Source organism: uncultured Ruminococcus sp., from assembly GCF_934476685.1.
Lineage (GTDB): Bacteria > Bacillota > Clostridia > Oscillospirales > Ruminococcaceae > Hominimerdicola.
On the sequence record NZ_CAKSNX010000011.1, the window covers coordinates 1 to 53,315 of the forward strand.

A 53,315-nucleotide genomic window follows, 5' to 3' on the forward strand; every position below is an offset into this window, starting at 1 on the left:
TGTTTAGTCACTTACATTATACCATGAGTTTCTCTTTGAGTCTTCTTTTTTGTGTCATTTTATTTTACAACTTGCCGGAAAGTTATGAAACTGGTCTGCGGTCAGGATCATTCAGTTCATTTAGTTTATAAAGAAAAACCTTCTGAGTATCTGGAATATAAGGAGCGCAAGGTAAGCCAGTATAACAGGGTTTCTGAAAACGATCCTTGAAACTGTCTTTTTGTCCAGTGCGTTTGTGCCGTCCTTGTAACGGAGTTCTTTTATCTTGGTGAAGAGAACAAGAAATCCGAAAAGTGCGATAGTTATTTCAAAAATACTGAAAATAAGGTCGGAATGAGGTATGTTCAGCACATCTGCAAACTCAGTATAGCTTGATATGATATTGTTTGCGATATGGAGAAGTATGGTCGGGAAGATAGAGCCGCAGTTTACTGCAATGATAGCGTAGACAAGACCTGTTCCGAAAGCGGAAACTGCCTGCGGTATATTTCCGTGCATAAGTCCGAAAGCAAGCGCAGATAAAAGTATAGCCGCCGAATTTCCGTACTTTGATAGCATACCGAGGATAAGTCCCCTGTAAATAAATTCTTCTATAAACGGTCCTAAAAGCACCACATAGACAAATTGGAGCGTCAGCGATGCGGCGGACGGCGAGCTTATGGTAAAGTCGCTTGTGGGGACGGCAATGCCCTGCGTGTTAAGAAACGCAGTAAGATATGATACTGCCAGCGAAAGCGCTATGTTTATTACAAAACAGCCCGGTATCCATACTGCCGCAGTCTTTGCACCCTGTTTAGACGGCTTGATAAAGCCGTTGAAGCTTACTTTCAGCAGGACTTTTCCCATAAGCAGTATGACGGTAAGGCTAAGGACAGTTACGGTTATGTTTGCGCTCATACTGTACGCTGTAGATGTAACAAGTGCTTTGTGGTTATCAACAAGGTAGTTTACAACAGTATTATAACTGAGCGTAAAGCTCTTTGCAAGAACATAGTAAGTCGCATAGTAAAAGCCGTAGGCAAAAACTGTGTTGGTCAACACATAGGTAAGCAAAAGCAGACCGAGTTTTGAACAGTCTTTTGAAAGGGAACGCTTTTCCATTATCCCCTCTTCGGTCATGTAAACACCATTGAAATTCGGGTTGTATTGGTAGTTCAAGGATATGTCACCTCGTTTGGTCTTTGTTGTGATCGTTATAAACTATTATAGCATATTCCAAGTGTAAAATGCAACTATTAATTAAATGTAAATAAAATACGGATATTTTATTATAACCCTTGCATTTTATCAAATATGAGTTATAATATATTTAGCACTCAGAAAGTGAGAGTGCTAAAATCATGACAGCAAATAAATAATATAAACAGGTATTGGAAAGGTCGGAATTAATATGCAGACAAAGGAATTTAAAGCGGAATCCAAAAGACTTCTGGATATGATGATCAACTCGATCTATACACATAAGGAGATCTTTTTAAGAGAGGTGATCTCGAATGCAAGCGACGCTATCGACAAGCTGTATTTCAAATCTCTTACAGATACATCAGTAGGTATGAACAAGGACGATTTTGCTATCACACTTTCACTTGATAAGGAAAACCGTACTATCACTATTGCAGATAACGGTATCGGTATGACCGAAGAGGATCTTGAAAACAACCTCGGTACTATCGCAAATTCAGGCTCTCTCGCATTCAAGAAGGAAAATGAGCTTGGTGATGACGTTGATATCATCGGTCAGTTCGGCGTAGGTTTTTACTCCACATTTATGGTAGCAAAGGAAGTTACCGTTCTTACAAAGGCTTACGGCTCAGACAAGGCTTACCTCTGGAAGTCTGACGGAGTTGAGGGCTATACTATCGAGGAGAGCGAAAAGCCTGACGGCGCAGGTACAACGATAACTCTTTATCTTAAAGACGATACAGATGATGAGAAATATTCTATCTACTGCGACCAGTATCAGATCCAGTCACTTGTAAAGAAGTATTCTGATTATATCCGCTTCCCGATCAAAATGGAAGTAGAGCATACTCATTATAATGAAGAGGGTAAAGAGCCTGAGGTACATAAGGAGATCGAAACCCTTAACAGCATGACCCCTATCTGGAAGAAGAACAAGAACGAACTCACAGACGAGGATTACAATAACTTCTATATCGAGAAGTTTATGGACTATGAGCCGCCTGTTGCACATATCCATTCAAAGAACGAGGGTATCGCAACCTATGACGCTTTGCTTTATATCCCTGCAAGAGCGCCTTTCGATTATTATTCAAAGGACTATGAAAAGGGACTTCAGCTTTATTCAAGCGGAGTGCTTATTATGGATAAGTGCGCCGACCTGCTCCCTGACTGGTTCAGCTTTGTAAAGGGTGTAGTTGACTCAGAGGATCTCTCACTGAACATTTCAAGAGAACTTCTCCAGCAGGACAGACAGCTTAAGATCATCGCAAAGAACCTTGAAAAGTCCATAAAGAACGAGCTTACAAAAATGCTCAACAACGACAGAGAGAAGTATGAAAAGTTCTATGAGGTATTCGGACTTCAGTTCAAGTTCGGTATCTATCAGTCATACGGCGCAGCAAACGATACGCTTAAAGACCTCATAATGTTCCCATCATCATTCGAGGGCAAGAACGTGACCCTCAAGGAATATGTTTCAAGAATGAAAGAGGGACAGGAGAACATCTATTATGCCTGCGGCGAAACAAAGGACAAGATCGAGATGCTGCCGCAGCTTGAAAAGATCAAGGATAAGGGCTATGAAGTCCTCTACTGCACTCAGAATGTTGACGAGTTCGCTCTGAAAGTTATGATAAACTATGACGGAAAGACATTCAAGTCCATAAGCGACGCAGACCTTGACCTTGATACAGAAGAAGAAAAGGAAGAGGCTAAAAAGCTTGATGAAGAGAACAAGGATATGTTCACTTTCATGCAGGAGGCTATTTCAGATAAGGTAAAGACAGTAAGACTTTCAAAGAAGTTAAAGAGCCACCCTGTATGCCTGTCCTCAGACGGCGGCGCTATCACTATCGAAATGGAAAAGGTGCTTAACTCAATGCCGCAGAATGACGGTCAGAAGGTAAAGGCTGAAAAGGCTCTTGAAATAAATCCTAACCACCCTATCTTTGCAAAGCTCCAGTCGCTCTATGCAGATGATAAGGATACATTGAAGGATTACACAAAGCTGCTGTACGATCAGGCTCTGCTTATCGAGGGCATGAGCATAGAGAACCCTGTTGAGTTCGCAAACCTTGTATGCAGCCTTATGACAAAATAAACTAAACTATACTAAACTATACCCCCATAAAACTATAAAAAATCAGCGTACGGAAAAATTCCATACGCTGATTTTTATTTGTTTAGTTATTTCACTAGTGAGTTTTCATAAAGGTTGCAGTATACGTTAACTACGAACGGCATAATGTAGATCACAAAGAGTATCAATGCGCCGGCCATTATAACAGCGTAGTATGAGATGCTGCATACTGTATCGTTGAATTTTATCTTCTTTCTGAATACTCCGTAAAGTACGCATAAACCTGCACCTGCGATAGTCAGAACTATTCCTGCGGCAAAGCCCTTCGGCGTTGATGTTATCTCGATATCATTTTTGCCGCTCTCCAGCTTGAACTGTACCATATCTCCCAGTACCTTGCTGTATTCGACCTGCTTGCCGTTGACCTTTACATTCAGCGTGTCGCTGTATGGCAGGGATACAAGACAGTTTTGCGCCTTGTCGAGTTCACAGCTGCCTGTAAGTCTGCCTTTGTCTGCGGAAAGGTTTACTGTCTGTGCATTTTCGGCGGCAGCTGAAAGCTTGTCCAGATCCATTCCGAATAATCCGTAGGACGCACATTCGCAGTCCTGAAGAACCTTTACAGTTACGGATATAGTCTGATCTTCAAATTCACCGAGATCTATAAGACCGTTTTCTCGCTGGCTTGGATATTCGCTTTCGATAACGTTGTGGTTCACCATAACAAGGAAACTCTTGTTTATCGGTTCGTTAAGCGCATTTGACGGCTGGTCAAAGCAGTCAAAATATAAGCTCTGTCTGCCCTTTACCTCAATGGTGTAATTGAAAGTCGAGCCGTTTTTAAAAGTATATTTACCTTCTTTGTTCTTTGCGATAGCCTCGGGGTGTTCGCTCTCATAGAAAGTAACGATCTTATCCTCGGAGTCTGAACTGCCGAGGGTGTTTTCGTAAACATACTGCTGTATCTCACCTCTGGTGACTTCTGGAAGTTCAGCGTCTGTTATCGCATTGTCTGTAAGAAGTCCTGACGGGATATAGTGATCTGACTTGTCGATATTGTATATCTCGCCGTCATAAACTGTGCTTTCGCTTGTCTTGCCTGTGTGGATAGTGTACTTGATGTTCATAAGTGCGTCGGTAAGCTCCGTTCCGCCGTATGAGCCGACTTCCATCCAGTAGGAAGAATAACCCAGCCTCTTCATCATATACATATAATCCTTGCTGGTAAGAGATGTGTAGTGGCTAATGGAGTTGTATCCCATTGCACCCACAAGGTTCACATCAAAAAGCTTTGATGTGGTGTTTACCCTGTAAAATCCGCTGTCATCATCTATCTTGTCGGCAAGCTCCATAACAGCCTGCTGATTTTTAGCACGGTCAGGGAAGTTTACATAAGGAGAAGTTATATAAATGCTGACGTTTGCATAAGCCTCAACTATTACCATAGAGCATATCAGCATAGCTGTAAGCTGTCTTGAAAGCATTCCCTTGCGGAAGAGTATAAAGTATATGCCGTAGATAAGAGCCGCAACTGCGGAAAGTTTCAGTATAAGATGATAGGACGTATCATCTCCCCAAAGGGTTCTGGAGTAAGCTGAAAATTCGTGGAGATTTACAGCTGTGAAATCAAGAGCAAATTTGTAGAAGAAGAATATAAGTGCCGCACATATAAGGGTAAGGAAAATGTTGTCCGCCTTTGAGCGTTCGTGAGATACCCTGTTCTCATCGTCCTTTGAGAGGAAATATCCTGCGCAGGCTATGAGCATAAACTGTGTGATAAAGCCGTATCTTGTCGGGAATGACATATAGCTTCCCGTATGCCACATGGTATTTATCGGCTCTATGAAAATAGGTATGAGCATAAGGAAGAGAAGTATAAGGCAGGTGTTCTGCTTTTTGCTCCTCGGTTTTCCGTCACACAGGCATACTGCATTTATTATAAGGATAGAGATAGTTGAAAGTATGGTCGGTATGGTGGTCTGATAGTTTGTAAGGAAACTGCATGATGCAACATTTTCAAGGAAGTTTTCTGTACGTCCGCTTGAAAGGTACTGGATAAAGCATGGTATCCATACCGCCGCAGAAAGCAGAGCCGCCAGCAGAGAGCCTATTATAAAATGTACAGGCGCTTTTTTGTAAGGCTCTTCATTTCTGTATCTGAAACATACAACGCCCATAAGCAGGAGAATGAAAACAACTATCATATAGCTTATATAATAGTTTACTATCATCATTGCCGTCAGCACAGCCACATATGGCGCAATCTTGCCTTTCTTGAAAAGGCTGTTGAAAGCTGTGAGCAGGAGAGGGAAAAGATACATCATATCCAGCCAGATGATGTTCTGGAAATAAAGCATCACATATCCGCTGAAAGCATACATAAGGCTGAAAATCATTGCCCATGCCACAGGCAGCTTTTTCTGACAGCTTTTGAAATATACCATAGATGTGACCGAGCAGGTCATCATTTTCAGTATAAGCAGAATGTTTACAAGGTGAATGACCTCAGTTTTCTGCACAAACAGGGTGAGCAGCGAAAACGGGCTTGCCACAAAGAAGAATATTACACCCCACAGGTTCATTCCGCCTGCGTTCTGGAAATTAAGGAATATTCCCGCCTTGCCTGTAAGTATATCTTTAAGATCAGTGAGAAGAGGTATGACCTGCTGAGTCATATCGCACCATGCGATCGTTCCGCCGCCGAAAGGATATAATCCGTTGGCATAGAAGTTTATAAGCATTATCACTGCCACAGCCACAGGCGGCAGCAGGAAAGGCAGTATCTTCAATGCTTTTTTCTTAGGCTCATTCACTCCGGCAGAACTGCCTGCATTATTTACATTGCTTGTATCGTTTGTTTTACTGGTGCTTTTTTTCTTTTTTGCTCCATTTGTTTCCATTGGTTTATATTGCTCCTTTATTAATGTAAGACCGATATAATATAAGTAGACATTTATATTCGATAGGTTTCATTTTTGTCGAAAAAAACAGACGTTAAAGACATTAACTAATATATTATACCCCGATACCAAACAAAAGTCAATCGTTAGGAAAAACGAATAAAGGTATTTTCATACAAAATTTGTTGTGCGTTATAGCAAGCATAGAAAAAAGCCGTCAGACTAAAAATGAAAATTCGGTGAAATGTACCTGCCGTTATTGATTTTTTTTCGGGGCAATGCTATAATGATAAAAGCGGTCTTATATGCAGACTGCCGTACAAATAAGAAACGGGGGCAAATATAAAAGATATGAAAGATTCAAAATTTAAAAAGCTGCTCAAAGGCATTGCGCTTACGGCAGCCTGCGCAGTAACACTTTCTGCGTTCAGCGCCTGCGGAAGCAAGGAGTCGGATTCGTCTTCCCAAATTGATACCTCTACACTTGATGAAAGCAAGTCTTTCACCATTACACTCTATGAGGACAAAGCGCCTATCACCTGCAAGAACTTTGAAAAGCTTGTGGACGACGGCTTTTATGACGGACTTACTTTCCACAGAGTAGTAGAAGGCTTTATGGCGCAGGGCGGCGACCCTAAGGGCGACGGCACAGGCGGAAGTGATGAAACTATCAAGGGCGAGTTCAGCGCAAACGGTGTTGAAAATGACCTTTCACACAAGCGTGGAATAGTTTCTATGGCAAGAAGTCAGGATTATGACAGCGCATCAAGCCAGTTCTTTATCTGCTATTCAGACGACTGCACTTTCCTTGACGGACAGTATGCGGCTTTCGGCGAGGTAACAGAGGGAATGGACGTTGTTGATGAATTTCTCAATGTTGAGAGAACAACAGGCTCGGACGGGGCAGAGTCCTCACCTAAAACTCCTATCACAATAAAGAAAGCTGTAATGATAGACGATGATGACAGCGGAAACCACAGAGCAAAGTTCTATATGGACTTCACATATGATGAGCCTGAACCGAGAACACCTGTTGACGCAAGCTTTGTTATAAGCCTTTATGCAGATAAAGCACCTATAACCTGCGAGAACTTTGAAAAGCTTGTTAAGGAAGGTTTCTATGACGGACTTACTTTCCACAGAGTAGTAGACGGTTTTATGGCACAGGGCGGCGATCCTAACGGTGACGGCACAGGCGGAAGTGATGAAACTATAAAGGGCGAGTTCAGCGAGAACGGCGTTGAGAACGATCTTTCTCACAAGCGTGGAATAGTTTCTATGGCGAGAAGTCAGGATTATGACAGCGCATCGAGCCAGTTCTTTATCTGCTATACAGACGACTGCACTTTCCTTGACGGAAAGTATGCGGCTTTCGGCGAGGTAACAGAGGGAATGGACGTTGTTGACGGATTCCTTGAAGTAGAGAGAACAACAGGCTCAGACGGAGCAAAGTCCTCTCCTAAAACTCCTATCACTATCACAAAGGCTGAAATGATAGAAGATGACGCAGACGGAAACCACAGAGTAAAGTTTACAGTAAACTATTAAAAATAATAAAATCAAAAGCGGTTCGGGATATCCTCCTGAACCGCTTTTTGTGTGCCTATCTGTTTTTCTCCAGCCAGTGCTGAGCGTATGAGCAGGTGGCTGTGATCTTTCCGCCACGGCTCTCAATTTCCTTTACCGCAAGCTCCATAAGCTTTCCTGCAATGCCCTGTCCTCTGAGGGAATCGTCCACAAAGGTGTGATCTATGCAGAAAACGCCTTTTTCTGTTTCGGGAAAGGTTATCTCGGCAAGGAGCTTTTCGCCGTCAATACTGTATATCCTGCTGCTTTCAGTCACAAATTCCATTTTATCACCCATTCTGAAAATATTTTTGATATGGATATTATACCACAGCGGCGGAGTATATTCAAGCCGATGAAAAAAGTTAGAAAAAGCATATATTTTCACTATTTGCATTGACAAAACCGCTTTAATAGGTTATCATAGTAATGTAGCTTTGGCTGCTTTTATTTTTTTATTTATAATGATATAAAGGAGAAAGGTATGAAGAGTACAGGAAGATCTTTTAAACGGCTCTTTACGCTGCTGACGGCGGCGGTTATTTTTATGGTATGCGCTCAGTGTATCGTGGGTGCAGCCGTAGGTGACGATAACGTCTTTACAGTAGGCTTTGACGCAGAGTTCCCGCCTTATGGCTATAAGGACGACAGCGGTGAATATGTGGGCTTTGACCTCGACCTCGCACAGGAGGTATGCAACCGAAACGGCTGGACTTTGAAAAAACAGCCTATCGAGTGGAACTCAAAGGATATGGAGCTTAACTCAGGCTCTATCGACTGTATATGGAACGGTTTCACAATGAACGGCAGAGAGGATAAATATACATGGTCAACACCGTATGTTGATAACTCTCAGGTAGTTATAGTTAAATCAGACTCAGGCATAACAAAGCTTTCCGACCTTGCAGGAAAGATCGTTGCAGTTCAGAGCGACAGCTCTGCTCTTGCCGCCCTCACAAGCGAGGACGCAGAGCCAGAAAATCTGGAGCTTGCCGCATCTTTTGCAGACCTCCAACAGGTAGGCGACTACAACAGCGCATTTATGAACCTTGAGTCTGGGGCAGTAAACGCTATCGCAATGGATATCGGCGTTGCGAATTATGAGATAGAGTCAAGAGGCAGCGAGTTCGTTATGCTTGACGAAAGACTTTCCACAGAGCAGTATGCCATAGGCTTTAAGCTTGGAAATACAGAGCTTCGTGACGAAGTGCAGGTCGCACTCCTTGAAATGCTGGCTGACGGAACTTTTGATGAGATAGCACAGAAGTGGGGTCTGGAGGACAGCGTAAGCTTGTCAGCTGATGATTCGGTTATAGACGCTGCTGACGAAAGCGCATCAGACAGCAGTGCTGCAGCAAGCACTGCATCAAAGGCAAAGCAGAGCTTTGGCGAAAAGTTTGTTGATATCTCAAAGCAGCTTTCAAAAGGACTGCTTGCGTCACTTTCTATCTTTCTGCTTACCCTGCTTTTCTCACTCCCTCTCGGCTTGCTTGTAACAGCAGGCAGAATGTGCAAGATAGCACCTATAAGATGGCTCGTTAAGCTGTATATCTCGATCGTGAGAGGTACACCGCTTATGCTCCAGCTGTTGGTAGTGTTCTACGGACCATATTATCTGTTCGGTATGGCACTTTCATCGGAATATCGTTTCTATGCGGTGATAATCGGTTTTGCGGTAAACTATGCAGCGTACTTTGCAGAGATCTACCGTTCAGGCATACAGGCTGTGCCTAAGGGACAGTATGAGGCTTGTGACGTTCTCGGTTACAGCAGACCGCAGAGATTTTTCAAGATAATCTTCCCGCAGATGGTAAAGAATATCATACCGTCAGTTACAAATGAGGTCATCACCCTGGTTAAGGATACGTCCCTTGCATTTGCGCTTTCGTATACCGAAATGTTCACTATCGCAAAGCAGGTAGCTGCGGCAAAGACAACTATTATGCCGCTGTTTATCGCAGGCGTGTTCTATTACATATTCAACTTCCTCGTAGCGTTCATTATGGAGCGTATCGAGAAGAAAATGAACTATTACAGATAGGAGGCTTGAACTGTGAATTTGCTTGAAGTAAAAAATCTGCAAAAGAGTTTTGACGGACTTGAGGTCCTGAAGGATATAAGCCTCTCTGTTGGTGCAAGCGAGGTAGTTTCCATAATCGGTCCGTCCGGTTCGGGAAAATCAACTTTTCTGAGATGTATCTCAATGCTTGAAAAGGTGGACGGCGGAAGTATTTCCTACTGCGGCGAGGAGGCTGTCAATTCTGACAGCGGTTCGCCTGTGTATGCGCCGAAGAAAAAACTGAAGGAACTTCAGGGTACATTCGGTCTTGTGTTCCAGAATTTCAATCTTTTCCCCCACTACTCACTTATGAAAAATATCACAGATGCACCTATATGCGTGCAGAAACGTGATAAAAACAAGGTAATGGACGAGGGGCAGGCTCTTCTTAATAAAATGGGACTGGGCGATAAGGGCGATTATTATCCTTATCAGCTGTCGGGCGGTCAGCAGCAGAGAGCGGCGATCGCAAGAGCGCTGGCAATGAACCCGAAAATGCTCTTCTTTGATGAGCCGACATCGGCTCTCGACCCTGAGCTTACGGCAGAGATACTTAAAGTTCTGAAAGAACTTGCAGCGGAGCAGATGACAATGGTCATCGTTACCCACGAGATAGATTTTGCAAGAAGTGTTTCGGATAAGGTCATCTTTATGGACGGCGGAGTTATCGTTGAAGAGGGTACTCCTGAGGAAGTGATCGACAATCCGAAAAACGACCGTACAAAGGCTTTCTTAAGAAAGCTGCTTGATGAATAAATTATATAAGCATATTAAAAAGGAGATCGGCTCATAAGGCTGATCTCCTTTTGCTGTTGGTTTAAGTTTTCTGTCAGGCAGTTTCTTCTGCGAAGTTGCCTGTGTAGAGCTGATAGTATTTGCCCTTCTTTTCGATAAGCTCATCATGTGTTCCACGCTCGATAATGCGTCCCTGTTCGAGGACCATTATGCAGTCTGAATTGCGGACCGTGGAAAGTCTGTGGGCGATAACGAACGTTGTTCTGCCTGTCATAAGTGCGTCCATACCTGCCTGAACGAGTCCCTCTGTTCTTGTGTCGATAGAAGACGTTGCCTCGTCAAGTATCAGTACAGGTGGGTCAGCAACAGCGGCTCTTGCAATGGCGAGGAGCTGTCTTTGTCCCTGTGAAAGGTTTGCACCGTCGCCTGTGAGCATTGTGTTGTAACCGTCCGGAAGTCTTTCGATAAAGCCGTTTGCGTTGGCAAGCTTAGCGGCTGCTATACATTCCTCATCGCTTGCGTCAAGGTTTCCGTAGCGGATGTTATCCATAACTGTGCCTGTGAAAAGGTGAGTATCCTGTAAAACTATGCCGAGAGTTTTTCTCAGAGCGGGTTTCTTTATCTTTGTGATGTTTATTCCGTCATAACGGATCTTTCCGTCCTGAATGTCATAAAATCTGTTGATAAGGTTTGTGATAGTCGTCTTTCCTGCGCCTGTCGAACCTACGAAAGCTATCTTCTGACCGGGCTTTGCAAAAAGCTTTACGTCATGAAGTACGATCTTGTCATCATTGTATCCGAAATCAACTCCGTCGAATACGACCTCGCCCTCAAGCTTTTTGTATGAAACAGTGCCGTCCTCCTTGTGAGGGTGCTTCCATGCCCATGTGCCTGTGCGCTCTTTACATTCTTCAAGCTCGCCGTTCTTGTTGTATCTTGCGTTCACGAACTCAACATAGCCCTCGTCCTGCTCGTGCTTTTCGTCCATAAGGTCGAATACACGCTCTGCACCTGCGCTCGCCATAATGATGAAGTTCATCTGCTGGCTTATCTGGGTGATAGGCTGAGTAAAGTTTCTGTTCAGCGTAAGGAATGCAACGATAGTACCAAGGGTAAGTCCGCCTATGCCGTTGATAGCAAGCACAGCGCCGAGTATAGCGCATATTACATAGCTGAGGTTTCCGATGTTTGCGTTTACAGGCATAAGTATGTTTGCATACTTGTTTGCGTTGTTTGCACTGACTCTGAGCTGATCGTTGAGCTTTACAAAGTCGTTTACAGCCTGCTCTTCGTGGCAGAATACCTTTACTACCTTCTGTCCGTCCATCATCTCTTCTATGCAGCCGTCAACTGCACCGAGGTCTTTCTGCTGTTTTGCAAAGTAAACGCCCGACTTTGCTGCAAGCTTTTTGGTGACGAAAAGCATAAGCACAGCCATAGCGATAGAAAGTATCGTCATAGGGATATCCATTGCCACCATGGAAACGAATGTTACAACCAGCGTAATAGCTGAGTTTACGACCTGTGGTATACTCTGGCAGATGAACTGACGGAGAGTATCAACGTCGTTTGTGTAAACCGACATTATATCGCCGTGAGGGTGAGTGTCAAAATATTTGATTGGCAGCGACTCCATATTGTCAAACAGCTCGTCACGGATATTTCTCAATGTACCCTGACCTACGTTTACCATTATCCTGTTGTATCCATAAGAGGCTGCAAGACCGATAAAGTATGTTACAGCAAGCTTTACAAGCGCCGCAGCAAGCGGTGCATAGTCTGTTGAACCGCTCTTCAGCATCGGTGTGATGTAATCGTCCACCAGCGACTGTATGAACAGCATTCCCACAAGTGTGGTAACAGCCTGCACAACTATGCATATAAGCACCACAATGAACGGGAACTTATAGCTTTTGAGCATGAATTTAAGCGCTCTGCCAAGAACTTCAATGTGCTTTTTTTCAAGAGCAGGCTTTTTTCCTGCAGGAGCTTTGTTTTCAGCCATCAGTCATTCTCCTTTTCATTTGTATTATCTGTATTTTCTGTGTTTTCGATATTTGCAGCAGGGTTATCAAAATCTCCGCCGCCTTTGACCTGTGAGGTGTATATCTCGTTATATATCTCGTTATTTTCGATAAGTTCGTCATGTGAACCTATTCCGTTTATCTCGCCGTTATCGAGAACAATTATCCTGTCAGCGTGTTCAACGCTGGAGATCCTCTGTGCGATAATGAGCTTTGTTGTGCCCGGTATCTTGCTTGCAAGCTCAGAGCGTATCTTTGCGTCTGTTGCCGTATCGACTGCGCTTGTGGAGTCGTCAAGAATGAGCACCTTCGGCTTTTTCAGCAGCGCTCTTGCGATACAAAGTCTTTGCTTCTGACCGCCCGAAACATTTGCGCCGCCACGCTCGATATAGGTGTTGTACTTGTCAGGAAAACGCTGGATAAATTCATCTGCGCAGGCTGACTTGCAAGCATCTATACATTCCTCGTCAGTAGCGTTCTCGTCACCCCAACGGAGGTTGTCGAGGATAGTGCCTGAGAAAAGTACGTTCTTCTGAAGTACCACAGATACCTGATCTCTCAGATATTCCATATCATATTCCCTTACGTCAAGTCCGCCGACGCATACAGAACCATCAGATACATCGTAAAGTCTGCTTATGAGGTTTACGAATGAAGTTTTTCCGCAGCCTGTCGAACCTATTATACCGATAGTTTCGCCCGACTTGATGTGAAGATCAATGTTTTTCAGTACGTCCTTGCCCTCGCCGTGGCGGTATGCAAAGCTTACGTTGTTGAAGTCGATAGAGCCGTCTGCCATTTCTGTAACAGGGTTTTCAGGATCTCTCAGATCAGGAACTTCTGTAAGAACTTCGCTTATACGCTTTATGCTGGCTGTGGACATTGAGATCATAACGAATATGAATGAGAGCATCATCAAAGACATAAATGCGTTAAAGATGTATGTGAAGAGTGAAGTAAGCTCGCCTGTGGTGAGTGAGCCGCCTACGATAAGGTGTGCGCCCATCCAGCTTATAAGAATAACTGCGCCGTAGCTTACCAGCATCATAGCAGGGTTGTTGTACGCAAGTATTCCCTCAGCCTTTGTGAAAAGCTTATAGAGGTTTCCCGATGCCTTAGAGAACTTTTCCTTTTCGTAGTCCTCTCTTACATATGCCTTAACAACTCTTACAGCTGAGATGTTTTCCTGTATGCTTGCGTTAAGGTCGTCATACTTTCTGAAAGCCTTGTCGAAAAGCTTCATTGCTCTGAGCATTATAAATCCCAGTACCGCAGCAAGGAAAACGAGTGCGATAAGGAAAGTAAGGCTCATTTCCGCATTGATAAGAAAGCTCATGACCATTGAAGTGATAAGCATGAGCGGCGCTCTTACCGCAATTCTTATGCACATCTGATAAGCGTTCTGCACGTTCGTTACGTCCGTTGTCATACGGGTAACAAGACCTGCTGTGGAATATTTGTCGATATTTGAGAATGAGAATGTCTGTATCTTGCGGTATATAGCCTCACGCAGATTGCAGGCAAGTCCCGAAGATGCGCTTGCGGCATATTTACCTGCCATAACGCCTGCGAAAAGGCTCAGCATTGCGGCGAGTATCATAAGTCCGCCGTAGAGATAAACTTTTGACATATCTCCTTTTTCTATGCCGTTGTCAATGATCTTAGCCATTATAAACGGCAGCAGCACTTCCATTACTACCTCAAGAGCGGAGTAGAACGGAGTGAGGAATGAATCCTTTTTGTACTGCTTGACCTGTTTTAGAATTTCCTTCATAGGTCTTAAAGTCCTCCTTTTGTGATTTGTTTTGTGTTTTCAGCCATTTTGGTAAGAAGCCCGTTGAGCGTATCCAGCTCCTCTTTTGTAAAGCCTTCAAAAGCTGTGCTTTCGATATTTCTCAAACACCTGTCTATCTCAGCCTTATGCTCCCTCGCCTTGTCTGTAACGCAGATGCGCTTGTGACGTTCGTCGCAGCATTCGCTGCCGTTCTCGTAGGTTATATAGCCGTTTGCACGAAGCTTTTTTATCAGCCCCGAAACGGTGGAACGTGAGATATGCAGTCGTCTGTGTATATCGGAAGAATATATGTCCCCACCGTCCATTATGCACATAAGAACGTGGCTTTGCGCAGCGGTGAGATCGGTTTTTGAAAGCTGAGCCGTGATAGCCGCCTCGACTTTGTAGTGGATATACTTGGTGGCTTTCATTATGTTCGTTTTAGTTTCCATTACTGAAAAATATTCGCCCCCTTACTGTTTCAATCCGAATTGTTAGCGTCCTAACAATTCTTTCTTTGTACATTATACTACACAAATACTTGAATGTAAAATAGAAATATGTTATAATCAATAAAGGATATTTATAGATACTTATTAAATGCATTTTTAGAAATGTAATATCATACAACAAATTAACGGAGGTTAAACTTTATGAATACAGTACAGCTTGAATGTTTTCTTGCAGTGGCGGAATATCTGAATTTTTCCAAAGCCGCCGAATCGGTCAATATAACACAGCCTGCGGTCAGTCACCAGATAAGCTCCCTAGAGGACGAGCTTGGGGTAAAGCTTTTTGTCCGCACCAGTAAAAGCGTCAGCCTTACTCCGGAGGGTTCACAGTTCATAAATGACGCAGATTCCATAATGAAAATAGCCATGAGCGCAAAGCACCGTATGCTCAGCCGAAAGGACGATAACCGTGTTCGCCTCGGTATAGGCTGTCACAGCGCATATGAACTTATGCTGGTGCAGAATATACTCTGCAGTCTGCGTGAGATATCCCCCGAAGTCTATCCCGATGTGAGAGTTATCCCATTCAAGTCTATCGACAATCTTCTTGCCGATGATACCATACAGGTAATGGTGTCTTTCCGCAGTGAAAACGAGAAAAGCGGAGCGGCTTACAGGGAACTATGCAAATTCCCTATGGTCTGTGTGTGCAGGGAGGATAACCCTTTGGCGCAGTATGAAAGCCTTACCATGTCACAGCTGAAAGGCAAGGTCATACTTAATGAAAGGGTAAAGTCCCACGAATCAGTCCACCATATCCACAGTATGCTCGCTTCTGCGAATGAAGAACAGGATCTGTATTTTGCAGACAGCGCAGAATGTTGTCTTACTCTTGTTAAAGCTGGCTTTGGGTTTACAGTCGAACCGCTTTTCCCTGTTGAGAGGATATCAGGACTAAAATATATCCCCATAACGGATACAGAGCCGCTTTCGTTCGGTATGTATCACCGCTCTCTTATGAACGCCCCTATGCTTAAAAGCTTTGTCGAGGTGGCTGTAAGTATGTACGGCAGCAAGGCTGGAAAAAGGCTTAAAAATCGGGAACATAAATAAACCGCATAAATTTGATCTTCCCACATATGAAAAAGAACAAATGTTCTTGACAAAATCATTTTATGGTAGTATACTATATTACAAAGGGATTGAACGTACGTTCGGATAGTGTGACCGAGCGAAATGAGTTATGATTTGGGAGGATCGGAATGAGAACAAAGGACATTATGACTGCCGTAAGCCTTGAGGAGTATCTGAAAGAGATAATGAAGATAAGCCTTTCGGACGGCAAAAAGGGAAAGGATCTAGCGGCTTACAACACTTCGGGCGGCGAAAGAAAGCCGTCTGCGGCAGGGAAAACGAGAGAGTTCGGCAGATACAGAAGTATAATTCTCCGTGAGAAAAAAACGAGGGTTAATATTCTGCGTCTGTCACAACAGCTGCTGAAAGAGGAAAAGAGCGGAGAATGTAAGCCGTATAAAAAGGCGGAGCTGAGGGAGCTTGCTGTCGAACTGGGCAGGCTGACCTTGCGGCGCAGGGAACTTGAAAAAAAGCGTGATGATATTGAGTGTGATTTTCTGAGAGAGGTAATAGATCACCGCTATTTCGAGGATATAGAAAGACGTATCCCCACATGGTCGCAGACCGCCTGCGAGCTTGGTATTGCCATAAGCGGCGAGGAATTAAGACGTTACGTCAGTATGAGCCTTGTTACTGCATAGCAATGATAACATTGATAGCATTGATAAAATTGACAAAGAAAAAAGAACTCACTTTTTTTGGTGAGTTCTTTTTGATATCAGAATTATTTATTATCTTCTGCCCTTGCTTGCAGTCTTTTTCTTTGAAGACTTATCTTCAAGAGCCTTTTTCTTAGCCTGATGCTTTTTCCAGTGAACCCAAAGTGTTGGTGCGATGCAGTTTGAAGAATATACACCTGCGATCATACCGATGATGAGCGGGAATGCAAAGCTGAGAATCGAAGTAACGTTGAACACAAGACAAACTATACATACGGTCGTCATAGCGGCAACTGTTGTTACTGTTGTGTTGATAGAACGTCCCATAGTCTGAGTAATGGAGAGGTTGACAAGTTCGTCAAGCTCCATGCTTTTGCCTTTGAGGTTCTGATTTTCTCTTATTCTGTCGTAAATAATGATAGTTGCGTTGATAGAATATCCGAGGATAGTGAGGAGAACAGCCATGAAGTTTGCGTTGATGTCAAAACGGCATATAACGAAACAGCCGTAAACCATGCACATATCGTGGATAAGTGCCACAACGGAGAATACACCGGCAGAGATACCGCCGATCTTCTTGAATCTGAATCCGATGTAGATGATAGTGATAACAGCTGCAAGTGCACAGGCTGCAAGACACTTCAGGAAGAAGTCCATACCGTTTGATGCGCTTACGTCGTTTGTTTCAAAAGGCTCGATCTCGTTGTCAGGGAAGTTTTCAACAAGTGCAGCTTTGAGAGCAGTCTGCTTGTCATCGCTTATTCCCTTTGTAGATGCGAACTGGATCTTTACTGTTTTCTGTGAAGTAGCTGTATTCTCGCCCTTTGTTACAGTAGCTTTAAGGTTAAGAGTATCAGAAACTATCTTTGAAACGTCTGAGTCGCTTATATCACCTGTATAGCTGTAAGTAAGTATCGTACCGCCCTTGAAAGCGATATCGACGTTAAGTCCGATAACAGCGGTGAGGATAATGAACAGTGCAATGAGTGAGCAGGATATCGTGTAGAATATCTTGCTGTGTCCGGTCACATTAAGAATTTTTCTTTCTTTGGTGTTTTTTATTTCCTTAGTCATTGATCTCAGCACCTCCGTAAAGTTTGCGGTTCTTAAAGCACTTGAATTTTGAAAGTGATGAGAGCATCAGTCTTGAACAGAAAATACCGAACACGAAGTTGAGTATGATACCAACAAGGAGCGTATAGCCCAGCGAGTAGATCGTACCTGCGGAAGATGCGCCGAAGATAGAGAACAGAGGGCTGAGGAGAAGTCCGAATGCGCTGTCTGTCGGTCCGAATGCACCCATAAGGATTATTGCAACGAATACAACGGTGATGTTTCCGTCGAATACAGCGCTCCATGCTCTCTTATAGCCAAGCTCGATAGCGCCGTTAAGAGTTTTGCCGTTGTTAAGCTCTTCCTTGATTCTTTCAGCAGTGATGATGTTTGCGTCAACGCCCATACCGATAGCAAGAATGATACCTGCGATACCCGGTATAGTCAGGGTAAAGCTCTCGAACACTCCGAAAAATCCTGAGATGCAGGCGATAGAGCCTACTGCCTGTCCGAAAAGTGCGATAGAAGCAACAACGCCTGGGAGCTTATACATTATTATCATATAGATAGCAATGATGATGAATGCGATTATACCGGCAATGACCATTGCATTCTTTGCGCCCTCACCGAGAGTAGCTGAAATGATGTTTGTGCTTGATGTTTTAAGATTGAACGGGAGTGAACCTGCGTTGATCTTATCCGCAAGGGATTTAGCAGATTCGTATGTAAAAGGATTTGACGTGCTGCCTGTGATCTGACATTTTCCGTCTGTGATAGCCTCGTTTACAGAAGGAGCGGAGATCATATCATCGTCCATCCATATGGATATCGAACCGCTGCCTGCAAGCTCGGTAGTAGCGTCGGCAAAAGCCTTCTTGCCTGACTCGTTAAGTTCAAGGCTTACAGCATATGTATAGCTGCCTGTCTGCTGATCCTGATATGTAACAGCCTCAGCCTTCTTTACGTCGCTTCCTGTCAGAACGATATTTTCGTCATCGTCGCCTGTCGGAGCGGTCGTACCCTTTATGAAAACCAACTGTGCAGTTTCGCCAAGCTCTGAAACAGCCTCTTCAGGGTCAAAGCTCTCTTCTCCTGCCTGCCATGGGAAGGATACCATTATTCTCTGTTTTTTGTAGTCTGCGTAAACTTCGCTGTCGGTAATGTTAAGGCTGACAAGTCTTTGTTCGATAACAGCCTTCGCAGCGTCCATTTCGTCCTCGGTGGCATTAACGTCGCCGTCAGGCTCAAAGGTAGCGTTTACTCCTCCCTGGATATCTATTCCCCAGCGGATCTCGTCAACGCCCTTGATATAGCTTGTTTTTATATCACCGTACTGAGTGTGTATGCCTGCATAGGTAAGATAGGCGAAGCCTAAAATGCAGATCAGCACGATAAAAAACACGGGTTTTTTAACTTTTCGCACCTTGAAACCTCCTAATTAATATAGATTTGTCAAAAACACATTCACCTGTATATTATAAATCTTTTAGTCAAAAAAGTCAATAGCAATCGCATACTTTTTGATTAATATGTCAATCTGTGCAAAGCGGAGTCAAAGGGCGGGGGAAAATCCTTGACAAGGGGGAAATTGTTTGGTATGATATTAATTAAACTATATATAAATACAAATATACTATTTAAAAAGGACGCTGATATTTAATGGACGACGCCGGGCGATTGAGTACGGGATTTATAGTTTGCATAGCCGCAGCATTGGTAATGGCATTTTTCTGTGCCTGTGAAAATGCGGCGGTGGAATTCAATGACGCAAAGCTAAAGAAAATGGCGGAGCAGGATAAGCGGGCGGCAAGGCTCATGAAAATGCTTGAACAGCCTGGACGCTTTATGGCTGCCAACCTTATTTCAAGGACGATAATGATAGTGCTGATAACTGTGTTGGGTACAGTATACTTTTTTGAACCCATAGCAGAGGCTTTCACGCAGAAGATCTTTCAGCCCTCCGAGGGGTGGAAGTATTATGCGGTTTCCTTAATAAGCTTTGCTGCGGTGATATGCATTTTTGCCCTGTTTATAAGCGTTTTCGGTATAAATATCCCTAAACGTCTGGTATCATCGGGACGTGTGGGAGATAAATTCGTGCTGACGGTGAGCGGAGTGTACAGAGTATGGCTTGCACTTTTCAAGCCGCTGGAGATAATAAACAACGGTATATCCACGGTCTTTCTCAGACTGATCGGTGTGCGCAGCGTGAAAAAGAATGACGCTGTAACTGAGGAAGAGATACTTATGATGGTGGACGCCGTAAACGAAACGGGTGCTATCGAGGAAAGTCAGGCGGAGATGATAAGCAACATCTTTGAGTTCGACGATATCGAGGTAAGCGACGTTATGACCCACCGAACAGAGGTGGAGGCTATCGAGGAGAACGCTCCGATAAAAGAGGCGGTAGAGCTTGCCATAGAGAGCGGTTTTTCCAGAATACCCGTATACAAGGAAACTATCGACGATATTCAGGGAGTTATCTTTGCCAAGGATCTGCTTACCCTTGTGTTCCATGAGAGCGCAGACAGCAGGACGGTAAAGGACTTTATGCGTGAGATACTTTTCGTTCCTGAAACCCATAAGTGCGGCGAACTTTTCAAGGAAATGACGGAGAAAAAGATACAAATGGCTGTTGCGGTGGACGAATACGGCGGAACGGCCGGCGTTGTTACTCTTGAAGATATAATCGAATCCATTGTGGGAAGTATACAGGATGAGTATGACGACGAGGCGGAAGAGATAACGGAGATATCCGACGGAGTGTTCGAGATACTGGGCAAGGCGGATTATGAGGACGTTATGGAGGCTTTAGGGAAAGAGGCTGACGAAAATTCGCCGTTTGAAACTATCGGCGCAATGGTGATAGAACTGTTGGGAAGAATACCTGAGGACGGCGAAACACCTGCCGTAAAGTGGGAAAATGTGCTTTTCAGCGTTGAAAAAACAGACGACAGAAAAATAGAGAAGCTCAGAGCGGAGCTGATCCGTGATGAGAATGACGACGAAACAGCGGACAATAAAAAAGATAAAGACAGCAAAGACAACGAAAACAGTAAATAAAGTAAAAAATCAAAAAGACAAAACGAATTTGTGACAGATAAACAATGTAAAGAGTGTAAATAGTGTAAAAATTTTTAATGCGGCGGATATGAAACGGGGATTCAGAGTGGCGCAGTTAAATTGCAATGATGACAAAAAATACAGAAAATCAAAAAAACGGAAAAACCTAAAGATCAAAGTGCTTTCGGGACTTCTGGCGGCTATGGTGTGTGCGTCGGGAGTGTGGTATGCATTTTACAGAAACGGCTGGGAATTTGAACTGCCTTGGGCGGCGGAGAGAAAGTATGCTCTGCTGGACAGCGGCATAACAAATGAGGCTACTGGAATACAGGTCAAATACAGCACAGTCGGTAAAACGGACAATAAAAATGAGGACTCAGCCCTTGAAAGCAAGGACGTTTCGGACGTTGAACTGCCCTATGCGGCGGAGTATTTCTCTTCTTTCCTTACTGAGGAGGAACAGACCGTTTGCAGACAGCTTTATAAGGGATTCAGAGAGTTCCAGACGGATATAGATATAACTGACGGAGTGATAGAGTCGGAGGATATATGCAGCTTTATAGTGCTTTGTACTTCCTGCGCCCCTGAGTTTTCCTATATCGGGCAGGAGTATTCGGTCACCCTCGACAGCAGCGGATATGTTATGTCCGTAGAGGTAAGCTATACAATGACAGCGGAAGAGGCTGCCGCTCAGCAGGCTGAGATAGACGCAAGGGCGGAAGAGCTTATTGCAGGCATGGGGTCTGACTGGGACGATTATGAAAAGTTCAGATATATCCATGATAATCTGATACTTTCGTGTCAGTATAAGGAGAATGAGGGCAGCTGCTATACTGCTTACGGCTGTCTTGTGGAAGGCGAGGCTGTGTGTGAGGGCTATGCTAAGGCTATGCTCACGCTCTGCGAAAAGGTCGGCATAGGCTGTGTTCCTGTGGTAGGTTCGGGATATGAGAATGGTGAACCGCTTCCACATATATGGAACAAGGTGCTCCTTGACGGAGAATGGTACTGCACAGACCCGACATGGGACGATCCTGTTTCGCAAATGGGTGAAGATTATATAAGGTATGACTACTTTGCCATAACAGATAAGCAGATGAATCTTGACCATACTGCGGACGAGAACAAATATCTCCATTATCCTGCGGCACAGAGCGTTGAAGATGATTTTTACCGCCGCAGCGGAGCGTTTATTGAAAGCGCTGACGATGCGGAGAATATCATATTGAATGCAGTATGCACAGCTATGGCAGGAAACGGTGATTATGCGAGAGTGAAATGTGCTGATGAGAATGTCTATGGGCAGACGCTTAAAACAGTGTTCGAGGACGAAACGGAAAGCGGTAATCCTCTGATATTCACTATCTTAAAAGAAGGCTCTGAGAACTATCCCGATTTCGGTTATTCCTATGCAGGATATTCTATTATAAAGAATGAAAAGGATCATTCTCTTACCATAAAGCTCATAAGGGCGGAAAATTAGAGGATATCAAAAATATATAAATTTACGGTTGAAATTTGCGGATAAATGTGATATAATAAAAAATAACGGCTCAGTGGGAGTATGCCCTCTGTGTAAAATCGACAGGCTGTGTCTGTGCGGCACAGGTCTTTATGAAAGGAATGTTAGTGTATGGGAGCGAAAACCAATAAGAAGTCCAATGCGGGCAAAAACGTACTGGTGTTTTTCATTGTCTTTATTATACTTGAAATGCTGATAATCTTCGGTGTGGGCAAGGTGTTCAAGAACAAGGACGTTACACCGAGCATCGCAGGATACAGCATCTATATGACCGACAGCGAGCTGAAAGCTCAGAAAGAGGACGGAACATATGAAACTTCTGTTCCAAAGGGAGTGCTTGTTATCGCATCGAACGGTCTGACAAATGCAGTTGAGAAGATCGGTTCTGCTGTCCTCTGTGAAAATGTTGAGGGACAGGGTTCGGGAATTTACTGGCTTGCAGATGTAAACACAACTGAGGGCGAGGACGGAGTTACATATACTGTTGCAAACGGCGACAGATACTATACTATAAAGTCATCTGACGTTGTTGGCGTTACATCAAGCTATTTCACAACAGCAGGAAAGGTGATTACTTTCATCACTTCTAAATTCGGTATGATCGTGTGCGCAGTAGTTCCGCTTTTCCTCCTTGTGCTTATTGAGCTTATAATCGCTATCGCAACTCATTCACCTGAAGAAGATGAAGAGGACGAGGAAGAAGAGGAAGAAACTAAGGAAGAAGTCAAGCTTGACGATTTCCTCTTTGGCGGAAAGGACGAGGGCGAGCAGATCGCAAGACACCGCCGTCAGGCTGCTGAAAAGGCAGAGTCTGCTGAGATAAAGACTGAGGAAAAGGACGATAGCCGCATCTATATCCCTGAAAAGGAAAAGAAGGACGAAGATCCGCTTGCCGGCTTCAATTTCGATTTCTCTAAGAAGGAAGAGAAGAAGGAACAGCTTACAGATGATTCACTCAGCCTTAATGATGACGTGAATATGTCCGCATACTATGAAAAGGCATCAAAGCTTCTTGACGAGGCTGCGAATGAAACAGCAAAGCCTGTTCAGAAGCCTGTACAGCACAGACCTGCACAGCGTAAGCCAAGACCGCAGGCTAAGCCAACATCAGCGGCAAATACTTCAGCTACCCTTGAGGATCTGATGAAGCTTATGGAAGAGGAACAGAACAAGCTGAAAAATCAGATGAAGTAAAATTTATTGTAAGAGATCAAAGCTCCGTACCTGTGAAAATCACGCAGATACGGAGCTTTTTTATGTGAAAGCAGTACCTGCTATGTTAAATCTGCACTCTAATTTTCAACAAATCACGATTGCGGTTATCTGCTTTTCACAAACTGAGAAAAAGTATAAAAAAACTGAAAAAAAGCCTTGACAAAACAGGATATGTGTAGTATAATAGATACTGTTGTGAGGGACATGAGTTAAACGAAAGCTTAACGAAAGTCTTTTGACAATATGGAAGCATAGCTCAGCTGGGAGAGCATCTGCCTTACAAGCAGAGGGTCATAGGTTCGAGCCCTATTGTTTCCACCATAGAGTGTGTGCAGAGAGATCTGCACACTCCCTATTTTTTTGACTTAAGTTCCGGAATGTCGGATCACTTAAGATCTGGCCGGGTAGTTCAGTTGGTTAGAACGCTAGCCTGTCACGCTAGAGGTCGTGGGTTCGAGCCCCATTCCGGTCGCCATATGCTTCTGTAGCTCAGTCGGTAGAGCAGGGGACTGAAAATCCCCGTGTCGGTGGTTCAATTCCACTCGGAAGCACCATTTGCGGATTTAGCTCATCTGGTAGAGCGCCACCTTGCCAAGGTGGAGGTAGCGAGTTCGAGCCTCGTAATCCGCTCCACTGAGTTGCTGCTTTTGCAGCAACTCTATATTTTTCTTGCGGGTTTATTTCAATTACTAGAATACCTTTCTTCCTGAGAGGAGATGAAGGTGCAATCCCTTTGACCCGCTCCAAAGTTAAGCCGTAACGGATATTTCCGCTGCGGCTTTTTTGTATCTTTTTGCAGTATGGGCTATTCATTATGAGCCGTGGCAGAAGTTACTATTTGGCTCTGAACAGGTAAATTTGAAATTTGATGTGAAATGTCTTGCAAAATCAGTATTGATGTAGTATAATGATAGTGTATAAAGTCTGTATAGTGCAGTTTTGCACCGCTGACTTTGTCAAATTGGAAATATCTGATGTAAGGATAGTGAAACAGATAACTATGGATAATTATACTATGATAATGCCAAATTACAGTATAGGAGATGACGTCTATTCAAAAATAGGCGAGTTCTGCTCCGGCTATGGAAAAAAGGCTGTAATGATCGGCGGAAAGACTGCTCTTTCAAAAGCTGAAAAAGCTATAAAGGAAAATTCAGAGGGCGTTGTGGAGTTCACCGGTACGCTCTGGTACGGCGGAGAGTCGAGCTATGAAAATGTTCAGGCTCTTATGGAGAAAGATGAGGTAAAGGCTGCGGATATGATCTTTGCTGTCGGCGGCGGAAAGGCTCTTGATACCTGCAAGTGTCTTGCGGATAAGACGGGAAAGCCTGTGTTTACTTTCCCGACCATTGCGTCAAACTGTGCCTGCTGCACATCGGTTTCGATAATGTATAAGCCTGACGGAACTTTTATCGAGCCGTATTTCTTCCTCAGCCCTGCGGTACATTCTTTTATCAATACAAAGATACTCTGCGAAGCACCTGCGGAGTTCCTGTGGGCAGGAATGGGCGACACATATGCCAAATACTATGAGGCAACTATCTCTTCAAGAGGCGAAGAGGTGGAGCATTTCAAGGCTTTCGGAGTTGCAATGAGCAGTATGTGCGTTGATCCTATTATCAGATACGGCAAAAAGGCGCTGGAAGATAATAAGGCCGGCATATGCTCATTCGAGTTCAAGGAAACTGTCCTTGCTATATGCGTGACAACAGGTTTTGTTTCCATATTCGTTACAAGGGATCATACACCTGACTATAACAGCGGACTTGCACACGCTGTGTTCTATACCCTCACTTCTATCGGCATAGAGGAAAAGCATCTTCATGGCGAAGTCGTGGGATTCGGTGTTCTTATCTGCCTGCTTGTTGACGGTCAGACTGAGGAATACAAGCGCATAAGGGAATTCAATAAGTCAGTCGGTCTGCCTGTAAAGCTTGCTGATATAGAGGTCACAAGAGATCAGTTTGACGGTCTGCTTGAAACTATCACGACTATGAGCGATATAAGACACTATCCATATAAGGTCACAGTTGAGATGCTTGAAAAAGCTATCAATGTAATAGAAAACGAAAATGTTTAAAGGAGAGTAAGAATATGAAAAAAATTATGAGATCTGTCGCTGCGGTCTGCACTGCTGCGGCTCTGACTTTGGGAATGGCTTCCTGCGGATCTTCCTCAGACAGCAGTTCTGGCAAGTCATCAAATGGTGAAAAGCGCACAGTTTATGTAATGACAATGATCGAAAACGGCGCATTCCTCGATATGAAGGACGGCTTTATTCAGGAACTTCGTGATAACGGCTATGACGAGGACAAGTGCGAGATAATCTATAAGTGCGCTCAGGGCGACGCTACCAATATGAACACTATCGTTCAGGACGCTATCGCTAAAAAGCCTGACGCTATCGTAACTGTTGCTACCCCTGCATCACAGGCTGTTGTGGGAACAGGAACAGATATCCCTGACTTCTTTATCTCAGTAGGCGACCCTGTCGGCGCAGGTCTTATCTCTGATATCAACGGTGCGCCTGATATGAACGCAACAGGAACTTCAAACGCTGTCCCTGTAAGCGAGATATTCGGTCTTGCTGAACAGCTCACACCTGACGTAAAGACATATGGCATTCTTTATAACACAGGCGAGGTAAACGCTGTTTATACTGCTGAGAACGCTAAGAAGTATCTTGACGAAAAGGGATTGAAGTATATCGAAAAGACTGTTACAGCAGCTGGCGAGGTACAGACAGCCGCAGAGGCTCTTGCTTCACAGTGCGACGCTATCTTCGTTCCAAACGATTCTATAATCCAAACTGCAATGCCTGTTGTTTCTCAGATCGCAAGAGATCATAAGATACCTGTTTACGGTTCAAGCGCAGTAATGGTAGAGAGCGGCGCATTCGCAACAAAGGCTATCTCAGATACAAAGATCGGCGCTATCACAGCTGATAAGTGCATAGAGTATCTTAACGGCAAGGCAATAAAGGATATCCCGACTGAAATAGTTGCAGCAGACGATATTGTAGTAAACACAGACGCAGCAGCGGCTATCGGTATACAGCTTCCTGACGATCTGGAGGGAATGAGAACAGTTACCGATACAGCTGACAAATAGCGGACAGCAGGTTCGGCGGAGAACAGATAATGAGTATAATTTTAGGAACTTTGCAGCAGGGCATACTTTTCGGTCTGCTTGCAATAGGAATTTATATCGCATTCAGGATACTTGATATACCAGACCTTACCGCAGAGGGTTCTTTCACCTTCGGCATTGCGGTTTCTGCTGTGGTGACCATAGCGGGACATCCTCTGCTGGCGATACTTGCGGGTACGGCGGCAGGCTTTGCGGCAGGCATACTGACGGGAATATTTCAGACAAAATGCGGTATCCACCCCGTTCTTGCAGGTATTCTTACAATGAGCGGACTTTATTCTATAAACACATGGGTGCTTGGTGAACAGCCCAGCATAAATCTTATAAGCAGTCCGCAAAATCCTGTGAATACGGTCTTTTCCATATTCGAGGAAATGCTCAGCGGCATTGATAAGGACATAGTAAGACTTGGCGTTATCTTTGTTATAACTGCCCTTGTTAGCCTTATCCTTATCCTGTTTTTCAAGACAAGAACAGGTCTTAGCATAAGAGCGGCAGGCGACAATGACACAATGGTAAGAGCGTCATCTATAAATGTTGACAGAGTAAAGATACTTGCCCTTGCGGTGGGCAACAGCTGCATAGGAATGTGCGGTGCTATCTACGCTCAGTATCAGCGCTTTGCAGATATAAACTCAGGTGCAGGAATGTTGGTAGTAGGTCTTGCGTCTGTTATCATCGGTGAGGTTTTTGTGGGCAAAAAGGGCGTTACCCTAGGCATAATCTTTGCTGTGGTAGGCTCTGTTGTGTACAGAGGCATAATCGCTGCGGCAACATATTATGATATTTTCCCTGCGTATATGCTGAAGCTTGTGGCTGCTGTTATAGTTGCGGCTGCCCTCACTATCCCTGCGGTAAAGAACCGCATAAAGCTTGCTAAGTCAAAGAAAGCGATCAAAAATGCAGGCTCAGTAAAGGCGGGTGAACAGAATGCTTGATATAGAAAACGTGTATCTGACATTTTTTAAGGGAACGCCTAATGAGCATACTGCGCTGGACGGTCTTGATCTTCACCTTGACGAGGGAGAGTTTGTGACTGTTGTCGGTTCAAACGGCGCAGGAAAATCCACTATGTTCAATGCCATATGCGGTACATTTATGCCCGACAGCGGAAGAATACTTCTCGGCGGCGAGGATATAACCTATGTAAGGGATTTCAAAAGAGCAAAGTCTATCGGACGTGTTTTTCAAGACCCTATGAAAGGTACTGCACCGGATCTGACTATTGAGGAAAATCTTGCCCTTGCATATTCAAGAAGCAGAAAAAAGGCGCTTGCCTTTGCGCTGAACAAAAAGGATCTTGATGTGTTCCGTACTGCTCTTGCGCAGATGAATATGGGATTAGAGGACAGAATGAAAACAAAGGTCGGACTGCTTTCGGGCGGTCAGCGTCAGGTCGTAACGCTGCTGATGTGTACTTTAGTTACACCAAAGCTTCTGCTCCTTGACGAGCATACCGCTGCCCTTGACCCTCAGACCAGCGACAAGATAATGAAGATAACACAGGATATCGTAAGGGAGAGAAATCTTACAACGCTTATGATAACCCATAATCTTAATTCCGCTCTCAGAACAGGTTCAAGGACGATAATGATGGATTCGGGAAAAATTATCCTTGATGTCAGCGGAGAACAGAGGGATAAAATGTCGCTTCAGGATCTGCTGGATATGTATTCTGCTAAAAGCTCCAAGGTATTCGATAATGATAGAATGCTGCTCACAAAGGACAGAGCTGATAAGCAGGATTAAAAGCTTAAAATCAAATACAATGAACATTCCCTGCTCTTTAACACTTTGCATGACTTTGCATAGAATAGAAGAGCGGGGATCATTTTTTTTGCTTGTCGCTGCTGTCCGCAGAGTGGCAGAGCGTGAAAAGCGTTTCTGTCCGCAGGGGAGCTTTGCGGATATGACATAGCAGATCTTTCGCTTTATATAAATCAAGCTGCTGATACATTTCTGTATCAGCAGCTTTTTGGTGTGGATATCATGCAATGGTGTTAAGTTCGCAGCAAAGCTTGTCGGCTATGATAAAGATAAATTCGCTGTTGGTCGGAGTCCAGTCCTTTTTAAGTGCATATGTGCCGAATATCTCTACCTTGTCGGAGGGTTCAGCCTTTTTCCAGCTGCGGTGGATAGCGGTGCGTATGCTGCGTTCTACGGCAGATGGGGTAACGCCCAGCTTTGCGGCGATATCGGGATATATTTCTTTCGATATCCCTCTTGAAGTGCCGCACTCAACAGATATTTTTATTGCCTCTCTTATGTAATTGTAACCGTTGTATCTTGGTGTGACGCACAGCGTTGTGAGTATCTCTGTTATTTTGTTGTGCAGTTTACATTCATATTTCTTGTCAGTCAAATGATGATTTTCGGTGAAATCAATGTATTCAGACTTTTTCTTATCCGCCTTTTCAATAAGCATTCTGTAAACGGAATCCCAGTCATCTGGGTCGTTGATCTCATCATCGAAGTATTCGCAGGCGCTGTTCGATATCTTGTAATCCTTGTCATCTTCGTTGTGCAGGAGCAAAAGACATGGCGGATCGTCTATGCTTTTAAGATTTTCACACAGCGCTTTAGGATATTTTGTCCTGTGAGAGATGATAACTGCATCATAATTTCTTTTCAGCGACTGAAACTGAATGGAAAGCGGATTTGCGTCAACGCAGCATACATACATTCCCTTTGCTTTCAGATAGTCAGCCAGACAGCAGGCACGAGCGGATATTCCGCCGATCAGCACCTTTACTTTGTGTTCGGGTTTAATTGAATTCATTGTTTTCATTGTATTCATCGCTCTCTCTTCCATAATATTGTCAAATTCGCTTTAATGTATTAAATTATACATAATTATGACATTTCTTACAATGCAAAATTTAATAAAATGGTCTGCATCAACCAACATTAATATCTAAAAACTATATTATTAACTTGCAGTTAATAATTGTCGAAAAGCCTGCTGCAAATAAAAGAGAAAATATATAAAAAAAGAGAAACAGAGGTAAAACAAAAAAGCAGAGCGGAGAAATGCTTTTCCGCTCTGCTGATAGTTTATATTTGGTATCAGATCTTGTTTTCCATAAATGCAAGGGTCTTTTCATCATAGATAAGATCCTGTGCGCACATATCCTCTTCAAGCTGCCACATTTTTGTTACCGCAAAAACTGAGGAAACAAAGAACGGCTGGCTGTTAAGATATCCGAGAGGAACTACCGCAGGCGTCATGCCTGTTTTCTTTGTTATCTGCTTTACCTTTGCAAGCTTTGCAAGGTTTGCTGTGGTAGCATACTGTCCCTCAGGAAGATTGTTTGCAGCGTCGCCCTTTGCAAGCTTTGCAAAAAATCCCTTAGCCTGCGGCGAAAATGCCATAACAGGGAAGTTGTTTCGTCTGTACCACGAATACTCTTTTGTATCCATACATACAAGAGTATCGTCGCCGAGAGTTTCTGCACTTGCGTGTGCAAGGCTGTAATTTATCTGGCTGACTCTGATAGGTTCCATTGAATTTTCAGCCGCAAATTTGTTTGCAGCCTCTATCCTTGCAGTAGTCCAGTTTGAAACACCGATAAAATGTATCTTTCCGCTCTGATAAAAATCATTCAGCACAGGCATTATCTCTTCCACAGGAACGGTGACGTCATCTCTGTGAAGAAAATAAATGTCTATATAGTCGGTCTGAAGACACTCCAGACTTTCGTTAAGGTCCTTTGTAAGCTCATCTCTGCTCAGGCGAGCCTGCTTGCTGCCCATTTCGGGATGACCGCCCTTTGTTGCGATAACTACCTTGTCACGGCAGTTTCTTGACTTTATCCATCTGCCGATAACGCCCTCGCTCGCATTATGACCGTCCTCAAGCCAGTCACAGTAAACTCTTGCGGTGTCTATACACCAGCCGCCAAGCTCAACATATCTGTCGAGAAATTTAAAATATTCCTCGTCATTGTCATGTCTTTGAAAATCAGCTGCGCCGAATGTAAGCGCAGGCAGTTTGATCTCGTATCTGTCATTTTTCAGTACACAGCTCAGCATACTTTTTCCCCCTAATATACTCATACTTCGTTTTTATTCACTAACTATATTCATTATACAGTAGTTTTCAGAAAAGTATATCAAATAAAAAATGAAATTTTGTTAAATTTTATTTTTTTGGATAAAAACCCTTGACAAGGTGAACAACTTGATATATAATAGAATCTGTTGTAAAGGTCTATGACTTTACAGCAATGCGAAAAATGATGATATTTGTAATAACGGATCTGAAGGTGGAGGGCAATGAGCAAAAATCTTGAAATGAATAACCTGCTGGATCTCTATGGCTGCCTTCTTACTGAAAAGCAGTCTGATATTATGAATATGTATTATAACGACGATCTGTCGCTTGGCGAGATAGCGGAGCAGTACGGCATATCAAGACAGGGTGTCCATGATACCGTAAAGCGCTGTGAAGAGGCTATCGAGGATTATGAAGAAAAGCTCGGACTGTATGCAAGTCAGAAAGCATATGTCAGCGAGCTGGAAGAGTTCAAGGCTCAGGCGCTGGATATTTTCAATGAGTGCAAGAGGATAAGTCTTTCAAGACCTATTGCGGAAAAGACTATCGTGCTGCTTGAAAATCTCGACAGCAAGCTTGAGGATTACGATACATCAGTCTATATGAACGAAGATTGAATCGGGAGGTAAAGTATGGCGTTTGAAGGATTATCAGATAAGCTTGGCGTTGTATTCAAGCGTCTTAAATCAAGGGGTAAGCTTACCGAGGCCGACGTTAAGGAGGCTATGCGTGAAGTAAAAATGGCGCTCCTTGAAGCAGATGTAAGCTATAAGGTAGTAAAAGATTTTATAAAGAACGTGACCGAGCGAAGTGTTGGAGAGGACGTGCTTAAAAGCCTTACTCCCGGTCAGCAGGTCATAAAGATAGTAAATGAAGAGCTTATAAAGCTCATGGGCGAGGCTAACTCAAAGATCAATTTCCCGAATAAGCCGCCTTGCATCATTATGATGTGCGGTCTGCAGGGTTCAGGTAAGACCACCCATGCGGCAAAGCTTGCTAAGATGTTCAAGCGTGAGGGCAAAAGACCTCTGCTTATCGCAGCTGACGTTTACAGACCTGCGGCTATCGAACAGCTGAAGGTCGTTGCTGAACGTGCCGAAGTCGCTGTCTTTGAAATGGGACAGATAGATCCGAGAAAGATCGTAAAAGAGGGTATAAAACACGCAAAGGATCATGGTAATGACCTTGTTATCATAGATACGGCTGGTCGTCTGCATATCGACGAAGAGCTTATGGATGAGCTTAAAGATATAAAGAAGATCGCTGAGCCGAACGAGATAATGCTGGTCGTAGACGCTATGATCGGTCAGGACGCAGTAAAGGTCGCTTCAAGCTTTGATGAGGCGCTGGGAATAGATTCTGTAATACTGACAAAGCTTGACTCAGATACACGAGGCGGTGCGGCGCTGTCCGTGCTTGCTGTTACCGGTAAGCCGATCAAGTTTGTCGGCATGGGCGAAAAGCTTGACGAGTTCGAGCCTTTCCACCCTGAGAGAATGGCGTCGAGAATACTGGGCATGGGCGATATGCTCACTCTTATTGAAAAGGCAACGACTACTGTGGATCAGAAGGACGCTGAGCGTCTTGCCAAGAAGGTTCAGGAAAAGGGATTTGACCTTAATGACCTGCTGGAGCAGATGAAGCAGATCCACAAGATGGGTTCTATGAGATCCATAATCAAGATGCTGCCTGGAGCAAACAAGATAAATGACGAGCAGGTCGAGCAGGGCGAAAAGGCTCTGAAAAAGACCGAGGCTATGATAAATTCGATGACAAAGGCGGAAAGAGAAAAGCCGTCGATAATCGACCCTAAGAGAAAGCGCAGGATCGCCGCAGGAAGCGGTACGCAGGTATCAGACGTTAATCAGCTGTTGAAGCAGTTTGAGCAGATGCAGAAGATGATGAAGCAGTTCGGTATCGGCGGAAGTCTGCACGGCAAGGGTTCAAGAAAGAACAGAGCCGCACTTCTCAAAGGACTGGGCGGCGGAATGGGTTCGTTCCCTAACAACTGATTTTAATGATTTATACCGTAAAACGGTTTAAATACAAATAGTAAAGTATTCGGAGGTGAATTTAAAATGGCAGTAAAGATCAGACTCAGAAGAATGGGTGCTAAGAAGGCTCCTTTCTACAGAATTGTTGTTGCTGATTCAAGATATCCAAGAGATGGACGTTTCATCGAGGAGCTGGGCTACTATGACCCAACTAAGGAACCTTCCGTACTCAAGGTTGACGATGAAAAGGCAAAGTCATGGATCGCAAAGGGCGCACAGCCAACAGATACTGTAAAGAATCTTCTCAAGAAGAACGGTACTCTTTAATTCCTGACATTTCCGATCGGTAAGGCTCTTATCCCACCCCTCGCCTTACCGGTTTATTCGGGTGGATATCCGCCCCGTTTTTGTGGGAGAATGTATGCAATGGAGGAAATCAAATGAAAGAATTGCTTGAAACTATCGTATCAGAGCTTGTTGAGGACAAGAGTGCCATTGAGGTAACTGTTGACGAGCCTAACGAGGAGGGCGTTGTAGTATATCATCTTCACGTTGCTCCAGATGACATGGGCAGAGTTATCGGCAAGCAGGGCAGGATCGCTAAAGCTATCAGAGTTGTTATGAGAGCAGGAGCATCCCGCATCGATCAGAAGATAATGGTCGAGATCGACTGATAACGAAAATAGTTTTTTGGATATATGAGAGGATCTGTTCGGAAGTATTCGGGCAGGTCTTTTTTGTTTTATTGTTGAGTATTTAGTAATTAATATTGTGTAATTAACAGATAAAATACAAATGAGCGTGCGTGATTTATTGACTTATATTCCTTAATGTGGTATAATTTAATCGAAAATTGGCGAGATATTTCGGCGTTTTGGGGACGCCGGATACTTATGCATTTGTAATGCTTAAAGATTTTATCAGAGAGGTGTCGGCTGTGGGAAAGAACAGAAAAGGCTTCACTTTGGTGGAGCTTGTGGTAGTGATCGCTATAATCGGAGTGCTGGCGGCGATCCTTGTGCCGAGCATGATGGATTATGTAAAAAAGTCGAAATTAAAGACAGCGAATGCGAACGCAAAGATAGCGTACAACGCTGTAAACGAATATGTTGCGTGGGAAATGCACAACAGCGGACGTTCTTTGCCTGCTATACTATATGATTTTACAAAGGGAAATTCGGTAGACGGAGTAAGTTGCACAACTGAGCCTGACTCTGTTGGTGACAAGCTTATATACAACGTACTTTCGGACAACGGCGCACACGCAGGAACGGTATGGGTACTTGGAGCAGGTGCAGGCAGGGTAGATGCAGACGGAAATCTTGAAGGTGATGTAATAATCAACGGAAAGGAATCATTTGCGGTACAATGGGCAGATGGTGACAAGAATGCAAAGCTTTGGGGACAATTCCCGAATCCGATATCGTGGAGTGATTATTCTAACTACATAATGAACGGTTCATTCCACCCAGGTTGGTACAAAGACGACTGGAGCACTCCCTACTAGGTCCTAAGGCCGGACGGCTCGGTTCGGGACGCTCGGCAAGCTCGCTGTCTGCTGTCCGAACTTTTCATTTGCGCTCGGAAGAAACGGAGATGTAGATTTTACTTAAGCCTACTTTGATAAGGTCTTGCATTGGCTTTAAAAGCTTGTACATAAATTATAAACACTAGACAAGAAAAAAGTAATCACAAACTTTCAAACGCACAAAGCAAGTTTTAGGCTAAAGCCCTTTTCCAAAAGGGCTTTCAGGGGATCAAAGGGGACAGAGTCCCCTTGTCGCTCCCGCAGGAGCGAAACTCCCCCACAGCGTGAGCTCCGCATAGGGTGAATTTGAAAATAGTCCAGCGGACTGTTTTCAAAGAGGGGCAAGCCCTGCGATAGAGGGCTGCCCCTTACTCGCCTATCGTACTCTTTCCCCTGCAAGGGCTTGTCCCTTGCACGTCCTCGGGCGGATCCTCGCCGGACGGGGTAATTCGGGACGCTCGGCAAGCTCGCTGTTTGCTGTCCGAACTTTTCATTTGCGCTCGGAAGAAACCTAGATATGTCTTTTACTTAAACCTATTTTGATAAGGTTTTGCATTGGCTTTTTGAGGTTCGATGTTTCGGTAGGGGCGACCTTTGCTCGCCAGTTCTAATAAGTACAAACCTAATTATTTATGATTCACAAACTCCGTACAGCGCAAACTATAAATTAGCTAAATCGTTTCGTGGCGGTAATGTATGTGCTTTCCACATCTTTTGTACAGGTTTAAATATTTTTTACAGGTTTGATATGTCGGCAGAGGCGGTCTTTGACCGCCTGTATTTTTTAGACCGCTGATAGTTTTTGTCGGCGAGATTTTATTTGCAGAGATTTTTTTGAGGTGATATTTATTATGAGTCATAGGACTACAAAAATAAAGCTGATAGTTCAGTCGATGTTTACGCTGAGAAATGACACGGCTTCTTATGAGGAAATAGAAAACACTATCGTTTCGGGTGCAAAGCTTCAGGGTACAAATGCCTGCATACTGATACTTGCGATCTTAGTAGCGTCGATAGGTCTTAATATGAATTCTACTGCTGTCATAATCGGTGCTATGCTTATTTCCCCTCTTATGGGAGGTATTACTGCGATAGCATACGGAATTGCCACAAATAATCTCGGATTGGCTAAATGGTCTGCATTCAGACTTGGTGTTCAGGTGCTTATAAGTATCGTTACATCGTGCATATATTTCTCGATATCACCTATAACCGACGCATCAAGTGAGCTGCTTGCAAGGACAAGCCCGACCTTATGGGACGTGCTTATTGCGGTTTGCGGCGGTCTAGCAGGAATAATCGGGCAGACACGAAAAGAAAAAAGCAATGTTATCCCAGGCGTGGCTATTGCGACTGCACTTATGCCGCCGCTTTGTACGGCTGGTTACGGACTGGCACATTTGCAGTTCCAATATTTCTTCGGTGCGCTGTATCTGTTCTTTATAAACGGATTTTTTATTTGCCTTACTGCAATAATCGTGCTGAAATATCTGAGAGTTCCGCAGTTTAAGGAGCTTAGCAAAAAGGCACTCTCTAAAATACACCGCTCTATCGCTGTACTTGCAATAATAACTATGCTGCCAAGTGTGTATCTTGCCTACGATATAGTTTTGAAGTCCATAGACAACAGCAGTGCGGAAAGTTACATAAAGAATGAATTTGTGCTTGACGGAACACAGGTAATACAGAAAAATATTGATACCGATAAGCATACAATAGATGTTTCGCTTTTGGGAAAAGAGGTCAGTGATGAGGTTTGCGATCAGCTGAAAGAAAAGCTCAAGGACTATAACCTTGAGGACTATACGCTGAATATCTCGCAGACAGCAATAAGAAACGGCGTAACGGAAAACGAACTTAAAGATATTTTGTCCCAGTATGAGGAATCGGAGGAACAGCCTGATGTTGACGCTATTATCCTCCAGCGTGAAAATGAGGATCTGACAGAGCAGAACAAGGAACTTCAGCAGCAGGTCGCAGAGCTTGAAAGTAAAATAAATACACAGAGTGAAAAGTTTGACGCTCAGCAGCTTACCGAAGAGCTGAATGCGATAAACGGCAAGATAATCGGCGCAGCAGCATCTTATGCGGCATATGCAGAGGACAGCACAGAGAATAAAAATGATGACAAGCTTGCGGTGACTATCGTGGCAACAGACAAGCTCAGTGCAGACGAGCAGAAAACCATAAAGAATTTTATATGCAAAAGATTTGATGTTAAGGATATACTTCTTAGCACGACAACTGCTGATTAAGATAATTTGTTAGAAAATATGTGGCTTTTATCATATAACGAGAAGTTTTAACTGCAAACAGACTAGTATTTTCAATACAATGGGGATAGGTGAACTGTTTGAAACCGTATGAATTTTGTTTGTGGCAGGGAGAAATGTGAAAATAATTGGTTATCACATATTCAGAATTTTGTAAATGGTGGTAAATGGTTATCAGGGCTGAGTGGAAACTGGCGACCATAGGTCGCCCCTACGCAAACATTGAGAAAAAATCCTCATTAGACTTTATCAAACTAAAAAAGTCAATACAAGACCTTATCAAAGTAAATTTCAGAAAAAGTCATATCTCAGTTTCTTCCGAGCGAAAAGTAAAAGACCCGACAGCAGACAGCGAGCTTGCCGAGCGTCCCGAATTACCCCGTCTGGGAAGACCCGCCCGAGGACAGCGCAAGGGGCAAGCCCTTGCGGGGGAGTTTGTGCGGTAGGCGAGTAAGGGCCAGCCCTCTATCGCAGGGCTTGCCCCTCTTTGAAAACAGTCCGCTGGACTATTTTCAAATTCACCCTATGCGGAGCTCCTCCGATGGGGATTTCGCTCCTGCGGGAGCGACAAAGGGGGCGCTGCCCCCTTTGAGCCCCTGCAAGCCCTCTAGCGGCGGGCTTGATCGACCGCTTTGTCTTGTGCGTTTGATAGTTTGTGAGGACTTTTTCTTTGTTTGGTGTTTATAGTTTGTATGGAAACTTTTAAAACCGAGATAATACCATGACAAAGTTGGATTTAGTGGGGGCTGGCGACCACAGGTCGCCCCTACGCAAACATTGAGAAAAAATCCACATTAGACTTTATCAAACTAAAAAAGTCAATACAAGACCTTATCAAAGTAAATTTCAGTAAAAGTCATATCTCAGTTTCTTCCGAGCGCAAATGAGAAAACCCGACCGCAGACAGCGAGCTTGACGAGCGTCCCGAATTACCCCGTCTGGGAAGACCCGACCGAGGACAACGTATTGACTTTTGGGGAGGAATGGGGTATAATTAATTTATAATTTATTTATGTTATGAAAGCATAAATTTAATAAATGTGTGCAGAATCAGAAATATCATGAAGGGAGAAATAGCTATGGCTGAGATCAAGGTAGTTACTATCGGAAGACATTATTGCTCAGGGGGAAGCGATATCGGCAAACTGGTGGCTGAAAAACTGGGGGTGAAATGCTACGACAGGGAAATAGTAGAAATGGCTGCCAAAAGAAGCGGGATATCTATGGAGGAAATAAAAAAATATGAGGAGTCTGTCCTTAATCCTCTTAAAACGCCTATCACACTCTTCGGCAAACCTAAGGAGGATATAACCGAAACTATCTTCGCCGCCGAAACTGAGGTCGTTATGGAGCTTGCGGCTAAGGAAAAATGTGTTATAGTAGGAAGATGTGCGGACTTTATTCTGAAAAATAAGGTCAAAACACTTAACGTCTTTGTGTATTCCTCCTTTGAAAAGCGTATGGAAACAGCTATGACTAAGCACCATATCGCTCCAGAGGAGGTTGAGAGCAGACTGAAAAAATATGATAAGAAACGTGCCGATTACTATAACGCTAATACAAATAAAAAATGGGGAGAAAAATCAAGCTATGATATCTGCCTCGACAGCGGTAAGCTTGGTCTTGAACTCTGTGCCGATATCATCGCACATACTGTGAAAACTGTGAAATAAAGGAATTGACTGAAATGGCTAAGGATAAAAAGGATAAGGACGTTAAAACAAATGCAATGAGAATACTTGACCGCAGTAAGGTGAAGTATAAGGTAAATACATACGAGTGTGAGGAGTTTATCGACGGCGTGCATATCGCAGATAAGCTTGGACAGGCTTATGAAAGCTCTTTCAAGACACTTGTGGCGGTGGGCAAAAGCGGAGGATATTTTGTGTTCGCCCTGCCTGTGAACGAAGAGCTGGATATGAAAAAGGCTGCTAAAGCCGTTGGAGAAAAGTCCGTTGAACTTATCCACGTCAAGGATATAAATAAGATAACAGGATATATCAGAGGCGGCTGTACTCCACTGGGTATGAAAAAACAGTATCCGACAGTCATTGACGCAAGCGCAGAAAATTTTGATGAAATAATCATAAGCGGCGGAAGAATAGGTTCGCAGATAATGCTTGATCCGAAAGACCTTGTTAAGGTCACCGGCGGCAAGTTTGAAAATATAGTTTTCCGCAGCGAGTAAAAATATCAGAACAGACAAATTTAGCAGATAAGCAGAGCAAAACCTTTCAGCAGTATAGGTTTTGCTCTTTTTCTTTGCATGATATGGAAAATATGAACCGTGTGCAGAAAAATGATTGACATTGTACAGCGATTATGGTAAAATTAAAGTGAATAATTGTGCAATATAGCAAACTAAAGCTTTCATGTGTTGAGAAAGGAGGAGTTTCGTTGGGTAAACAAATAGGTAAATACGATCTGCCGAAATACAGCGTTCTTATGTCCGTTTATGATAAGGAACTTCCCGAAAATCTCAACGAGAGCTTAGAGTCTATGCTTATGCAGACCTACCCGCCGTCGGACTTTGTGCTTGTCTGCGACGGAAAGCTGACAAATGAACTTAATATCATAGTTAAATCCTTTGAAAATGAGTTTAAAAATATATTCAGAATAGTGCGGATAGATGAAAATGTCGGACCCGGCAAAGCGCTTAATGAGGGAATAAAAGCCTGTAAATATGAGTATATAGTGCGAATGGACAGCGACGATATATCTATGCCGAACCGATGTCTTAAACAAATGCTGCTTTTCGCCGTCAAGCCTAAGCTTGATATCATCGGCACTTATGTCGAGGAATTTGAGGACGAAACGGACAAGACGATGTGCGTTAAAAAAGTTCCAATAATGCAGAAAAATATCGTTGAATACTCAAAGAGAAGAAATCCTTTCAACCGCCAGTCGGTGGCTTTACGCAAGAGTACAGCGGAAGAGGTGGGCGGTTACAGCGACCTTAAATTGTGCGAGGACTATGAGTTTGCGGCAAGAATGCTTGCGGCAGGGGCAGTGGGACAGAATATTCCAGAGGTGCTGGTGAGATACCGTGTGGATAAAAATACGCCCGAAATACGCAAAAGCTGGAAACGCACAAAGGCTTTCATCAAGGTAAGGTGGATGATCTTCCTGTCGGGGTATACAAGCTTCCGTGACTTTTTCCCGCCGTGCGCACTTCAGCTTGGACTTTTTATCCTGCCGAGAAAGTTCACGAGATGGGTCTATACAACTTTTCTGAGAGGTTAAAAACAGACTGTATCCGATTAAAAAAGTGAACACGGTTATAAGGATTTTAACGGTAATCGTTATCAAATTTGAACTTGCTGTAAATCATTTCTTATGGCTATTGACTTTGTATTTTATTGTGATATCATATATTTGTAAACGTAAGCAAAGGATAGATTATTAAAATCTGAACCTTTGCCGCACAGACTGAAACTATAAGTTAAAAGGAGAAAATTAAAAGAATGAAAAGATTTATGAAACGTATGCTGGCAGGCTGTATGGCGTTTTCCATGACAGCGGCTGCTGTCGGATGTGCAAACGACGGATCTGATTCAGGATCTTCAAATGCATCATCAGGGGATTCTTCCTCAGAGGCGGAGGCTGAACCGGTTGTGGAAAGTATAGGAAACCTTGACCTTTCGGACGTTACAACAGAATATGATGTTCCGGAGGATTTCTCATTTGAATCTGAGGCTGAAAAAGGCACTCTTTCGGGAAATGCCGCTACATATGACAAGGCTTTTCTCGGCGACTTTTCAGGTGACGGATTTGTTGGTATCGACGGCGAAGGCGACGAAGTTGACTTTGAAGTTGAGATACCTGCAAAGGGCAGCTATAATATAATTTTAACAATGGCAGGCGACTCAGAGGGACTGTCGAACCTTATCACGGTAGACGGCAGCGTAGCGTCAGCTTTCAAAAGCACCTCTACAAAGTTTGCTGAAACCACTGCTGAAAATGTGCTTATCGACGAAGGAACGCACACTGTCGGCATAAAGGGCGACAAGGGACATATCTTTATCGATAGCATAAAGATCGTTCCTGCTCCTGCGATAGACCTTTCACAGTATGATGTTACAAAGGAGCTTTGCAATCCGAACGCTTCCGACAGAACAAAAAGACTGTACAACTTCCTGACGGACGTTTACGGCAAGTATGTTATATCAGGTCAGTTCTCAGGAAACAATGACGGCAAGGATTCAAGAGAATTTAAGGAAATAAAGAAAAATCTCGATAAAGTACCTGTTATCCTCGGACTTGATGTTGGAAATCTGGGACTTTCCGCAACAGGCAACGGCGCAGGCGGCGGAGATATGGTGCCGATACAGGCGATAGACTGGTACACAAACGAAAACGGAATAGTTTCACTCTGCTGGCACTGGCTCGCTCCTACCGAATACCTTAAAGCGAACGGTCAGCCATGGTGGAGAGGATTTTACAGCGACAGCACTTCATTTGACCTTGCAAAGGCTATGAACGGCGAGGATCAGGCAGGTTATGACGCTATCGTAGCTGAGCTTGACAACATGGCTCAGCAGCTTAAGATCATTGCAGACGCAGATGTTCCGATACTCTGGCGTCCGCTCCACGAGGCAGCAGGAGATCCGAACTATCCGGGCAACGCATGGTTCTGGTGGGGTTCAGCAGGAAAGGACGCATACCTCAAGCTCTGGCAGCTGATGTATGACAAGTTCACAAATGAATACGGACTTAATAACCTTATATGGGTATGGAACGGTCAGAATCCTGACTGGTATCCGGGCGATGAATACTGCGATATCATCGGCTATGACTGCTACCCAGCCGAGCATGACAGTTCTTCACAGAAGGATTATTATGATCTTATGAAGACCTGCTCACCGACACAGAGCAAGATCATTGCTATGACAGAGAACGGTGCAATATTCGACCCTGACGTTTGCTTTAATGACGGCTCACGCTGGGCATGGTTCTCAACATGGAACGGAGAATTTACTCTTAAGGATATGCAGCTTTCAGATCAGTACACTACATTCGATATGTGGAATAAAATATACAACAGCGAGAGAGTGCTGACACAGGACGAGATGCCTGATCTTAAGTGCTATCCGCTGGATACAGAAGCTTTCCTTGCATCAAACCAGTAAGCAAAGCAGAATAAAATAATCAGCTGACCGCTCTGCACTGAAAATGTGCGGAGCGGTCATTTTTTTCACATTTGCATATTTTACTGAGGTCGGACATATTTTTAGAAAGAGATCTGACAAGCTGATACGGAGGGAAGAGTATGCATAAAATATCAGAAACAATAGTAAACAACAGCAGCGTTAAAAGCGTACTGAAAAAGACCGCAGGGGTGCTTTGCACAGCCGCCTTTGCAGGGGGAGTGCTTTTTCTATGGAGCTTTATGGGCAGCAGAGAGGCGGTAATGACTAATGCAGCAGCAGTTTCATCGAGGACAAGGCAGATAGTCGTTGTAGACGCAGGTCACGGAGGTGAGGACGGCGGTTGTGTTTCGGTGGACGGAACAGCTGAAAAGGGGATAAACCTTTCCATAGCCTGCTGTGAAAGAGATCTTCTGAATGTAATGGGTTTTGAACCTGTTATGACGAGGGACAAAGATGCTGCGATATATGATAAAGGGGTAAAAGGTCTTTCAAAGCAGAAAAAATCGGATATGGACAACAGACTGAAAATTTTCAGCGGATATGAAAATGGGATATCCATATCTATTCACCAAAATCAGTTCACAGACAGCAAATACAGCGGAGCGCAGATGTTCTACTCTGAGAAAAATTCGGGCGGTGAAAGACTTGCCTCAGCTATGCAGAAACAGTTCGTTTCACTTTTGCAGCCTGAGAATACAAGGGAAACAAAGCCGGTGGGTGATGAACTTTTCCTGCTCAACAATACTGAAAGTCCTGCGGTAATGATAGAATGCGGATTTTTGTCTAATCCTGATGAGGCGGCAAAGCTGGAGTCAGAGGAGTATCAGAAACAGGTGGCTTTTACCGTACTTACAGGTATATTTGAGTTTACGGGAGAAGAAAATTAGGCAGATCATATCAGCATAACCGTTTCAAAAGGCAGCCGCATGGAAAAATGTGACTGCCTTTTGCACTTTTTTGATGTTTCTGGTAAGTTAAAACTAACTAAAAGTTCAGTTTTGTCAAATATTTAATACTAAACACTTGAAATAGTCCGTCTGTTGTGGTATAATGTAATATATTTTTATGAACGGTCATCGGCTCATTGGACTGTGTTAAGTTCATTGAACGGTTTCAAGTTCATTGGGATCATTCCCGTCATTCTGACTTTACAGAGGAGGCGTTCTGATGATAAAAATAAAAAATCATCTTGGTACGATAGGTATATCAACTGCATATCTCAGACAGCTTATTTCCAATACGGCGGAAAGCTGTTTCGGTGTTTCCGGTCTTAACGCCTACGGCGCTAAACAGGGCGTTTATGCTATGCTGAAGAAGGAGAACACGACTAAGGGCGTTATTATCCGTCAGGACGGTGATGAACTTGTGGTCGATCTGCATATCACCGTAAATTACGGCGTTAATGTGGGTGCTATCGTTGACAGCATTATTCACAAGGTCAATTTCGTACTCAGCGAGCAGGCAGGAGTGCCTGTTAAGTCCGTCAATGTTTTCGTTGATGAAATGACAAGCTGATCTTTAGATAGTTTTTGAGTTTAGGAGGAAAAAACAAGTGATAAACGGAAGTTTGCTCCGCAGTGCATTTATAAGCGCTGCACACAGCATTGCAAATAAAAAGAAATCTGTTGACGAACTCAACGTTTTCCCTGTGCCTGACGGCGATACAGGTACAAATATGTCCATGACCATAGGAAATTCGCTGGCTGAGCTTGAAAATCTGAGCAGCGACGCTCCATGCTCCACAGTATCCCAAACTATGGCGTCATGCCTGCTGAGAGGTGCAAGGGGAAATTCGGGAGTTATCCTGTCGCTTATTTTCAGAGGCTTTGCAAAGGCTTTGCAGGGTAAGACAGAGATGACGGCAGAGGATCTTGTAAATGCGCTGGAGCTTGGCGTCCAGGGTGCATACAAGTCAGTTATGAAGCCTACTGAGGGTACTATCCTCACAGTTGCAAGGGAGTCTGCTGAAAAGGCAAGGGAGATACTGCATACGACAAACGATCCGACGGCTATAATGACGGACGTATGTATTCAGGCTAAGCTTTCCCTTGACGAAACACCTAAGCTGCTGCCTGCACTTGCTAAGGCCGGAGTTGTTGACGCAGGCGGAATGGGACTGCTCATTATCTTTGAGGCTATGAGAGATGTTTTCAACGGCGGAAGCATTGTTCCGCTCAACGATCCTGAGGGTGCAAAGACTGTAACGGTAGAGAATTTTGCATCAACTGTCGGTCAGTATGATGCTGAGATACATTTCACATACTGCACAGAAATGCTTATCACAAAAAAGCAGGGCTGCGACGATCCTGCAAAGCTGAGAGCATACCTTGAAACTATCGGCGACTGCGTTGTTGTGGTTGAGGACGATGAGATAATAAAGGTACACGTTCATACGAATAATCCGGGAAAGGCTATTGAAAAAGGTCTTGAATTCGGTTATATCAACCTGCCGAAGATAGAGAATATGAAGCTTCAGCATGAGGCAAAGCAGAAACAGTCAAAGCGGGAATTTACACCTGCAAAGCCTGAAAAGGAATTTGGTTTTGTTGCTGTTGCGGCAGGAAAGGGAATAGAAGCAATGTTCCGTGACGCAGGCGCAGACTGTATCGTTCAGGGCGGACAGACTATGAACCCTTCCACAGAAGATCTGCTGGCGGCAATAATGTCCTGTCCTGCGGAAACTGTTTTCGTTCTTCCTAATAACAAGAATATAATAATGGCTGCGGAGCAGGCTGTAAAGCTTGCAGACAGAAGGGTATGCGTTCTTCAGACAAGAACTATCCCACAGGGAATGGCTGCAATGCTGGCATTTGATCCTGATGCAGATTTCAACACCAACAGACTTGAAATGACCAATGCACTTGAACACGTTTCAACAGGTCAGATCACATTTGCCGCAAGGGATTCAGACTTTGAGGGACATTCCATAAAGCAGGGCGAGATACTTGCTCTCGACAACGGCAAGCTTTCATTTGTCGAAAAGGATCTTGCAAAGGCAGCATACAAGCTTACAAAGAGATTGGTAAAGGGCGACAGCTCATTCGTTACTATCCTGTATGGTTCAGATGTTACTGACGATGCGGCAGAGGCTTTTAGCAAGCAGGTATCTTCAAAGTTCTCGAACGTTGAAGTAAACCTTATCAACGGCGGACAGCCTGTATACTACTACATCATTTCAGTAGAATAAAGATCAAAGACCGATGAAGCGTAAAAACGAACTTCATCGGTCTTTTTGTATGTGCTGTATTTATTTTGTCATATAGGTTTGCTTACATTTTTCTGTATAGATGTCAGCGGGACTTGCTCTCGCCAATTAGGTATATAATTAACAGAGATTAGATATAGTTATTTATAAACTGCGTTTTGCCAGTCGTGAATATGATCATAATAGCTGGGCAAGGAACAGGCGATCATCGATACTGCAAATGGGATACCACGCTCTTGACATCTGTTTGGAAATATTGTATAATAAAATTATAGAATAGATGTTTACTTATGTAAACTTTACACAAGGAGGAATATGTATAATGGATCGTTTAAAAGGTAAAGTAGCCGTCATCACAGGCGGAAATTCAGGAGTAGGCGCAGCAACAGCTAAACTTTTCGCAGCAGAAGGTGCGACAGTTGTTATTACTGCGAGAAGAAAAGAGGCATTGGACAATGTTGCCGCAGAGATCACCGCAGCAGGCGGAACGGTCCTTGCTGTTCCTACGGATATATCCAAGGGTGAGGATTCTGAAAGGCTCATGGATACGGTAATGGAGAAGTTCGGCAAGATAGATGTTCTTGTAAACAATGCAGGAATACTTGAAGAAGGGTTAAAGCCTATCGACCGTTTCACAGACGAGGATCTCGACCGCATAGTTGAAACCAATCAGAAAGGCACAATGAAGGTAATGCGTGCCGCAACAAAGAGAATGAAGGCTGGTTCTTCAGTAGTGAACGTAGCGTCAGTTGCAGGTGCGATGGGCTGCGGCGGAGCGGCATATGTTTCTTCAAAGGCGGCTATAATCGGCGTTACAAAACACGCAGCTCTGAGATTCCAGAAAGACTATATCCGTTTCAACGCAGTTTGTCCTGGAACTATCGTAACACCTATGGTAGCGGGAATGAATGCTGCAAATCTTGACAAGGATATGTTCGGCGCAATGATGACTCACAACGATCTCAAGGCTCAGCCTTGTATGCCTGAGGACGTAGCAAATATATTGCTTTTCCTTGCAAGTGACGAGTCAAGAGCTATCACGGGACAGATACTCATAACTGATTTCGGCAGCACACTCTGATATTTTTGATAAGCAAAAATCCTCTGACTATGTGTCGGAGGATTTTTTTTGTCAATATATCCGTTATATTTTGTTATGCCTCTGGGAGGATAATAGCGGCTACGATATATGCTATAACTCCCACTCCGCTGCAGCAGCCGAGTATAACTGTGCCTATACGAACAACATTTACATCAACGTTGAAATATTCTGCTATACCGTTGCATACGCCGCAGATAATGCTGCCCTGTCTTATCTTGTATAATGTTTTTCTCATAAGGATCGTCCTTTCTGTGTTATATAGTTTTTTATAAATTTTATTCTCCGAAATTGATATCCACGCTGCCTATTCCGCTGTCGATATCTATGGTGTAGAGTGCGTCGGAGGAACGTTTTTTATTCTTTCTGTTCTTTGGTGTGTAATCACCATCAAAGCTGAAATCACTTTCGGGATTTGTAAGGCTGAATTTGCAATCGCCTACTCCGCAGTCAGCTTTGATATCGCCGTTTATTGTACCGCTGAAACTGAAATCTCCTACACCGAGATCAGCGTCTATGCCGCCTGCGGTGCAGTCTAATATATATGCATTGCCAACGCCCATATCGATATCAAGGTCATTTTCAAATGTGCAGTCGGATATTGTGCAGTTGCCTGCGCCCAGATCAAATTCGCCGTTCTTACAGATCAGACCGCTTATTTCGTTATCGCCTGCTCCGATGTCAAAGCTGAATTTTCTGTAAGTTTTTTCGGGGAGATATATTGTAAGCTCGCCTATCGTATCAGAATTGAACCCGAAGTTTATCCCATTTACACCCATAACACTCAGCTCAGCTTTTGGTGTTACCTCAAAAGTGTCACCGTCAGCGGAAAATGTGTATACGTCGGGGATATTTGTTCCTTTTACATAAATGTAATTATCATTGCTTGGTTCGATATTTATATTGCCTGCGGCATATTCAATATCTATTGCGGAGATATCATCAGCGGCAAATGATTCATTCACATCAACAGTTGAGAAATAATGTTCAATGCCGTTCTTTTTCGCCAGAACTATTCCTATCGTCAGCAAAACTGCACCGATCACGATAAAAATTATCCACAATACAGGAAGCTTGCTTCTTGCAGGTATCTTGTCGCCTGCTGCATCATACTTAGCCATTCGCTCTCACACCTCCGATATTGAAAATTTTTCTTATAAGTCCGATAATGCCGTTTACAAGACCTACTGCGCCCTTGAAAATAAGCTTTGCGATAGGGCATACTATAAGTCCGAAAAGTCCTATGGCAATAAGTCCGCAGCCAAGAAGTGCGATACCTATCGGCGGAACATAGAATATAGAAACGATACCGCCAATGGTAAGTCCGAAACCGATGGCAGCAAGTGCAACGACAAGTGCTGCGCCCACCGCAAATATCGACGCTGCTATTGCAAATATCACCGCAGCGCAGGGCAGCCATATAGGGAAAGTAAGAAGTATAACGAGCAGTTTAACAAGGTTATTTTTTGCATTCCCGCTGTTTCCTGCGTTGATCGTTCCGTTGTATCCGCCGTAATTATATTGATATCCGTTTTGTGCCGTGTTCTGTTCTGTGTTGCCTGTATTGCCGTGATTTTCAAAAGGCTCTTTTACGTCCTCCATCTGGAACTCAGGTTCGCCGTCTGCGTGGATACCGTTTTCAATAAGTATCTCCCTTGCAAGCTCCTTAGGCGAGCCGAGATTTTTGGCAGTCTGTTCCTCATTGTCTTTTCCTGCGTCGAGAAAGATCTCTTCATAATAGCGGAGAGCTTCATCTATTTCACTTTTCTGAAGTCCTCCCTGTTCAAGGCTGTATCTTAATTCTGTAAGAAAATCAAGCCTGTTCATATATCCTCACCCTCATTCAATAAAATACTGTCTACCTTCATTTTATGAACTTTCCATTGTTCTCTGTAATCTTTCAATGCCGCTGTGCCTTGCGGAGTAACGTGGTAATATCTTCTGTTCCTGCCCATATACTCTTTATCGTAGGTTTCGAGAAGTTCATTTTTCTGAAGTCTTCTCAGCACAGGATAAAGAGTGGATTCGGAAACATCGACCGCTTTTCTCAGATATTGCGTTATCTCATAGCCGTAGGTATCTTCCTTTTCGACTACCGACAGCACCATTGAGTCCAGCAGTCCTGCACTCACAGGAAATCCCATATGCAAACTCCTTTCTGCAAAAATATTCAATACTTTGCTTTGGTATATTTAGTATAAATAATATTATATCGTTGTATATATTATACGTCATATAATATTATTTGTCAATACAATATTATAGATTTATACACACTGCATAAATTCGTTGGCAATGATTTTACGATATTGCACAGTAAGACACAAAAAATAGGCAGCATAAACCGATAATGAGGTGTGATGCGTCCTTTGTACTTGACAAAACGGGAGTAATGGTGTATAATAACATAGTTAATTAATTGCTTGTGTAGCACAGCTGGTAGTGCAGCTCATTCGTAATGAGCAGGTCGCAGGTTCGAATCCCGTCACAAGCTCCACCGCAAAGGCGGTCCGAAGTTTGCCCTCTGATCCATTTACATGGGTCGGAGGGTTTTGCTATGTCGGGCGGTGGTATATCTTTTTGGTATCAGCAAGAAATTATCCGATATCGGTTAAATGATATTCAGTGTCTTGACAAAACATTGCAGCTATGGTATAATAATTTTATTGGTTTGTAATTTTATATGCCGCTGTGGTGGAATAGGCAGACACAAGGGACTTAAAATCCCTCGGAGTAAAATCCGTACCGGTTCAAGTCCGGTTAGCGGCACCATCGAAAGAATGTCGATTTTACGGCATTCTTTTCTTATTTTCTGACTAATTTGGTAGAAAAGTTTCTTGTGAATGAGCGTTTTTCTACCGGATTTCTACCAAATTTTCTACCAAAATCGCTGCTTTTTTCAATTTCACTTTCATTTTTGGTCTTAGCACAAAAGATTTTTATCCCCCGTGTCAAGTTGACTTGATTAACTTTTTTTTACTTTTTTTATAATGCCGCCGTGGTAGAATGGGTAGACGATCGGCACACTATTATCGCAGGTTCTCAGGTTGAGGACTTGCGACTTTTTTGCCCTCAGAACCTTTGTCATGGATAGCCTGCTCCGTATCTGCACTGTCTCCACCCAACACTTTGGCGATAGTCTCCGCAGACTCCACTTTGGAATGAAAGTCGAGGTGACTATAAAAATTGGCTGTAACATTAAATGTTGAATGTCCGAGCCACTCCTGGATCGCCTTCATGGATACTCCGTTTGCAAGCAGCAGACTGGCACATGAATGACGAAGATCATGGAATCGAATGTGTTTGAGCTTATTTTTCTGAATGATGTACTTGAAGTGAGAAGTCACAAAGTTTGGCGTGATCAGCTTACCGAAGTTGTCACGGCACACAAAGCCGTCATATTCCCTGTCAAAGTCTTTACCGAGGAGCTTCGAATAGTATTCTTCAAGGGTTTTGCGTTCGATCAGCATCTGCTCAATATGAGGGATCAAGGGAAAAGTTCTTACACTGGACTCAGTTTTAAGCTGATTTTCGACAAAGATCATTTCTTTGCCGCTGCCATAAGTGCTGGAGACCTTACGGCGAACCGTGAGTTTCTTTTCTTTAAAGTTGACGGAATCCCACTTCAAACCGATAATCTCGCTCTTGCGAAGTCCGTAGTAGGCTGCAATATGTACCACAAGTTCAAGTCTGTCGCCCTTGAATACTTCAAAGAGCTGTTCCAACTCGTCCTTGTTGTAGAAATTGGCTTCAAACTTCTGGATCTTCGGGAGTTCAACCTTATCTGCAACGTTTATATCGAGCATATCCATTTTTACAGCATATTTTAGTGCTTTGTGGATATTGGCGTGGTAATGCTTTACAGAATTGCCCGAAAGACCGCTGTTGTACTTATCGTTATAGAACTGCTGAAGCTGTAAAGCTGTCAGGTTGCCGAGTAGAAGATGCGGATAACGCTCGTCAAAATAGTTTTTGATCCTGGTGATATAACGAGTGTAGCTCTGATGAGAGGTTCGGGCGAGTGTCGGTTTGATCGTTTCAAGCCAGTAGTCCAGAAATGCCGTGAACTCAAAACCTGTCTTGCATTCAGCATCATCACTGAGGATCTCCTCGCTGATTTCGGTCTTCTCCTTTTCCTCTGGAGCTTCCTTGACTTTTGTTAAGCTGCCTGTGAGAAACTCCTCATAGAACTTTGCTACAATGACGTTCACCTTTGCTGTCAGTGCTTTATAAGAACAGTCAGCAGGCAAATCGGTCGTGACCCATTTTCTCTTACGCTTGCCACTGTCGTCCTTGAAATCAAAGACAACATAGTTTTTGCCTTTCTTATCGGCAAAATGTACTTAAAAGGCAGACTTGCTTTCATTATATTATCCTCCTTATGTCGAAAGCGGTGGTCTGCGCGATTGACCTCATAACTCTATTGTAGCGCGAAACAAAGCCATTTGCAAGCGTTTTCCTACCACTTCTACTAAATTTGACACAAGGGACATTTCTACCGGTTATTTTTGTGCGCATTGCAGAACGAAATCTATAACCGTAACTTTTGCGACCTTGATCGTTCTACCACAAGGAATTTTTTTGAGTTGTCCTTCCTTGACAAGCTGATAAACCTTTTTCTTTCCATAGCCGAGAATTTCACATAAGTCCTTCACTTCCAGTAGCTCAGGATATTCGCTATACATATTCTTATATACAACTTCAAGCAGTATTGAATCCATAGGACATAACCTCCTTCCTGTCAGAAAAAGAAACTGAAAAAGCGTAGATGTTCCATATTCTATTGTCAAGATACAAAGTGCATCGTTGTCAGTTATTTTTATGCCTGATATTTGATGTACTGTTGGCAGCTCCCCCCTCAGATCGTCAGGAAGCTCCCGACAGCATATCAGCTGCCAAACAAAGCTAAGGGGACTGTGCGGCAAATGGAAAAAACGTACCGCCCCTTATCACAGAGGATAGTTATGTCAGCAAGTGATCCGTACCCTTATCAAACATCAGTGGTATGAACCCCTCTATATATCAACCGAGGATTTTGCAAAATCGGGAAGGTTTTTCCCATATTTCTGTCTCCAAAAAGAAAAAATCAGTGTTCTGCACATATTTATTCATTCATTTTCGTGCAAGATAATATACTCTTTGAGCTTCTGCTTTGCGATCTTGATTCGATAACGCACCACGTCAATGGACAAGCCGTATTTCTCAACGAGATACCACATCGTCACCTTGTCCTCTCTCAGAAAGTAATCCCGTATCAGCTCATACCCTTCAGGAAAATCCGATTTCAAAAGTTCTAAGGCATCAGGCAGATAGTCATGCCTGTTCCGGTGCCTGATCTGCTCCTGCTCTTCTTCCTCGCTTATGGGGATACTTGCAGGATCGGGATTCGCAGCGAGAACAGCGTCAAAATTGGGATAGATCAATCCGTTTTCTGCATCCCGCTCCTCAAGGTATCGTTCTTTTCGCAAGAGCTTGTTATACTCTTTCTCAATATTACGGGGAACATCATCGCCAAAGTGGACATACATAAATCTTCCCATTACACACTGTCCCCCTTAGCAGAGGTCAGGTGTGTAAGAGGTTTGGCATGGATTGCCTTCAACTGTTCATTGCAGGCTGTCAGCGTATAACGGTTATTGAACGCACAGCCGTCAAGATACGCCATGATGATGTTCTTATCTGCTTTTCTGAAATCCTGATAACATGGCAATGCATACATCAGGAGCGAAAACAAATAACGCTGCCTGCAAGGGTGAAGTCTGAGTGCGATACAGACCGCACAGAGGCAATCATACTGCATCTTTCTTTTCCCCGAAAGATACCGTGAGAGTGTAGAGGGAGCAATTCCTGTCAACCTTGCCAGCGTTTTCTGGCTTATATGGATCTCGTCTAAATACCGACATAATGCTAAGCAGAAGCTGTCCTTATGCTGCTCAACAAGATCATCAGTTCCGTAAACGTTAATTTCGTAGCTTTGCGGCTCCTCCTGTTCGCTAAATAATAGAATCTGAGGAGTATGTAAATCATTCATCATACTGGTTCCGTCCTTTCTGTCGGACGGAAATCAGCAAATGAACATAGTAAGCCTGTCATTCGGAATATACCCGTCCGACAATCAAACATTACTCGTCCATTCGATTGTTTGATGTTCAGTTTCCATACAGTGATCGAGTAGCCCCTGCGCAGTAAGGTTCACTGTTGGAGAAACGCACCGATGCGTTTTATATTATTATTATGAACTATTACAGCATAAAAAGCAACTTCTTGGCGTTCCCGTTCGGGAACACCCGATTTTTATAAAAGCCCCATTTTCCTGCACTTTTTGATAATGCACTGCTTGATAATGCACTACCAATCCAACATTTTCACCTAACTCATTCAAACCTCTGTCCCACTATTGAAAACTAACCCTTCGTGCAAAGCCATAGTGCGGCAACTTTTCACCAAAATTTCATCTTCCTATCACATTAGGCATAAGAAAAAGGACGGCCTGATCTGCTCAGACCGCCCTTTATGCCGAGAGGTTACAGCATAACACACTCAACTTCTATATCAGCACAAATAAATCCGCAAGGCGATCAGTGCAAAGCGTGATCAATTATCATCGTCCAGTACACCGTTATCACCCCTGAGAAACCCTTGTCGATCAAAGCGTAGTATGCCGTGTTATGTTCACGGTTATGCTTTACGATATGATTCCCCATAGCAGTCAGCCTGTCAAGATCACGGCGAATCGTTACGTTCTTCACCCTAGTCAGATTGCAGGCATTGGCGAGGTGTTCTTGTATTTTGCTGATCGATACATCGTGGTTCTCGTCTGTGTACCGTGACAGATAATCGTAGATGTATATAATTCTTTCATGATCCATTTTATTTTCCCTCCTGCAAAAGCTGAAAATCCCTGTTCTGAACTCCGTTTCAGAACAGGGATTTTTGTATTTTTCTTATCCCGTTCACGCATCGCCCTAAATGAAATTTTTTCTTCTGTCAGACAGCGATACGGACACAACCTGCTCTTAACATTTCACCATAATTATGCACGAGAATCAATCGGGTTAGGAAAAAAGCGGCATAACGTTCGGAATGCTGTATCACCAGCAAATTCGATCGTAAACTTTTTGTGAACTCTTGCAGATTTCTTTCCCGATTTTTCAAATATGGCGGTAGATAAGTGAGGGGGTATTGCAGCCGAAGTCGCAAAGCTCCAATTCCTCCAACTGAGAGAGGAAACTTTACAGAGCCAAAGGCTCAAATTGAAGTCGCGCACGAAGGGCGTGATTCAAACCTAGCAAGCTCGGTATCTCCGCATTACAATTTCTCAGAAATTGAATGTTCCGATACAATGCTTGCAAGAGGGACACCCCTTGACAATGCCAACAACTTAAGCGATATTGGCATTTACCCCGCATAAAAAATCAAATAGAATATTTGGGACAAAACACCT

Annotated in this window: 45 protein-coding genes, 6 tRNA genes and 3 pseudogenes; 35 read left to right on the forward strand and 19 right to left on the reverse strand. The window is 43.6% G+C overall.

Annotated elements, in window-relative coordinates:
* Positions 1-120: 120 nt before the first annotated feature.
* A complete protein-coding gene (locus Q0E19_RS09710) occupies positions 121-1,158 on the reverse strand; it encodes a CPBP family intramembrane glutamic endopeptidase (protein ID WP_294409278.1) in 1,038 nt (345 codons plus the stop codon).
* A 232-nt stretch (positions 1,159-1,390) separates the two neighbouring features.
* Between Q0E19_RS09710 and htpG the strand changes: the two genes are divergently transcribed.
* Entirely contained in the window at positions 1,391-3,283 is a 1,893-nt protein-coding gene (gene htpG / locus Q0E19_RS09715; protein WP_294409279.1) for a molecular chaperone HtpG, read from the forward strand.
* 86 nt (positions 3,284-3,369) lie between these two features.
* Here htpG and Q0E19_RS09720 read toward each other — a convergent pair whose 3' ends face one another.
* Positions 3,370-6,162, reverse strand: a complete 2,793-nt coding sequence (locus Q0E19_RS09720) for a YfhO family protein (RefSeq protein ID WP_294409280.1) — start codon at positions 6,160-6,162, stop codon at positions 3,370-3,372.
* Between the two features lie 351 nt (positions 6,163-6,513).
* Between Q0E19_RS09720 and Q0E19_RS09725 the strand changes: the two are divergent.
* Together Q0E19_RS09725 and Q0E19_RS09730 are read left to right on the forward strand one after the other, a co-directional pair.
* Positions 6,514-7,164, forward strand: a pseudogene (locus Q0E19_RS09725) (peptidylprolyl isomerase); the annotation flags it as partial.
* A gap of 48 nt (positions 7,165-7,212) precedes the next feature.
* Positions 7,213-7,710: pseudogene (locus tag Q0E19_RS09730) on the forward strand (peptidylprolyl isomerase); the annotation flags it as partial.
* A 55-nt stretch (positions 7,711-7,765) separates the two neighbouring features.
* Here the strand turns inward: Q0E19_RS09730 and Q0E19_RS09735 are convergent.
* A complete protein-coding gene (locus Q0E19_RS09735; protein WP_365904962.1) occupies positions 7,766-8,125 on the reverse strand; it encodes a GNAT family N-acetyltransferase in 360 nt (119 codons plus the stop codon).
* A 150-nt stretch (positions 8,126-8,275) separates the two neighbouring features.
* Here Q0E19_RS09735 and Q0E19_RS09740 point away from each other — a divergent pair.
* From Q0E19_RS09740 to Q0E19_RS09750, 3 genes and pseudogenes are all read left to right on the forward strand, one after another.
* Positions 8,276-9,016: pseudogene (locus tag Q0E19_RS09740) on the forward strand (amino acid ABC transporter substrate-binding protein); the annotation flags it as partial.
* 117 nt (positions 9,017-9,133) lie between these two features.
* A complete protein-coding gene (locus tag Q0E19_RS09745) occupies positions 9,134-9,769 on the forward strand; it encodes an amino acid ABC transporter permease (protein ID WP_294409330.1) in 636 nt (211 codons plus the stop codon).
* Positions 9,770-9,781: 12 nt separating this feature from the next.
* On the forward strand, positions 9,782-10,543 hold the full coding sequence (locus tag Q0E19_RS09750) for an amino acid ABC transporter ATP-binding protein (RefSeq protein ID WP_294409281.1): 762 nt from the start codon (positions 9,782-9,784) through the stop codon (positions 10,541-10,543).
* Between the two features lie 73 nt (positions 10,544-10,616).
* Here Q0E19_RS09750 and Q0E19_RS09755 read toward each other — a convergent pair whose 3' ends face one another.
* The 3 genes from Q0E19_RS09755 to Q0E19_RS09765 are packed head-to-tail and all read right to left on the reverse strand — an operon-like array spanning position 10,617 to position 14,772.
* The gene (locus tag Q0E19_RS09755; RefSeq protein WP_294409282.1) at positions 10,617-12,527 is read right to left on the reverse strand and encodes an ABC transporter ATP-binding protein; all 1,911 of its coding nucleotides are present in this window, start codon (positions 12,525-12,527) and stop codon (positions 10,617-10,619) included.
* Positions 12,527-14,320, reverse strand: a complete 1,794-nt coding sequence (locus Q0E19_RS09760) for an ABC transporter ATP-binding protein (RefSeq protein ID WP_294409283.1) — start codon at positions 14,318-14,320, stop codon at positions 12,527-12,529. The genes Q0E19_RS09755 and Q0E19_RS09760 overlap by 1 nt, the downstream gene beginning before the upstream one ends.
* 5 nt (positions 14,321-14,325) lie before the next feature.
* Positions 14,326-14,772 (reverse strand): MarR family winged helix-turn-helix transcriptional regulator, encoded by a 447-nt coding sequence (locus Q0E19_RS09765; RefSeq protein WP_294409284.1) that lies wholly within the window; start codon positions 14,770-14,772, stop codon positions 14,326-14,328.
* Between the two features lie 201 nt (positions 14,773-14,973).
* Between Q0E19_RS09765 and Q0E19_RS09770 the strand changes: the two genes are divergently transcribed.
* Positions 14,974-15,885 carry a LysR family transcriptional regulator gene (locus Q0E19_RS09770; RefSeq protein ID WP_294409285.1) on the forward strand — a complete coding sequence of 304 codons (912 nt, stop codon included), beginning with the start codon at positions 14,974-14,976 and terminating at the stop codon, positions 15,883-15,885.
* A 149-nt stretch (positions 15,886-16,034) separates the two neighbouring features.
* Entirely contained in the window at positions 16,035-16,547 is a 513-nt protein-coding gene (locus Q0E19_RS09775) for a hypothetical protein (RefSeq protein ID WP_294409288.1), read from the forward strand.
* Between the two features lie 90 nt (positions 16,548-16,637).
* Here the strand turns inward: Q0E19_RS09775 and secF are convergent, their stop codons facing one another.
* Positions 16,638-17,639, reverse strand: coding sequence for a protein translocase subunit SecF (gene secF, locus Q0E19_RS09780; RefSeq protein ID WP_294409290.1), 1,002 nt, complete (start codon positions 17,637-17,639; stop codon positions 16,638-16,640).
* Entirely contained in the window at positions 17,632-19,041 is a 1,410-nt protein-coding gene (locus tag Q0E19_RS09785) for a SecD/SecF family protein translocase subunit (RefSeq protein ID WP_294409291.1), read from the reverse strand. The genes secF and Q0E19_RS09785 overlap by 8 nt, the downstream gene beginning before the upstream one ends.
* Positions 19,042-19,277: 236 nt before the next feature.
* Here Q0E19_RS09785 and Q0E19_RS09790 point away from each other — a divergent pair, with 236 nt between their 5' ends.
* From Q0E19_RS09790 to Q0E19_RS09840, 11 genes are all read left to right on the forward strand, one after another.
* Complete coding sequence (locus Q0E19_RS09790) at positions 19,278-20,681, forward strand: hemolysin family protein (RefSeq protein WP_294409292.1); 1,404 nt, start codon at positions 19,278-19,280, stop codon at positions 20,679-20,681.
* Between the two features lie 106 nt (positions 20,682-20,787).
* Positions 20,788-22,164 (forward strand): transglutaminase domain-containing protein, encoded by a 1,377-nt coding sequence (locus Q0E19_RS09795; RefSeq protein ID WP_294409293.1) that lies wholly within the window; start codon positions 20,788-20,790, stop codon positions 22,162-22,164.
* A gap of 150 nt (positions 22,165-22,314) precedes the next feature.
* On the forward strand, positions 22,315-23,397 hold the full coding sequence (locus tag Q0E19_RS09800) for a hypothetical protein (protein WP_294409294.1): 1,083 nt from the start codon (positions 22,315-22,317) through the stop codon (positions 23,395-23,397).
* A 266-nt stretch (positions 23,398-23,663) separates the two neighbouring features.
* Positions 23,664-23,739, forward strand: a tRNA-Val gene (locus tag Q0E19_RS09805).
* 77 nt (positions 23,740-23,816) lie between these two features.
* Positions 23,817-23,893 (forward strand) — tRNA-Asp (locus Q0E19_RS09810).
* 3 nt (positions 23,894-23,896) lie between these two features.
* A tRNA-Phe gene (locus tag Q0E19_RS09815) sits at positions 23,897-23,972 on the forward strand.
* 3 nt (positions 23,973-23,975) lie between these two features.
* Positions 23,976-24,051 (forward strand) — tRNA-Gly (locus Q0E19_RS09820).
* 328 nt (positions 24,052-24,379) lie between these two features.
* Entirely contained in the window at positions 24,380-25,498 is a 1,119-nt protein-coding gene (locus Q0E19_RS09825; RefSeq protein ID WP_365904969.1) for an iron-containing alcohol dehydrogenase family protein, read from the forward strand.
* 14 nt (positions 25,499-25,512) lie between these two features.
* A complete protein-coding gene (locus Q0E19_RS09830; RefSeq protein ID WP_294409295.1) occupies positions 25,513-26,529 on the forward strand; it encodes an ABC transporter substrate-binding protein in 1,017 nt (338 codons plus the stop codon).
* A 29-nt stretch (positions 26,530-26,558) separates the two neighbouring features.
* Positions 26,559-27,506 carry an ABC transporter permease gene (locus Q0E19_RS09835; RefSeq protein WP_294409297.1) on the forward strand — a complete coding sequence of 316 codons (948 nt, stop codon included), beginning with the start codon at positions 26,559-26,561 and terminating at the stop codon, positions 27,504-27,506.
* Positions 27,499-28,317: an ATP-binding cassette domain-containing protein gene (locus tag Q0E19_RS09840; protein ID WP_294409299.1), complete on the forward strand. Its 819-nt coding sequence runs from the start codon at positions 27,499-27,501 to the stop codon at positions 28,315-28,317. The genes Q0E19_RS09835 and Q0E19_RS09840 overlap by 8 nt, the downstream gene beginning before the upstream one ends.
* 238 nt (positions 28,318-28,555) lie before the next feature.
* On the opposite strand, the gene Q0E19_RS09845 is transcribed toward Q0E19_RS09840, so the two are convergent.
* Together Q0E19_RS09845 and Q0E19_RS09850 are read right to left on the reverse strand one after the other, a co-directional pair.
* On the reverse strand, positions 28,556-29,356 hold the full coding sequence (locus tag Q0E19_RS09845; protein WP_294409300.1) for a sporulation initiation factor Spo0A C-terminal domain-containing protein: 801 nt from the start codon (positions 29,354-29,356) through the stop codon (positions 28,556-28,558).
* A gap of 278 nt (positions 29,357-29,634) precedes the next feature.
* Positions 29,635-30,600 (reverse strand): aldo/keto reductase, encoded by a 966-nt coding sequence (locus tag Q0E19_RS09850; RefSeq protein ID WP_294409301.1) that lies wholly within the window; start codon positions 30,598-30,600, stop codon positions 29,635-29,637.
* Positions 30,601-30,843: 243 nt separating this feature from the next.
* On the opposite strand from Q0E19_RS09850, the gene ylxM reads away from it, so the two are divergent.
* The 14 genes from ylxM (at position 30,844) to Q0E19_RS09920 (ending at position 45,853) form a co-directional block, all read left to right on the forward strand.
* Positions 30,844-31,239: a YlxM family DNA-binding protein gene (gene ylxM / locus Q0E19_RS09855; protein ID WP_294409302.1), complete on the forward strand. Its 396-nt coding sequence runs from the start codon at positions 30,844-30,846 to the stop codon at positions 31,237-31,239.
* Between the two features lie 15 nt (positions 31,240-31,254).
* Positions 31,255-32,634 (forward strand): signal recognition particle protein, encoded by a 1,380-nt coding sequence (gene ffh / locus Q0E19_RS09860; RefSeq protein WP_294409303.1) that lies wholly within the window; start codon positions 31,255-31,257, stop codon positions 32,632-32,634.
* Between the two features lie 66 nt (positions 32,635-32,700).
* Positions 32,701-32,943 (forward strand): 30S ribosomal protein S16, encoded by a 243-nt coding sequence (gene rpsP / locus Q0E19_RS09865; protein WP_294409305.1) that lies wholly within the window; start codon positions 32,701-32,703, stop codon positions 32,941-32,943.
* Between the two features lie 113 nt (positions 32,944-33,056).
* Entirely contained in the window at positions 33,057-33,290 is a 234-nt protein-coding gene (locus Q0E19_RS09870; RefSeq protein WP_294409306.1) for a KH domain-containing protein, read from the forward strand.
* Positions 33,291-33,553: 263 nt separating this feature from the next.
* Positions 33,554-34,123, forward strand: a complete 570-nt coding sequence (locus Q0E19_RS09875; RefSeq protein WP_294409307.1) for a type II secretion system protein — start codon at positions 33,554-33,556, stop codon at positions 34,121-34,123.
* 872 nt (positions 34,124-34,995) lie between these two features.
* On the forward strand, positions 34,996-36,399 hold the full coding sequence (locus Q0E19_RS09880) for a DUF389 domain-containing protein (RefSeq protein WP_294409308.1): 1,404 nt from the start codon (positions 34,996-34,998) through the stop codon (positions 36,397-36,399).
* Between the two features lie 1,097 nt (positions 36,400-37,496).
* Entirely contained in the window at positions 37,497-38,090 is a 594-nt protein-coding gene (locus Q0E19_RS09885; protein ID WP_294409309.1) for a cytidylate kinase-like family protein, read from the forward strand.
* A 14-nt stretch (positions 38,091-38,104) separates the two neighbouring features.
* A complete protein-coding gene (gene ybaK, locus Q0E19_RS09890; protein WP_294409310.1) occupies positions 38,105-38,605 on the forward strand; it encodes a Cys-tRNA(Pro) deacylase in 501 nt (166 codons plus the stop codon).
* Positions 38,606-38,814: 209 nt separating this feature from the next.
* Complete coding sequence (locus tag Q0E19_RS09895) at positions 38,815-39,660, forward strand: glycosyltransferase (RefSeq protein WP_294409312.1); 846 nt, start codon at positions 38,815-38,817, stop codon at positions 39,658-39,660.
* A gap of 221 nt (positions 39,661-39,881) precedes the next feature.
* Positions 39,882-41,546, forward strand: coding sequence for a glycosyl hydrolase (locus Q0E19_RS09900; RefSeq protein ID WP_294409314.1), 1,665 nt, complete (start codon positions 39,882-39,884; stop codon positions 41,544-41,546).
* A 140-nt stretch (positions 41,547-41,686) separates the two neighbouring features.
* Positions 41,687-42,454, forward strand: a complete 768-nt coding sequence (locus Q0E19_RS09905) for an N-acetylmuramoyl-L-alanine amidase (protein ID WP_294409315.1) — start codon at positions 41,687-41,689, stop codon at positions 42,452-42,454.
* A 280-nt stretch (positions 42,455-42,734) separates the two neighbouring features.
* Positions 42,735-43,082: an Asp23/Gls24 family envelope stress response protein gene (locus tag Q0E19_RS09910; RefSeq protein ID WP_294409317.1), complete on the forward strand. Its 348-nt coding sequence runs from the start codon at positions 42,735-42,737 to the stop codon at positions 43,080-43,082.
* 37 nt (positions 43,083-43,119) lie between these two features.
* On the forward strand, positions 43,120-44,754 hold the full coding sequence (locus Q0E19_RS09915; protein ID WP_294409318.1) for a DAK2 domain-containing protein: 1,635 nt from the start codon (positions 43,120-43,122) through the stop codon (positions 44,752-44,754).
* Positions 44,755-45,094: 340 nt separating this feature from the next.
* Positions 45,095-45,853 carry an SDR family oxidoreductase gene (locus tag Q0E19_RS09920; protein ID WP_294409319.1) on the forward strand — a complete coding sequence of 253 codons (759 nt, stop codon included), beginning with the start codon at positions 45,095-45,097 and terminating at the stop codon, positions 45,851-45,853.
* Positions 45,854-45,926: 73 nt separating this feature from the next.
* Here the strand turns inward: Q0E19_RS09920 and Q0E19_RS09925 are convergent, their stop codons facing one another.
* Genes Q0E19_RS09925 through Q0E19_RS09940 form a run of 4 tightly spaced genes read right to left on the reverse strand, consistent with a single transcriptional unit; the run spans position 45,927 to position 48,015 of the window.
* Complete coding sequence (locus Q0E19_RS09925) at positions 45,927-46,109, reverse strand: PspC domain-containing protein (protein WP_294409320.1); 183 nt, start codon at positions 46,107-46,109, stop codon at positions 45,927-45,929.
* 40 nt (positions 46,110-46,149) lie between these two features.
* Positions 46,150-46,992 (reverse strand): DUF4097 family beta strand repeat-containing protein, encoded by an 843-nt coding sequence (locus Q0E19_RS09930; RefSeq protein ID WP_294409321.1) that lies wholly within the window; start codon positions 46,990-46,992, stop codon positions 46,150-46,152.
* Positions 46,985-47,698, reverse strand: a complete 714-nt coding sequence (locus tag Q0E19_RS09935; RefSeq protein ID WP_294409322.1) for a hypothetical protein — start codon at positions 47,696-47,698, stop codon at positions 46,985-46,987. The genes Q0E19_RS09930 and Q0E19_RS09935 overlap by 8 nt, the downstream gene beginning before the upstream one ends.
* Complete coding sequence (locus Q0E19_RS09940) at positions 47,695-48,015, reverse strand: PadR family transcriptional regulator (protein WP_294409323.1); 321 nt, start codon at positions 48,013-48,015, stop codon at positions 47,695-47,697. Before Q0E19_RS09940 ends, Q0E19_RS09935 begins: the two co-directional genes overlap by 4 nt.
* A 277-nt stretch (positions 48,016-48,292) precedes the next feature.
* On the opposite strand from Q0E19_RS09940, the gene Q0E19_RS09945 reads away from it, so the two are divergent.
* A tRNA-Thr gene (locus Q0E19_RS09945) sits at positions 48,293-48,368 on the forward strand.
* A 188-nt stretch (positions 48,369-48,556) separates the two neighbouring features.
* Positions 48,557-48,643, forward strand: a tRNA-Leu gene (locus tag Q0E19_RS09950).
* Positions 48,644-48,900: 257 nt separating this feature from the next.
* Here Q0E19_RS09950 and Q0E19_RS09955 read toward each other — a convergent pair.
* From Q0E19_RS09955 to Q0E19_RS09975, 5 genes are all read right to left on the reverse strand, one after another.
* A complete protein-coding gene (locus Q0E19_RS09955; RefSeq protein ID WP_294409324.1) occupies positions 48,901-50,082 on the reverse strand; it encodes a tyrosine-type recombinase/integrase in 1,182 nt (393 codons plus the stop codon).
* 291 nt (positions 50,083-50,373) lie between these two features.
* Positions 50,374-50,592, reverse strand: coding sequence for a helix-turn-helix domain-containing protein (locus Q0E19_RS09960; protein ID WP_294409325.1), 219 nt, complete (start codon positions 50,590-50,592; stop codon positions 50,374-50,376).
* 387 nt (positions 50,593-50,979) lie between these two features.
* The gene (locus Q0E19_RS09965) at positions 50,980-51,411 is read right to left on the reverse strand and encodes a hypothetical protein (protein WP_294409326.1); all 432 of its coding nucleotides are present in this window, start codon (positions 51,409-51,411) and stop codon (positions 50,980-50,982) included.
* Entirely contained in the window at positions 51,411-51,905 is a 495-nt protein-coding gene (locus Q0E19_RS09970; RefSeq protein WP_294409327.1) for a helix-turn-helix transcriptional regulator, read from the reverse strand. The genes Q0E19_RS09965 and Q0E19_RS09970 overlap by 1 nt, the downstream gene beginning before the upstream one ends.
* 544 nt (positions 51,906-52,449) lie before the next feature.
* Positions 52,450-52,740, reverse strand: coding sequence for a hypothetical protein (locus tag Q0E19_RS09975; RefSeq protein ID WP_294409328.1), 291 nt, complete (start codon positions 52,738-52,740; stop codon positions 52,450-52,452).
* Between the last annotated feature and the right edge of the window lie 575 nt (positions 52,741-53,315).

What these genes read in the sequence shown, in the direction of transcription:
- Q0E19_RS09735 (WP_365904962.1), bottom strand. Translation starts at nt 8,125, where the DNA reads ATGCAAATAGTGAAAATATATGCTTTTTCTAACTTTTTTCATCGGCTT.
- Q0E19_RS09720 (WP_294409280.1), bottom strand. Translation starts at nt 6,162, where the DNA reads ATGGAAACAAATGGAGCAAAAAAGAAAAAAAGCACCAGTAAAACAAAC.
- Q0E19_RS09940 (WP_294409323.1), bottom strand. Translation starts at nt 48,015, where the DNA reads ATGGGATTTCCTGTGAGTGCAGGACTGCTGGACTCAATGGTGCTGTCG.
- Q0E19_RS09755 (WP_294409282.1), bottom strand. Translation starts at nt 12,527, where the DNA reads ATGGCTGAAAACAAAGCTCCTGCAGGAAAAAAGCCTGCTCTTGAAAAA.
- Q0E19_RS09775 (WP_294409288.1), top strand. Translation starts at nt 16,035, where the DNA reads ATGAGAACAAAGGACATTATGACTGCCGTAAGCCTTGAGGAGTATCTG.
- ybaK (WP_294409310.1), top strand. Translation starts at nt 38,105, where the DNA reads ATGGCTAAGGATAAAAAGGATAAGGACGTTAAAACAAATGCAATGAGA.
- htpG (WP_294409279.1), top strand. Translation starts at nt 1,391, where the DNA reads ATGCAGACAAAGGAATTTAAAGCGGAATCCAAAAGACTTCTGGATATG.
- Q0E19_RS09760 (WP_294409283.1), bottom strand. Translation starts at nt 14,320, where the DNA reads ATGAAGGAAATTCTAAAACAGGTCAAGCAGTACAAAAAGGATTCATTC.
- Q0E19_RS09880 (WP_294409308.1), top strand. Translation starts at nt 34,996, where the DNA reads ATGAGTCATAGGACTACAAAAATAAAGCTGATAGTTCAGTCGATGTTT.
- Q0E19_RS09905 (WP_294409315.1), top strand. Translation starts at nt 41,687, where the DNA reads ATGCATAAAATATCAGAAACAATAGTAAACAACAGCAGCGTTAAAAGC.
- Q0E19_RS09830 (WP_294409295.1), top strand. Translation starts at nt 25,513, where the DNA reads ATGAAAAAAATTATGAGATCTGTCGCTGCGGTCTGCACTGCTGCGGCT.
- Q0E19_RS09935 (WP_294409322.1), bottom strand. Translation starts at nt 47,698, where the DNA reads ATGAACAGGCTTGATTTTCTTACAGAATTAAGATACAGCCTTGAACAG.
- Q0E19_RS09910 (WP_294409317.1), top strand. Translation starts at nt 42,735, where the DNA reads ATGATAAAAATAAAAAATCATCTTGGTACGATAGGTATATCAACTGCA.
- Q0E19_RS09920 (WP_294409319.1), top strand. Translation starts at nt 45,095, where the DNA reads ATGGATCGTTTAAAAGGTAAAGTAGCCGTCATCACAGGCGGAAATTCA.
- Q0E19_RS09885 (WP_294409309.1), top strand. Translation starts at nt 37,497, where the DNA reads ATGGCTGAGATCAAGGTAGTTACTATCGGAAGACATTATTGCTCAGGG.
- ffh (WP_294409303.1), top strand. Translation starts at nt 31,255, where the DNA reads ATGGCGTTTGAAGGATTATCAGATAAGCTTGGCGTTGTATTCAAGCGT.
- ylxM (WP_294409302.1), top strand. Translation starts at nt 30,844, where the DNA reads ATGAGCAAAAATCTTGAAATGAATAACCTGCTGGATCTCTATGGCTGC.
- Q0E19_RS09765 (WP_294409284.1), bottom strand. Translation starts at nt 14,772, where the DNA reads ATGGAAACTAAAACGAACATAATGAAAGCCACCAAGTATATCCACTAC.
- Q0E19_RS09845 (WP_294409300.1), bottom strand. Translation starts at nt 29,356, where the DNA reads ATGAAAACAATGAATTCAATTAAACCCGAACACAAAGTAAAGGTGCTG.
- Q0E19_RS09835 (WP_294409297.1), top strand. Translation starts at nt 26,559, where the DNA reads ATGAGTATAATTTTAGGAACTTTGCAGCAGGGCATACTTTTCGGTCTG.
- rpsP (WP_294409305.1), top strand. Translation starts at nt 32,701, where the DNA reads ATGGCAGTAAAGATCAGACTCAGAAGAATGGGTGCTAAGAAGGCTCCT.
- Q0E19_RS09970 (WP_294409327.1), bottom strand. Translation starts at nt 51,905, where the DNA reads ATGATGAATGATTTACATACTCCTCAGATTCTATTATTTAGCGAACAG.
- Q0E19_RS09800 (WP_294409294.1), top strand. Translation starts at nt 22,315, where the DNA reads ATGGGAGCGAAAACCAATAAGAAGTCCAATGCGGGCAAAAACGTACTG.
- Q0E19_RS09975 (WP_294409328.1), bottom strand. Translation starts at nt 52,740, where the DNA reads ATGGATCATGAAAGAATTATATACATCTACGATTATCTGTCACGGTAC.
- Q0E19_RS09930 (WP_294409321.1), bottom strand. Translation starts at nt 46,992, where the DNA reads ATGGCTAAGTATGATGCAGCAGGCGACAAGATACCTGCAAGAAGCAAG.
- secF (WP_294409290.1), bottom strand. Translation starts at nt 17,639, where the DNA reads ATGACTAAGGAAATAAAAAACACCAAAGAAAGAAAAATTCTTAATGTG.
- Q0E19_RS09870 (WP_294409306.1), top strand. Translation starts at nt 33,057, where the DNA reads ATGAAAGAATTGCTTGAAACTATCGTATCAGAGCTTGTTGAGGACAAG.
- Q0E19_RS09770 (WP_294409285.1), top strand. Translation starts at nt 14,974, where the DNA reads ATGAATACAGTACAGCTTGAATGTTTTCTTGCAGTGGCGGAATATCTG.
- Q0E19_RS09900 (WP_294409314.1), top strand. Translation starts at nt 39,882, where the DNA reads ATGAAAAGATTTATGAAACGTATGCTGGCAGGCTGTATGGCGTTTTCC.
- Q0E19_RS09960 (WP_294409325.1), bottom strand. Translation starts at nt 50,592, where the DNA reads ATGGATTCAATACTGCTTGAAGTTGTATATAAGAATATGTATAGCGAA.
- Q0E19_RS09850 (WP_294409301.1), bottom strand. Translation starts at nt 30,600, where the DNA reads ATGCTGAGCTGTGTACTGAAAAATGACAGATACGAGATCAAACTGCCT.
- Q0E19_RS09925 (WP_294409320.1), bottom strand. Translation starts at nt 46,109, where the DNA reads ATGAGAAAAACATTATACAAGATAAGACAGGGCAGCATTATCTGCGGC.
- Q0E19_RS09840 (WP_294409299.1), top strand. Translation starts at nt 27,499, where the DNA reads ATGCTTGATATAGAAAACGTGTATCTGACATTTTTTAAGGGAACGCCT.
- Q0E19_RS09790 (WP_294409292.1), top strand. Translation starts at nt 19,278, where the DNA reads ATGGACGACGCCGGGCGATTGAGTACGGGATTTATAGTTTGCATAGCC.
- Q0E19_RS09965 (WP_294409326.1), bottom strand. Translation starts at nt 51,411, where the DNA reads ATGGGAAGATTTATGTATGTCCACTTTGGCGATGATGTTCCCCGTAAT.